Below are 57,671 nucleotides of genomic sequence, written 5' to 3' on the forward strand. Positions count from 1 at the left end.
TAGTTTCATTCTGATGCGGAAAATCAGAAGCATACCGCGCACATCAATCCGCAATCTCTGCAAACCTCTCCCAATTTGCCAATACATACGCCACAGCCGCCGCCATATCGTCGTCCGCGATTTCGTAATATTCGCCGTCCAATTCCTCAAAATCCGGAAACTTAGCACGAATCACATCCAAAGATGCCCCACCATCCGCCATTTCCTCGATTTTTGCGCCGTCCCGCTCGTATAAAGCCTTCGCCTTATCCAAAATCTTAGGCGTCGGTTTAATCCGCCAGCGGCGCAGGCTGTCGGCAACGGGGTTATGGAACACATATTCGCCGTAACCCGCCGCAATCAGTTGCACAAAGCCGCCCTCCTGCACTTGGCTGTCCAAATAGCAGTAAGCCGTCAGCGTGTGCTGTTCGTTGTTCAAACACCGCATTTCCTCATCGCCTGCCGCATCCGTATAATCCAAATACGCCGCGCTCAATGTGTAGAGGAATTCTGCCGCATCTTGAGGGTTCAAATCATCCTGCCGGAAAAGTGTCGTCATGTTAAAGCCCGTCTGAAATAAAATAGATTTAAAGCTGATTTATAAAAACTGCATTATAACCAAAGCATTATCAAACCAAAACCCATTTTCAGACGACCTTTTACGCTGCACAAGAAGGCGATATATCGTACAATAAGGTTGGATTTACCAAGGAAAAATCATGAACGCAAACACCGAAACCGTCATTATCTACCCCAAAGACCTGCCGCTGCACTGCTCCGGTCCCAACCACGAAACTTGGAACGGTCATCCGCGCGTCTTCCTTCCGATTCAGTCCGACAGCGACATCGAATGCCCCTATTGCGGAACGCGTTACCATCTCGAAGGTCACATTCCCCACCACCATTATTGAGACGCTATGAAGAGATACGCCCTCCTGCTGTTGCTCGGACTGTGTACCGCCTGCGGTTCGTATAAAGCCGTCCGCCCCGATGCCCCACGCGCCGTCGTCGCCGAAGCGCAAAACAACGCCATCCGCTACCAAGCCGCCGACGGCAGCCGCATCTCCGCCATCTACGTCAACAGCAACAGCCCGATGACGGTCGAGCTGCATCAGGGGAGCACGGTCGAAAAACTGACGCAAACCCATTCGATGACCAAAACCACGGAATACCGCAACGCAAGCACAAGATGGCAGCTTCAAGACGGCTTCGCCACGCTGACTCGCGGCGGCAAAACCGTCGTATTTACCGAAATTATTGAATAATCCTGCCTGAAATGTTTGTCAAAAGGTCGTCTGAAAAACCTTAAACGGTGGTTTTTCAGACGACCTTTTGACAAGTTCGGTATCGTAAATCCACGTCGGAAGTATCTGTTCAGTTATTCCCGCCTGCGCGGAGACGGTAAACCCGGAGGTTCGGGCTTGCGGTAATCTTTAAGCACCTCTAAAAAACCGAAGGCTGGATTCCCGCCTGCGCAGGAATGACGGCGATTTAGACAGCTTCGATAAATTGTTATCTGCCTTTTAAAAACAGCTACACCTTCAAATCAAAAGTCGTCTGAAAACTGCAATATGCGGTTTTCAGACGACCTTTTGTGTTGCCCTGTTCAAAACAAGGCTGAACCTGATTCGGACAGGGTTTAATGATCGACGGTAATGCCTTTGCTTTCCTGCTGTTTCTGTTCGTCCAGTTTCTTTTGCAGGGTGTCGCACGGGGTGTCGCAGTCGCAGACTTTTTTCATGCCCAGCGAGGAGATGCCGCCGCAACTGCCTTTGATGGTGCGCTTGGAGAAAATATAGCCGACCGCCATGCCGAGGATGACGAGGAGGAAGAGGCCGAAGGTGAGGAGTAGGGTTTTCATGATGGTGTTCCTGTGGGATGGATATGAGTGTGCAGGTATTAATGGAGTAGTTTTTTAAACGCGCCGGACATTTCGGTGCGGTAGCCGTTTTGGTCGCGGATAATCAGGAAAACGGCGAGGTTTTGCTGTTCGGCGAGTTTGAGGGCTTCGGTTTCGCCGAGTACGAAAAGTCCGGTGGACAAACCGTCGGCGGTGGTGGCGTTATCGGCGACGACGCTGATGGAGGCGAGGCGGTGCGACAGCGGGCGGCGGGTTTTGGGGTCGATGATGTGGGACAGCCGCCTGCCTTGCGGGTCAACGTGGAAAATGCGGTAATCGCCGGAGGTGGCGAGGGAGCGGTTGTCGAGGGGGATGACGATTTGGGTGTTGCCGCCTTGGACGATGTTGGGCTGTTCGATGCCGATGCGCCAAGGCTCGCCTTTAGCGTTGCGGCCTTTGCCGTGCAATTCGCCGCCGATTTCAACAAGGTAGTTGTTGATGCCGAGTTTTTCAAGTTCGCCTGCCACTTTGTCCACGCCGAAGCCTTTGGCGATGGAGGAAAGGTCGAGATAGGTTTCGGGCTGGGTTTTGGCGAGCGCGGCTTGTTTGCCGTTTTGCGTCAGGATGATTTTGTCCGTGCCGGTTTGGGCGGCGGCTTTGTCGATTTCGGCTTGGGTAGGTTCGCGGGTGATTTCTTTGTTCGGTCCGAAGCCCCAAAGGTTGACGAGCGGGCCGACGGTTACGTCGAGCGCGCCTTGTGTGAGGCGGTTGAGGCGTAAGGCTTCGGCGGTAACGGCGGCGAAATCGGCGGAAACGGGCATGGGTTTGCGGGTTTCGCGCATTTGGTTGAAGCGGCTGATTTCGGAGTCTTCGCGGTAGGTGGACATTTGGCGGTTGACTTCTTCGAGCGCGCCGTCAATCTGTTTTTTTACGGCTTCGGGCGCGGGCGGGTTGGGGAGGTCGTCTGAAAGGTATTTGACGGTATAGGTCGTACCCATCGTTTCGCCCTGAAGCACGGTTTGTTCGGATGTTTTTTTGCCGCACGCGCCCAAGGGCAGGGTAAGGGCGAGGGCGGCGGCAAGGGCGGGAATGGCGGAGGGCAGGTGCATGATAGGGTGTTCGGGTGTTTTCAGACGACGTATTGTAACGTAAAACGCAAGGGGGCGCGGCTTGCGGGGACAGGGCTTTTCTGCTAACATCCGCGCTGCATTAAGAGTTGGGAATTCCATGCCAACCTGCTTTTCAGACGGAAAGGTAAGGTGGACGGCTGCAAAGCCGATGTGGTCCGAGAGGGCAATTCAAATCCCCCCGCTTGATGCGGGAATTTTTTTTGCCCGTATGTTCTGTACGGGCAGGATTCCGAACCGCTTTATCCAAGTAGGAATATTTATCATTTGGATGGAGCGCAGGTGGAAATTTTGTTATGATTTCCGTTGTGGGATATATGATGAAACAACAGGTCGTCTGAAAGCAGACGGCTTGTTTTTGAAGGAAAATATTGAAATGAGCGAATATCTGTTTACTTCCGAATCGGTTTCCGAAGGCCATCCGGACAAAGTAGCCGACCAAGTGTCCGATGCGATTCTAGATGCGGTTTTGGCGCAAGACCCCAAAGCGCGTGTCGCGGCGGAAACTCTGGTAAACACCGGTTTGTGCGTGTTGGCGGGCGAAATCACCACCACCGCCCATGTGGACTACATCAAAGTCGCACGCGAAACCATCAAACGCATCGGCTACAACTCGTCCGAGCTGGGCTTTGATGCCAACGGCTGCGCAATCGGCGTGTACTACGACCAACAATCCCCCGACATCGCCCAAGGCGTGAACGAAGGCGAAGGCATAGACCTGAACCAAGGCGCGGGCGACCAAGGTCTGATGTTCGGCTACGCCTGTGACGAAACCCCGACTCTGATGCCGTTTGCCATCTATTACAGCCACCGCCTGATGCAGCGTCAAAGCGAATTGCGCAAAGACGGCCGCCTGCCTTGGCTGCGTCCCGACGCAAAAGCGCAACTGACTGTGGTTTACGACAGCGAAACCGGCAAAGTAAAACGCATCGACACCGTCGTCCTGTCCACTCAGCACGACCCTGCCATCAGCCATGAAGAACTGAGCAAAGCCGTGATCGAGCAGATTATCAAGCCCGTTCTGCCGTCTGAAATGCTGACTGCCGAAACCAAATACCTGATCAACCCGACCGGCCGCTTCGTCATCGGCGGCCCGCAAGGCGACTGCGGCTTGACCGGACGCAAAATCATCGTCGATACCTACGGCGGCGCAGCTCCGCACGGCGGCGGCGCATTCTCCGGCAAAGACCCGTCCAAAGTCGACCGTTCCGCCGCTTACGCCTGCCGTTATGTTGCGAAAAACATCGTCGCCGCCGGTTTGGCGACCCAATGTCAGATTCAGGTTTCCTACGCCATCGGCGTTGCCGAACCGACCTCGATTTCCATCGATACTTTCGGCACAGGCAAAATCAGCGAAGACAAACTGATTGCCCTGGTTCGCGAACATTTCGACCTGCGCCCCAAAGGCATCGTCCAAATGCTCGACCTCTTGCGCCCGATTTACAGCAAATCCGCCGCCTATGGCCATTTCGGCCGCGAAGAGCCTGAATTTACTTGGGAGCGCACCGACAAAGCAGCCGCATTGAAAGCAGCCGCAGGCGTATAAAAAAGCATAAAGGTCGTCTGAAAGGGAGTTTCAGACGACTTTCCATCCTTATGGTAACTGCAATTTTTCCCAATCAGCAAGGCAGCATGCGTCGGTATGCTGCCTTTTTCGACCAGAAAGATTACAATTAGCAGGTCGTCTGAAAATCCAAAGAAAGGACACATCATGCTCTTAGGTGTAAACATCGACCACATCGCCACCGTCCGCAACGCCCGCGGTACGACCTATCCCAGCCCTGTGGAAGCAGCATTGGTCGCGGAAACGCACGGTGCGGATTTGATTACCATGCACCTGCGCGAAGACCGCCGCCACATCAAAGATGCGGACGTGTTTGCCGTTAAAAATGCCATCCGAACGCGCCTGAACCTTGAAATGGCGTTGACTGAAGAAATGCTGGAAAACGCGCTTAAAGTCATGCCGCAAGACGTGTGCATCGTGCCTGAAAAACGTCAGGAAATCACGACCGAAGGCGGTTTGGACGTATTGGCGCAACAAGAAAAAATCGCCGAGTTTACCAAAATCCTGACCGACGCAGGCATCCGCGTCTCGCTCTTTATCGATGCCGACAACGAGCAAATCCAAGCCGCCCATGATGTCGGTGCGCCCGTTATCGAGCTGCACACCGGCGCATACGCCGATGCACACAGCCACGCCGAACAAATCAAGCAATTCGAGCGTCTGCAAAACGGCGCGCATTTTGCCAGCGATTTGGGCTTGATCGTCAACGCCGGACACGGCCTGACCATACACAACGTTACCCCCATCGCCCAAATCCTCGCCATCCGCGAGCTGAACATCGGGCATTCGCTGATTGCCCAAGCCCTCTTCCTCGGCCTGCCCGAAGCCGTCCGCCAGATGAAGGAAACCATGTTCAGGGCAAGGCTGCTGCCTTGATAGGCGACACCCACCTTTTCAGACGACCTTCTCTCAAAAAGGAGACCACCGCATGATTTACGGCATAGGCACAGACATCGTTTCCCTCAAACGCATCATCCGCCTGAGCAAAAAGTTCGGACAAGCGTTTGCCGAACGCATCCTTACCCCTGAAGAGCTGCTCGAATTCCCGCAAGCAGGCAAGCCCGTCAACTACCTCGCCAAACGTTTTGCCGCCAAAGAAGCCTTCGCCAAAGCCGTCGGTACGGGCATACGCGGCGCGGTTTCCTTCCGCAACATCGGCATCGGGCATGACGCATTGGGCAAACCCGAATTCTTCTACGCCCCCGCTCTGTCGAAATGGCTGGAAGAACAAGGCATCAGCCACGTCAGCCTCAGCATGAGCGACGAAGAAGACACCGTGTTGGCATTCGTCATTGCCGAAAAATAAGACAATACCCATCGGCAGGTCGGATACTTAAATCCGACCTTTCCGAATTTTCAGACGACCTTTCTCCCTATTCCCATGACCCAAGACACCCGCCCCCTTATCCGCGTCGTTGCCGGCATCCTGCTCAACCAAGACGGCGACTACCTGCTCAGTTCCCGCCCCGAAGGCAAGCCCTATGCCGGATATTGGGAATTTGCCGGCGGCAAAGTCGAAGCGGGCGAAACCGACTTCCAAGCCCTGCAACGCGAGTTTGAAGAAGAACTCGGCATCCGCATCCTCGCCGCTACGCCTTGGCTGACCAAAATCCATTCCTACGAACACGCCCGCGTCTGCCTGAAATTCCTATGGGTAAACCCCGACCAATGGACGGGTGAACCCCAATCCCGCGAAGGACAAGCTTGGTCGTGGCAAAAAGCGGGCGATTTCAACGTTGCCCCCATGTTGCCCGCCAACGGTCCGCTGCTGCGCGCCCTCTCTGTCCCCCGCCAGCTTCAAGGTCGTCTGAAAACCGGTTTGCACGGACAAAACCGCAGCGGCGAATACCGCGTCGCGCCCTACTCCCTAGCCGAACCGCACCACGCCAACATCCTCATCTCAGAAACCGAGCTGCGCAAACTCGGCAAATTGCCTCAAGCCCAAAGCGTTTGGGTATCGATACACACCCGCGAACAATGGCAACGCGTGCAAGATGCCGACGTCGTCGTTTGGCAAGTCAACAACGACGCAAGCGCACGACAAGTGCTTGAAATATTGGAACAAGGCGTATCCCTTCCGCTGGTTGTCGCCGCGCCCGAAACACTGGTTTCAAACTATCGCGACCGCTGGCTCTCAACAGGCGCACACGCCATCCTGACCGACAACGACACCGAGGTCGTCTGAAATGGACAAAAACCGCAAACTCCTCATTGCAGGCGTCCTCCTCATCCTCTTCGCCGCCGCCAAACTCCTGCTGCTGGACTGGTGGCAGAAACAACAGCCCCAAGCCCGCGCCGCCGAGTGCGACCTCACCAAAGGCTGCACCCTACCCGACGGCTCACACGTCCGCTCCACCCGCATCAGCACCCGTTCCGCCTTCGACATCACCGTCGAAAATGCCCCTGCCGAAACACAACAAGTCAGCATCAGCTTCAGTATGAAAGATATGGACATGGGCTTCAACCGCTACATACTCCAACAACAATCCCCGCGCACCTGGCAAGCACGCCAAATCCGCCTGCCCGTCTGCGTCGAAGGCAAACGCGACTACATCGCCGATATCACCATAAGCGGACAGACTTTTCAGACGACCTTTACCGCCCAGTAAGCGTTCTACGCGTATTCTGCAAGAAAACTTTTTGGAGAAAGATTTATAGTGGATTAAATTTAAATCAGGACAAGGCGACGAAGCCGCAGACAGTACAGATAGTACGGCAAGGCGAGGCAACGCCGTACTGGTTTAAAGTTAATCCACTATATTTTCTCTTGCTATCCTTTCCCTTTATTTCACCAAAGGTCGTCTGAAATCCGTTTTCAGACGACCTTTCTCTATGCGCCATCCCTCCATCAAAATATCCGCATCACAACAAGCCCACTCTTCCTAATACACAGGTTTCCCCTACCCTTCCCAAAATCCGCCTGCCATCAAGTTTGGCTAAAACACATCAGCAAATCCCAATCTCTGAAATTATGATTATATGATTAACGTTCTCTTAATAAATGATATTCCTTGCAAATCATTATCAATTAATATTAGAATACGCACTCTCAAATTAACGTAACCCATGAACAACCCGTCTAGAGGAAGAATTATGAAATCCCCCCAATCCCCCGCCTTCCGTTTCAGCATCATGGTGCTGGCGCTGTCTTCAGGCTTTGCCCATGCTGAAAATATCAAACCCGAAGCAACAGCCGAATTGAAAGAAGTCGTCGTTACCGGTACTGCCGTGCCGACCCGCGTTACCCGCAATCAGCTTGACCGCGAAACTTCGACCGATTTGAAACAAGTTATGAAAGACCAAATCGGCATGGATGTCGGCGGCGGCAACGGCGTGGCGCAGTTTTACAGCATTCGCGGCGTCGGCGAAGACAAGATTAATCTGGAAGTGGACGGCACCAGCCAATCCACCAAAATTTTCCACCACCAAAGCCGCTTCCAGCTTGACCCCGCTTTGGTGAAAAGCATCAACGTCGAAAAAGGCACGGGCGCGGCGAGCGCGGGCTTGGGCGCGGTCGGCGGTACCATCCGCGTAACGACGGTTGACGCGAAAGACCTGCTGACCGACGGCAAACCTTTCGGTTTCAAACTCGGCGCGGGCTTGAGCAGCAATAAAGGCTCAACCGGCAACGCGGCGGTTTACGGCTATCAAAACGGCTTCGATGCCCTGTTTGCAGGCAACTTCCTCAACAACCGCGACTACAAAGACGGCAACGGCAATGTCAACCGCGGCAGTCGTCTGAAACAGCACAGCTACCTCGCCAAACTCGGCTACGACTTCAACGACGACCACGGCATCCGCCTGACCTACCGTCAGGAATACCAAAAAGGCAACCGCACCGACAAAGCCGAGTTCCAAAACGTTGACAGCTACGTCGGTGTAGACGGCACTTATCAAAAAGAGCAATCCTACAATCTGGAATACCGCGGCCGCAACGTCGGCTTCCTCGACAAAATCGACGCCAACGTCTTCCAAATCAACACCGACGACACCAAGCCGCCTAAAGGCGCGCCCTCCCCGAAAGCCCAAGCTTCCGGCACGGCGCAAGGCGGCGTTCCCATCGGTCAGCTTGAGTTAAGCAAAATTAAAGCGACCGGCGCCAACCTGAACCTCGCCAGCTCCTTCGGCGACGGGCACATGGTGAAATACGGCGTCAACTACCGCCACGAAACTTCCGAGCCGTCCGACAAAGGCGCATGGCTGAAGATTCTCGGACTGTATGACCGCGACAAAGAGAAAAAGGCTGAATACGGCGTTTACGCGGAAGGCATTTGGAACCTGCACCCCGTTACCCTGACCACCGGCCTGCGTTACGACCATTTCAAATACAACGCCGCCAGTAAACAAAGCGCGTCGCACGGACAGCTCAACCCCAGCATCGGCGCGATTTGGGACATCAACGACAACTTCTCCCTCTTGGCAAACCTCAATCAGGCAAGCCGCGCGCCCCGCCTGAACGAAGCCCTGTTGGCTAACGAACGCGCAGGCGCCGCCGCCGATTTGGACAGCAACCTCAAAGCCGAAACCGCCCGCCGCGCCGAATTGGGCTTCAAATGGCGCAACGACAATTTCAACGTCAGCGGCAGCGTGTTCCACCAACGCATCAAAGACCTCATCGTCTATCGTTGGGCAAAAATCAACAACAATACCGCCTCCATCACCGAACGTGGCAAGATTTACAACGGCGGCACGCTCAAAACCTACGGCTACGAACTTGACGCGTCCTACCGCTGGGGCGGTCTGACCGCGCGCGCCGGTGTGTCCTACGTCAAACCGCGTCTGAACGGCGAAATGTACTACGGCGAAAGCCCGATTCAAGCGGAAGACCACGAAAGCTCGTTCACCTTCTGGAACACCGGCCGCCAATGGCTGACCGGCCTGTCTTATCAGTTTGAAAACCCCAAACTCGAAATCGGCTGGCGCGGCCGCTACGCCCAAAGCGTGAAATACACCGACGTCGCCCGCGGACAAGGCACGATACACGGCAAGAAAGCCGGTTACGGCGTACACGACATTTACGCCAACTGGCAGCCGCTGAAAAAAGACAACCTGAACGTCAACTTCGCTGTCAACAACATCGGCAACAAACAATACCGTTCGCACAGCCAACGCTTCCCCGACGGCAACGGACGCGTGCCCTTCTACGAACGCGGCCGCGAGTTTGCCTTGGGCGTGAATTACCGCTTCTGATAAAAGTGTTGATAAAAGGTCGTCTGAAAACCGAGTTTCAAGGTTTTCAGACGACCTTTTTTAATGTATTAGGTTAAGGGTAGACATTTACCCCCTGCCGCCATTTTCACCCCATTACCCTTCCCTACATGGCACAATCAACCGCTCAACATTCTTAAACAACTTTTTGTCGTAAAAATCAAACACAAACCGCCGCCAAATCACCCTTCTCCCTGCAAAACACAAATAACATTTTGTTTTTGTCATGATTGTATCTATGATATTGGATTTATGCCGTTTGATAAAAACGCACTATTTCAACCAAAAAAAGGGGGACAATATGTCTGCAATCAACACCAAAATCAAAACCATCATCCTCACCGCCATCAGCGCGGCAATCCTTTCAGCCTGCGGCGGTGGCGGTGGCGGCGATACCGCCGCACTTTCCACCGGATCAACCAGCACAGGCGGCAACGGCAGCCCTGCTAAAAACGGCAGTCCAAACAATGCTACCCCCAGCGCAGCCAACAAAAATAATGGCAATACCGTAGCAGCAGCAACCCCTAGTCATAACCGCGCTGACAATCTCGCGGACTTGATTGATGAAGCACCTATTGAAGCAGTAAATGGCACTACACCACTGCACACCAGCTTTATCTCCTCCGCCACTGCACAACAAGGTAATCCAAATGCCCAGTTACGTCTTACCAGAACAGCAGACGGAAAAGAATATACAGGTGATTTCTACCTTACCGACAGCAAAGAAAACAATCAAAACGGTTTAATTAGCTCATTAGACTTCAAAAACAATGACGAAGTAAAATTGGACGGCGTAGTAATTGCCAACAAAAATGCCGCTCAAGTCAATTGGACCACACCATATTCTCTGATTATGAAAGTATTTTCAGGTGGTAATACGAAAAGTGACGGTGGTCCACAAAACGGTAAGATAGATGGTGACAGCAAAAACTTTATTAATGGTCGCGCCTCAATCGACGAGAAGATTACCGAACTGTACACTCAAATTGAAACAGCCAAAGAGACTTTGAAACAAGCTAAGGAGCAAGGCGATGTTGATGCTATCGCAAAAGCTCAGGCAAAGCTTGACGAATTGAACGATTTAGATGGTCGTCTTCGTGATATACGCCCTGTTATAGCTGCCGGAGCCAAAAACTTGGCAGATAAATTGGCATACTTTAGAAAAGGTAACTTGGTTGCTGGAGATGGCAAACATCTCGTTTTTGACAAACGCTTCGACGGTGTGTATATCATCCAATTTACTGATGGCACACAAATCGTCATGCACGACCCTGCCGCGGCAGGCTGGGCTTACCAAACCTTTGCATACTATTTTGATCCAAAAAACGACGTTGCATTCGGCTACCAAAGCCTGGGCGATGAAACCAAGTTCACCGACTTGCCTGAAAAAGGTACGGCAACTTACAACGGCTTGACTACTGCCTATGTTGTGAAAGGTGACCAAGGTCGTCAGCTGACTGCAGACGTTAAAGCTATTGTCGATTTCGGCTTGAAAGGCGTACGCTTTGAGACTTCCAATTCCCAATTCCATTCTCTTGATGACAACGGTCGCCGTGTAACTGTAAAAGGTACTGACTACGACATGAAAGGTACGGCAAAATGGGAAAACGGCAACCTCTTCCTAGGTTCGGTTGAAGCAGCCGCAGCAGGCTTGAAAGGTAATTTGAGCGGTAAATTCTACGGTGCAAAAGCTGCTGAAATCGGCGGTACTTACGGTCTGAAAAACCAAGACGGCAGCGAACACCTGATCGGTGGTTACGGCGCGAAACGTCAATAAACCATCCTTCAATCTGCCGAAAGGTCGTCTGAAAACCGGGAAACAGGTTTTCAGACGACCTTTTCTTTTATCGTCATTTAGAAAGAATTTTCCCGCTTTGTTTTTTATATATAGTGGATTAACTTTAAACCAGTACGGCGTTGCCTCGCCTTGCCGTACTATTTGTACTGTCTGCGGCTTCGTCGCCTTGTCCTGATTTAAAGTTAATCCACTATACAAGCAGGAATGATGGTTGACGACCGAAGCGGTATCGAAGATTCAGTATATTTCCCATACCTTCCGCAATCTCGTACTATTCGAAACATAAAACAGCAAAAGACACCAATAATTAAGCGTCCTTATAATATCAAAGGTCGTCTGAAAACCTGTTTCCCGGTTTTCAGACGACCTTTTTTAAAGCGGATTACTCTTCGCTTTGCGCTTCTTCTTTTTCAACGGCAACTTCAACGGCAACGGATTCGTCGCTCAAAGTGCCTTTGGTGGACGGGGTTTGTCCTGCCATGCGCGGGTCGCATTCTGCTGCCATGCGCAGGGCGCGGCCGAAGGCTTTAAATACGGTTTCGGCTTGGTGGTGGGCGTTGCGGCCGCTGAGGTTGTCAATGTGCAGGGTCATCATGCTGTGGTTGACGACGCCGTGGAAGAATTCTTCAAACAAGTCAACGTCAAAGCGTCCGATGAGGGCGCGGGTGAAGTCGATGTTGTAGACGAGTCCGGGGCGGCCGGAGAGATCGATGACAACGCGGCTCAAGGCTTCATCGAGCGGAACGTAGGCATGGCCGTAGCGGCGGATACCGGCTTTGTTGCCCAAGGCTTGTTTCAGGGCTTGACCGAGTACGATACCGATGTCTTCTACGGTGTGGTGGTCGTCGATGTGCAAATCGCCTTTACAGGTGATGTCAAGGTCGATCATGCCGTGGCGGGCGACTTGGGCAAGCATATGCTCAAGGAAAGGGACGCCGGTGTCGAGGCGGTATTGTCCGGTGCCGTCGAGGTTGAGGCTGAGGGTGATTTGGGTTTCGCTGGTGTTGCGGGTGATGCTGACTGCGCGGCCTTCTGCGGGCATATGGAATGCCGGTGCGGCGGCTGCGGCAGCTTGGGCGGCACGCTCTTGGCGGGCGGCTTCGGCGGCTGCGGCTTTTTCTTTATCTTTGCTGTGGTCGCGGTTTAACCAGCCTTTGCGTTTGTGCATGCCGGCTTCGAGTTTGGCGGCAAGGCTGGGGCGGATGCCGCGTGCTTTTTCGTCTTCTGCCTGCTCTTCAAGGCGGCGTTTCAGTTGGGACAGGGATGCCGCGTTGTCGTAACCGCATTTGCGGGCAAGTTTGGTCAGCGAGCCTGCTTCTTCGACAAGCTGCAGGAAATTGGCAAGGTGGAGTTGAGTGATGGTCATAATTTTACTTTCTGTGGGGTTTTAAAAAATCAGGCATAAAGCTTGCGGATAATATCCAGTACGGCATCGTTTTGCTCGGGACTGCCGATGGTAATGCGGACGCACTGCGCCAAAAGTGGATGCGTGCCGTGGAGTTTCTTAATCAGGATGCGGTTTTCTTTAAGCGTGTTAAACAATGCGTCTGCATCGGGAACGCGCACGGTAATGAAATTCGCTTCGCTGGGGAAGGCTTTCAGACGACCTATGGCGGACAATTCGCAAAAAACGCGTTCGCGCTCGGCTTTTAAAATATCGATGGTCGTCTGAATCGCGTCGTGGTGTTGCAGGGCGAATTTGGCGGTCGCCAAGCTTAATTGGTTCATATTGTAGGGCGGCAGGATTTTCGCCAGCTCGCCCATTACGGCGGGGTTTCCTGCCCCATAGCCGATGCGTAGTCCGGCAAAACCAATTTTGCTGATGGTGCGCATCACAACCAGATTTTCAACGCTGCCCGCCTGCGGCAGAAAACTGTCGCGGCTGAATGCGCCGTATGCTTCATCGACAACAACGATACCCTGCGCCGCGCGGATAATGGCTTCGACTTCTTCGCGGCGGAAACATACGCCTGTCGGATTGTTCGGATAGGCGATGAAAATCAACGCGGGCTGATGTTTTTCAATGGCAGATAAAACGGCGGGCAAATCAAGCGTGAAATCTTCATTGAGCGGCACGCCGACGTAATTCATGCCGTACAGCTCGGCATTGTGCCGATACATCACGAAACTCGGCTCAACCGCCAGCATGGTCGCGCCTGATTGGGCAACGAGCAGGGTCAAGAATTGGATTAACTCATCCGAGCCGTTTCCTAAAGCGATAGAGGCGGCTTCAGGAATGCCGAAGGCTTTTCTTAAAGTTTCCTGCAGCCCGCTGGCGGCGGGGTTGGGATAAAGCTGAATCGGCGCTTGGGCAATCAGCCGCAGCCATTCGTTTGACAGCTCGGGAAAACGGGCAAACGGATGATACGGACTTTCCATTGCATCCAGCTTGATGAAGCCTTCGGGCAAGTCGGCAATTCGGTAGGCGGACATGGCTTTGATGTCGTCGCGGATGAAATTAGCTGTATCTTTCATGATTTTCCTCCAGATTTTACAAAATAACCAACGATTCTTCCGCAATATAACACAGCTTTTTTAAATAATCACCGAAGAAATCAATAAATAATTTACACCACCGATAAAAAGATATATTCCTTATTTATTTTTATTCAAAATCAGCTTAACCATATATTTTTAATATATTTTAATTTTTAATATTATATCCCAAAAAATACCTGACATATATATTTTAAATTAAAAAATATCGTATTTTAGAGAACTATTTAACGTTTTATGCAATATTCAATGCAGCAATCCTTACTCTCTCATTTATTTAGCTTATCTTTTAAAATGGGTAAAGATTCTGTTTATTTATATGAACTCAAGGAATGTCGGCTGATGCAATAAATAACATTTATTCTAGAAGACAATAACTCCAAGACAGTAAGTTTCAAGACATTGATGCACCTGATTTGTTTTTTACCGTAACGATACTTTGTTTTATAATTATGCTTTATGTATTTTTCAGAAGTCTCAACAATATGAATTGGAAAAAAACGGTAGCGGCATGGTATTTGTGCTTAATGCCGTTCTCTGCCTATGCCTTGAATCTCGGCAATATCCCGCCGGACGAAATCTCCGTTTACGTTCAAGAATTGGACAGCGGCAAAGTTATCGAATCACACAGAGCAGATGCCTCGGTCAATCCGGCATCGACGATGAAGCTGGTAACAGCATTTTCCGCCTTTGAAGCTTTGGGTAAGGATTACCGCTGGACAACGGAATTTAAAACCAACGGACATATCGAAGGCGATTCGTTGGAAGGCGATATTTATTGGGTGGGCAGCGGCGATCCCGTGTTCGACCAAGACGGGCTGAAGGATGCCCTGCAACAACTGCAAAACAAAGGCATCAGACATATTAAAGGCAGCCTGGTACTCGACCGCCATCTTTGGGGTACCGTCGGCAACCCGCCAGATTTCGAATCCGACGCAGGTTCACCGTTTATGACCGCTCCCGACCCGAATATGCTGGCTTACAAGGTTGTCTGGCTCAGGCCTGAGTCAGATGGCTCAGGCGGCATTACCGTCGAGACCTCGCCTCCCCTACCCGATATTCCTATTGAAAACAAAACCGTACTGTCAAACTCCGGGAAATGCGGTGCATTGCAAAATCATATGCGTGCCAGCTATTCCGGTGGAAAGCTACATATCGGCGGTAAGGTTCCGGAGAGTTGTTTAGGCGGGGAAATGCATATCAACATGCTCTCCTCCATAGAATTTGCACACAAAAGCTTTGTTAATCAATGGCGCGCACTCGGCGGTACGATTTCAGACGACCTCAAAACCGCTCCTGCACCGAGTAACGCAAAAATCTTGGCAGTTTCACGCTCCAAACCGTTGTCAGACATACTGACCGACATGAACAAACATTCCAACAACCTGATTGCACGGTCCGTATTCTTAAAACTTGGCGGCAACGGCGACAGCGAAACCGCACGCAGAAAAGCAGCGGAAGCGGTTTCCCTGGAATTGGCAACTGCAGGGATTGATACGGAAAACCTGGTTTTGGAAAACGGTTCGGGCTTATCGAGAAGCGAGCGCGTTACCGCGCACATGATGGGACAAATGCTGGAAAAAGCTTATTTCAGCCCGTTTAAACAGGAATTTATCGACACGCTGCCAATTGCCGGACAGGACGGGACATTGAAAAAACGCCTGAAGCAACCCGGCAGCCGACTGCGTCTGAAAACCGGCACGCTCAAAAACGTGCGGGCGCTGGCAGGCTACTGGCTTGGCGACAAGCCGATGATTGTCGTCGTAATCATCAACAGCCCCAAAGCCTCTGCCTACCTTCACGATTTGGATGCGCTGGTTTCCCAAATAGTCTTACCCGGAGGAAACGACTGGATAGACGCAAAACTAACCTGCAAAGAGCGGATGGCAGTTTAAATCCGGCCAGAAATAGTCCGACCTTGATTGTGCGTCATTAAAAAGGTCGTCTGAAAACTTTCAGACGACCTTTTATATTTTCAACACCTGCAAATCAACCATCTATCACTCAACAAACCTGTATCCGCGCTCATCAACCTCCAATATAGAAGCATAGTCGCTACGCCAATCTCCCAGCACAATACGCGTATATGCGTTCTCTTCGTGGATATGTTCGCGGTGCGTATGTCCGTGAATCAGCAATCTGACGCCGTAATTATGGACGATATCAGAGGTGAACTTGGGATTGACATCCATAATTTCAGCAGCTTTATATTGCTTGTCGTGCTTACTGGTATGGCGGATTTTTCGCGCAATGTTCAGACGCAGCTTGAGCGGCAACATGAGGAACAACCGTTGCAACCATTTTTGATGAACTGTTTTCCTGAATTTCTGATAACGCACATCATCGGTACACAAAGTATCGCCGTGGCAAATCAAAGTCGGCGTACCGTATAAATCGACGACTGAATATTCCGGCAGCAGTACCATGCCCGCTTGCCTTGCGAACTTCTCACCTATCAGAAAATCACGGTTTCCGTGAACAAAAAAACATTCCACTCCACCCTCTGCAACATTACGGACGGCACGGGAAACGGTATCCGTCAATTCGGAATGTTCGTCGTCCCCTATCCAAAAATCAAATAGGTCGCCCAAAATATAAACCGCCCTCGCAGACGGTGCTTTTTCGCGCATGAAACGCAAAAACAGCTCGGTCAACTCAGGACGGGTTTCACTCAGGTGTAAATCGGCAATAAAATAAGTCGGCATAACGGCTGCAATATATGAAATCTCAGGCCATTATAGGTTTTCAGACGACCTTTGTATATTTAAAGGTCGGCGGATTCGCATTTGAAGTGCAACTTTCCCTAACAGAAAAAGGCCAGTATGCGGTAGCATACGGCCTTTCCTGCAAGAAAGATTGCCATGAGCTACACACAACTGACCCAAGACGAACGATACCATATCCAATACCTGTCCCGCCACTGCACCGTCACAGAAATCGCCAAACAGCTTAACCGCCACAAAAGCACCATCAGCCGCGAAATCAGACGGCACCGCACCCAAGGGCAGCAATACAGTGCCGAAAAAGCACAGAAGCAGAGCCGGACTATCAAACAGCGTAAGCGAAAGCCCTATAAGCTTGATTCGCAGCTGATTCAACACATCGACACCCTTATCCGCCGCAAACTCAGTCCCGAACAAGTATGCGCCTACCTGCGCAAACATCACGGGATAACACTCCACCACAGCACCATTTACCGCTACCTCCGCCAAGACAAAAGCAACGGCGGCACCTTGTGGCAACACCTCAGAATATGCAGCAAACCCTACCGCAAACGCTACGGCAGCACATGGACCAGAGGCAAAGTGCCCAACCGCGTCGGCATAGAAAACCGACCCGCTATCGTCGACCAGAAAACCCGCATCGGCGATTGGGAAGCCGACACCATCATCGGCAAAGGACAGAAAAGCGCATTACTGACCTTGGTCGAACGCGTTACCCGCTACACCATCGTCTGCAAATTGGATAGCCTCAAAGCCGAAGACACTGCTCTGGCAGCCGTTAGGGCATTAAAGGCACATAAAGCCAGAGTGCACACCATCACCATGGACAACGGCAAAGAGTTCTACCAACACACCAAAATAGCCAAAGCATTGAAAGCGGAGACTTATTTTTGCCGCCCCTACCATTCTTGGGAAAAAGGGCTGAATGAGAACACCAACGGACTCATCCGACAATATTTCCCCAAGCAAACCGATTTCCGAAACATCAGCGATCGGGAGATACGCAGGGTTCAAGATGAGTTGAACCACCGGCCAAGAAAAACACTTGGCTACGAAACGCCAAGTGTTTTATTCTTGAATCTGTTCAAACCACTGATACACTAGTGTTGCACTTGAAATCCGAATCCAAGGTCGTCTGAAAACATTTCAGATCAGATCAATGAAGGTGATTTTTCCCGCCCCGAGAAATAATTTTCTGATACGTCTCCTGATTGTGGACATCACTGATAGGAACAACATAAAAAAACTCATTACTGCGGACAAATCGGCTGATCAGATCCGCACGGATAGAAGTAAGATCGTGATACAGCAGGCTCAAACCCTTGCGTAATACATATTTCCAATCCATGTAGTTACGCGCATTCGGGCGAATATCGTTCATCGCATCCAATGCCAATAATTTACGGTTTTGCGTTTTTTTATCAACGGGATGAGAGTAAATCGAATGGAAATACAACATATCGCTACTTCCTTCTTCGCTGAAAAACGGCGGCAGGCTCAGCGTCGCATCGACATTACCCAAAGGATAGTCATCAGTCAGATAGTGAACCGCATATAAAAACAGCGAACCCTTGGTGTAATTCAGCTTTTTTAATGCTTCAACAGCAGCAATAGTAGTACATTGATGATCGGTATGAACATCAATATTCGGCGAAGGCGTAACAACAACATCCGGACGGAATGACTCGATGACGTAAGCCATATTGTCCACCAAATCATGCCAATTCGAACCACCATGCAAACCCTCTGATATGGCAGATTTATTGGCTCGCCGGAAAATACCCACATCTGCCGTCTCCAACTTGGCAGAAGGAATTTCACGCTCGGGGTGGCGATATAAAGTTTTCAGCGTTGTATCAAAAAAACCGAGCTGCAAAATGTTTTCAGACGATACCCCTGCCAAAAGCGGAACGGTCAGACTGTTCCAGACCCGCATCCGCCCCTTTTCCAAATATTGCTCCTTAGTTTCCGTAGGGCAGCGTTTGCTGAAAAGGTTTTCATAATGGAAACGCCCCGCTTCGCTTGCCGTTACCGTTACCACCATCGCATTTGCAGCATATTTTTCATACAGGCCGTAAGCTGCCAACTCCGCATCGTCAGCGTGCGGCGCAAGCACTAAAATTTTTTTATCATCTAGAGACATACGCGGATAAACAGTCAGTCTGACTTCCTGATTTTTCAACGATACCCTTCTGCCCCGTAAAAAAATTTCCCGACTTTCAGCATCGAACATATCGCTGAAGTTCAAATATCTCACCCCCCTACCGCCGAATTCGATGTAATGCTTCCAAATACCTTTGCGGGTTTCAATCTTAATATAGGGCAACAACCATTTGCCCAACAAAGAAGTTTCAACACTGACCGCAGCCAAGACCGTATCATTAATATCCACTTCTTGAGGTAGTTTTATAACTCCACCCTCCAATCGCGCTACAAAATGCCGGGGCAAACAGTCATAGCGATAATCCTGCGTAACGTTATAGGCAAAGCGTTTAATATGCATCCTCATGATAATCATCAAGAAGCACATTATCCCAAGAACCAACACCGCAAGTATTGTAAATAACAACATTATTCACCTCTAAAATTATTTTTCATAATATTACATTCCAACTTCATCCCTTTGGATTTATTACTTAACAGTTCATAATAAACAAATAACATATAAACTCAAAAACAAACGCGACATAGCGAAATTTTCTTATATTTTACGAAGTTATACAAGCATTAAAAATAAAAATGACAAAAGGATTAATAAACCTGGCATTGAATTTGTTAAAAAATATTAACCTAAATAAATATTACATGATATAAAACGTCTTATTTATATAAGCCCCTCCTGCAAATAGCGCATAATCATAAGAATAATAACAATCCTAGGTTCAATATCAGATAACCTTTTTTGCCACGATACCCTTCCCCTTCTTACAAAAATCAGGAACGGCTTTAAAACACATAAAAATCAGATAAATAAAACTCCCTAAAGCATGAACCACACAACAAATCCGAATTAAAAAGCTCTTTCCTGCAATACCTTGCTACCAACAATGAAAAAGGTCGTCTGAAACCCGTGTAATAGGTTTCAGACGACCTTTTGACTGTCAGGTTTTGTCCACCTGCTTTTAAAAATTACGCTTCTTTATTTTCAGTAGCTTTTTGGCGCAGGCGCAAGCTCAATTCGCGCAGCTGTTTGTCATCCACTGCATTCGGCGCGTTGGTCAGCAGACATTGGGCACGTTGGGTTTTCGGGAAGGCAATCACGTCGCGGATGGATTCGGCACCAGTCATCAGTGTCACCAAACGGTCGAGGCCGAATGCCAAGCCGCCGTGCGGAGGCGCGCCGAATTTCAGGTTGTCCAAGAGGAAGCCGAATTTTTCTTGTTGCTCTTCAGAGCTGATTTTCAGTGCGGCGAACACTTTTTCCTGTACGTCGGCACGGTGGATACGGATAGAACCGCCGCCGATTTCCCAGCCGTTCAACACCATATCGTAGGCGCGTGCCAAGCAGTTTTCAGGATCGGATGCCATCAGGTCTTCATGACCGGGCTTGGGCGAGGTGAACGGATGGTGCATGGCTGCCCAGCGGTCGCCGTCTTCGTCGTATTCGAACATCGGAAAATCGACAACCCACAAAGGTTTCCATTCGTCCACGAAGTAGCCGTTTTCCGCGCCATGTTCCAAACCGACTTTGATACGCAGCGCGCCGATGGCTTCGTTCACAACTTTGGCTTTGTCTGCGCCGAAGAAGATGATGTCGCCGTTTTGTGCGCCAGTACGCTCGATGATTTCTTTCAGGGCATTTTCGGACAGGAATTTTACGATTGGAGATTGCAGACCGCTGTCTTCACCGTTGGAAAGGTTGCTGACATCGTTCACTTTGATGTACGCCAAACCTTTCGCGCCGTAGATGCCGACAAATTTGGTGTATTCGTCGATTTCTTTGCGGCTGAATTTTGCACCGTTCGGTACGCGCAGGGCAACCACGCGGCCGCCTTTCATGTCGGCTGCGCCGCGGAAGACTTTGAATTCTTCCGTTTTCATCAGGTCGGTCAGCTCGGTGAATTTCAGGTTGATGCGCATATCGGGTTTGTCGGAGCCGTAGTAGAACATGGCTTCGGAGTAAGGCATACGCGGGAAATCGCCCAAGTCCACGCCCAGCGCGTCTTGGAAGACTTGTTTTGCCATGCCTTCGGTGATGTCCATGATTTCATCCTCGTTCAAGAACGAGGTTTCCAAGTCGATTTGGGTGAATTCGGGCTGGCGGTCGGCGCGCAAGTCTTCGTCACGGAAGCACTTGGTGATTTGGTAGTAACGGTCGAAACCCGCCACCATTAACAGTTGTTTAAACAATTGAGGTGATTGCGGCAGCGCGAAAAACTCGCCCGGATGAACGCGGCTCGGCACGAGGTAGTCGCGCGCGCCTTCAGGCGTGGAACGGGTCAGCATCGGGGTTTCGATGTCGATGAAGCCTTGCGCGTCCAGATAACGGCGAACGCCCATAGCGACTTGATAACGCAGGCGCAGGTTGCGCTGCATCACCGGACGGCGCAGGTCGATAACGCGGTTGGTCAGGCGCACGTTTTCGCTGATGTTTTCGTCATCGATTTGGAACGGCGGCGTAGCGGCGGCGTTCAATACTTCGATTTCTTTGGCAAGGATTTCGATTTTGCCGGAAATCATTTTGTCGTTGGTCGTGCCTTCGGGACGGTTGCGCACACGGCCGGTAATGCTCAAAACGTATTCGTTGCGGGCGGAATCGGCAGTGGCAAACGCTTCGGGTGTGTCGGGATCAATCACGACTTGGACGATGCCTTCGCGGTCGCGCAGGTCGATAAAAATCACACCGCCGTGGTCGCGTCGGCGGTGTACCCAGCCTTTGACGGTTACGGTTTGGTCTAAGTATTGCTCGCTGATCAGGCCGCAATAGTTGGTACGCATAAAATCACCTTTTTATATTGTTCAATTTGAAAAGAAGGAAAAGGTCGTCTGAAAAAAGACACCTTAATTGTTTTGTTCTGTATCGTCGTTTTCAGACGACCTGTGTTCTGCCAAAACCTTGACCCGAACTTCATCCGGCATCACCATACCCAGCGAAATCACATATTTCAATGCTTCGTCCACGCTCATATCGAGTTCGCGCACGTCGCTTTTTTTCACCATGATGTAATAGCCGCCGGTCGGGTTGGGCGTGGTCGGCACATAGACGGAAAGATAGTCGTCATCGTGCGGCAGGCTGCCTTTGAGTTTGTCGGGAATATGCCCTGAAACAAAGGCAATCGTCCAAATATTGGGCTGCGGGAACGGAACCAGCACGGGCGTTCTGAACGAGCGGCTGCTGTCGGAAAGCAGAGACTCGGATACTTTTTTGACGCTGGAATAGATGGACTTGACGACGGGAATCCGTCCCAGCAGGCTGTCCCATGCAGCGAGGATTTGGCGTCCTAAAACGTTGGCGGCGAACACGCCGGTCAGAAACAAGACGACAATGGCAGCAATAATGCCCAAGCCGGGAATGTTGAATCCCCAGAAATATTGAGGCTGCCATTGCTCGGGCAGCAGACTGATCAGCCGGTCGGCGGCAGATATGATATAGCTGACCGCCCAAATGGTTACGGCTATCGGCAGCCACACCAGCATGCCTGTAATCAGATATTTTTTTAATGCCTTGGCAACTTTTCCGCCTTCGGCCGTTTGTTCTGTCATCTTCTGTGTTATTCCGACAAATATCGCCCAAACGTTGCATTATACGCGTTTGGGCGATAGGAAACGAGTGTTTTTAATATGGGAAGGGTGTTTGTTTTGCTTTCAGACGACCTATGTGCAACATGGTATAAAAGGTCGGCTGAAAACAAGATTCGGCATTAAATTCCGTCCCAGTCGTTGAACATCAGACCGATGCCGATGCCGTTTTGTTTGTGGTTGTAATCAATCAGGCTTTCGCCGTAGCCGTGAAAGCCGCGCACGACGCCTTTGAGTTTGCCTTTAATCGGGAAAGTATAGGCGGCTTCAACCGCGCCGTGTCCGGTTTTCGGATTGTAGCGCAGCAGGGACGAAATATTTTGTTTGTCGTTCAGACGGTATTGCAGCCTCAAATCGCCATGACCCATGTAGTCGGTAATATCGGGATTGTCGTTGTTTTCACCGGTCTGATCGAATGCTCGCATCCACACGCGCGGGATAACTGTCAGCTTGCCCCATTCCATTCCTGCCAGCGCGTAAACTCGGTTCCATGAGCGGGATTCGGGGCGGCTTTGTCCATTGGATTGGTGGACGAAGCCTACGCCGACCATACGCAGTTTGCCGCCGAACGGTAAATCAGCCTTCACGGGCTGTGTCAGGAAAATTTCGGGTTCGTAATCGGTATTGCGGAACGGCGCGGATTTTCTGCCTTGGTTGTAAATCTGCCAATCGGATTTTTGGGTGTAGCCGAACCACAAGTCTGCGCGGGTTTTAAACAAATCTTCGGCAATTTTGCTTTTGAACGAAACTTGCAGTTTGGTTTCTATGTGTTTCTGTTCGCTGAATTTTTCCTGATTGGTCGTGCCGCGCGAAGGGGAGTGGGGATACAGGTTGGGCGAGCTGTTGTACCATGCGGGCATCAGGTACATGGGATTGTGCTCGCGTACGCTCAATAAGCCGCGCGAGTCGTTTTTGTCCAAATCGTACATCAGACTCAGTGGCGTGTAGGCATCGGCTGTGGTGCGGAGATTGTCTTCCGAAAGGGTGGATTGTTCTTTATTTTCGTCAAACACAATCGTTGCCGTTTTTTTCTCGCGGCTGGTGCTGATGGTTTTGGGCAAATCGACCGGTGCTTTGGCGGTTTCTTCGCGAATGACGGGCAGCGGAGCTTGCGGCGGCAGTTGAGCCGAGTAAATGCTGTCGTAACACGCCAAACGGGTGGCATTGTCTTGAATGGAGGTGCATTGCAAAGCCGTGTCGGCATAGGCGACAGGGGCGGTGGCTCCGCCGACAAGGATAAGCATCAAGGCGCGCCGGCATTTGGAGAATGACGGTTTTTCGTTTTTCGGAGTATTGCTTTGCGCCGAATTGTGTTTCAACATCTTGTCCATCATTTCATTCATAGGATTGCCGATTGGATGTTTTCAGACGACCTTTTGCCTGAAAATCCGGATTAATCGTTTGAAAAACAGATTAAACCGCATTTTACCGCCTTGCGCAGGTGTTACAGCAGGTCGTCTGAAAAGTTTACATCAACTTGCACCACATAAGGCAATGCCCCTGAAAGGTTAAGACCTCAGGGGCATCGTTATCTGCTTGCCCGTCCCGACGTGATGAAACACCAAGACGATAGGCGAAAAAGATTAAGCCAATGCTTTTACTTTGGCAGACAGACGGCTCTTATGGCGGGCTGCTTTGTTTTTGTGGAATACGCCTTTGTCAGCGATACGGTCGATGACTTTAACGGACTCTTGGTAAACTGCTTGAGCAGCAGCTTTGTCGCCGGCTTCAACTGCTTTCAACACTTTTTTCACTGCGGTACGGAATGCAGTACGCAGGCTGGCGTTGTGGGCGCGTTGTTTAACCGATTGGCGGGCACGTTTGCGGGCTTGTGCGCTGTTTGCCATATTGAATATCTCCTGAAAAATAAATTCTGTAAACGCGCAATTTTAAAGACAGATTTCTCTATATGCAAGTATTTTCTCTGTTTGCGCGCGCAAATCGCCCGTATTTTGCCCAAAAACGACATCTTGCGCAACGCAGTTTTCCCGAGTCTAAGAAATCGTGCCTTATTTCAATAAAAATCAGTCAGATATTGCTTTGAGTTCTCACCTACTTCCATTACAATAGCCCCGCTTTGTGCCGGGGTAATGATGGGGTGCAGAGTGTTCATTTTCTGTTAACAATCTTTCATCAGGAATCTGCCCGTATGAAAAAATCCGTATTAGCCGTATTGGCGGCATTATCGCTGGCCGCTTGCGGCGGTGGTGAGAAAAAAACCGAGCAACCTCAAGCAGGCAGCGCGCCTGCTGCCAATGCCGAAGCAGCCGCCACCGATACCTTGAACATCTACAACTGGTCGAACTACGTTGACGAGAGTACCGTTGAAGACTTCAAAAAAGCCAATAATCTGAAGCTGACCTACGACCTTTACGAAAACAACGAAACCCTCGAAGCCAAAATGCTGACCGGCAAATCCGGCTATGATTTGGTCGTTCCCGGTATCGCCTTCCTGCCCCGCCAAATCGAAGCGGGTGCTTATCAGAAAGTCAATAAAGACCTGATTCCCAATTACAAAAACATCGACCCCGAATTGTTGAAAATGCTGGAAACTGCCGATCCGGGCAACCAGTATGCTGTTCCTTATTTCTCAGGCGTCAACACTTTGGCGATTACGGCGAAGGGTAAAGAGCTTTTAGGCGGCAAGCTGCCTGAAAACGGTTGGGATTTGCTGTTCAAGCCCGAATACACCAATAAGCTGAAATCATGCGGCATCGCCTTGTGGGATACACCGAGCGAAATGTTCCCTATTTTGTTGAACTATTTGGGTAAAGACCCCAAGGGTGCAAATCCTGATGATTTGAAAGCAGCGGCGGAAGTGCTGAAAACCATCCGTCCCGATGTAAAACGTTTCAGTCCGTCTATTATTGACGAGTTGGCGCGCGGCGACATCTGTCTTGCTGCAGGTAACGGCGGCGACTTGAACTTGGCGAAAGCCCGTTCCGAAGAAGTGAAAAACAATGTCGGTATTGAAGTCTTGACGCCGAAAGGCATGGGCTTCTGGATTGAGTCTTGGCTGATTCCTGCTGATGCGAAAAACATCGCCAATGCCCACAAATACATCAACTACACGCTTGATCCTGAAGTGGCTGCGAAAAACGGCATTGCCGTCACCTTCGCGCCTGCAAGCAAACCGGCGCGCGAGAAAATGCCTGCCGAGTTGGTGAACACACGTTCTATTTTCCCGAACGAGCAAGACATGAAAGACGGTTTCGTGATGCCTCAAATGAGCGCAGATGCGAAAAAACTGTCTGTCAACTTGTGGCAAAAAATCAAAGTCGGCTCCAATTAATCCGGAATATTGAAAAACGCCGTCTGAAATTCTTCAGACGGCGTTTCTAATTTTACCGAAATATCCGTGCCGTTCACCTATTGCCTTGATGCACGGTTACGGTTGCTTAGGTTAAAACTTCATCTCCAAAGTCAGGGTGTAATTTCGTCCCGGTGCGGCGTAGCGGTTATACCTGCCGACATTATTGTGCCTATTGACCGCTCCTTCGGCAGTCTGCCTTACAGACTCCCAAGTGGTATACCGGTAGTTGAAGAGGTTATACACGCCTGCGCGCAGGGTCAGGTGTTTCTTGATATTGTAATATCCGGAAACATCCGTAACATGCCAAGGCCGCGTCCGCCGTGATGCTGCTTTTTTAGCATTGGCATTACCGTTCAACAGCGCCTGGCTACCTAGCAGTTCGTCAACAGATTTTGCCTTGGAATAAGTAAACATCGTATTGATGCCCCATATTCCGTCAGGATGGTCGTAACCCAAACCCAATACATATCGTGAAGGTTGGACGGCATCAAAGAGATATGAAGTTACAAACGTCCTGTCGGCGCGTATATCGGCATCTTTGACCTTGATACGGTTATAGGCAAGCGTGGAATACAACCCGTCCGGCAACCCGCCCCATACACCGTGCCAATCGATTTTACCCAAAATATTGATACCGGCTATCCGTGCATTTTGAGCATTTCGGTATCCGGGGTCGCCAGAAGCCGAAGTTTGCCCGTTTTGAGTTCGGGTTTCATAACCGAATGCAATCAGGTCGCGATAAGCATTGTTGAAATAGCTGGCTTCCAAATTGCCGAAGTCCCCTTTAAATACAATACCTGTCTCTCTATTAAAGGATTTTTCCGGTTTCAGATCCAACGTTTTCAAAGACTCCCCGGCTCTCCAGCCGTACATTTCGGCAAACGACGGTAGACGGAAGCCCGTAGAAGCGCGATAAGTCAAATCCATCCAGGTGAAAGGCTTGAGGACTACGCCTGCGTTCCAAGAAAGGTTGCGGTGAGTGCCGGTAGAGACACTCTTATCTTCCGAATGCGTACTGCGGTAATCGTAACGTATACCTGCTCCGACATCCGCCCACCTGCCCAAACGAACATTGTCTTGAACGGCTGCATAATAACCGTTGCCGCCGATATTCCTCGGTGTGCAGTCTGTATAGGTGTTATTGCCGAAACGGCATATCGGCGATGTATTGACCGTGGTCTTGCCGATAGACACCCAATACGGTTTGCCTTGGCTTCCGTTGGGTGACTGCGCCCCTTCCGGGATTTTCGATCCATATGCTTGAACTGCGTTTTGAAGATAATAATCGCTGTGGGACAATTGCGACTTAAAGCGGTCGTACCCTAGATTGATACTCAGATTGTGACGGATTTTGGCCGTATCAAATGCCTTTTTAAATACTGCTTGGAACAGGTTTCGGTTTTCTTCATAAATCATCCGGTCGGATTTATAGAAGGAATACGGTTTATTGCCGTCGGGACGGCAATTTTTATCCGAACCGTCGTGAGAGCAATGCGTCTGCTGCAAACGGTTGTCCAAATCTATACCTTGCCGGTCATAAGAAAGTCGGGCGTAATCGGCCCAGGTATCCTTGTCAGCATTATGGTAAACATATTCGACCCCGTACCGGTTTTTAGTATGGCGTTCATCATAAAACACGCCGGTACCGTAACCGATACCCTGCAATGTACCGCCCTCTCCCTGAACAAACAGCCTTTCGGCCTTATTATTGCCCGAATATTTGCCAAAGCCGCTCGGCGTACCGTTTCTCCGGACACTTTCATTCAGATCGGCCTCGGTAAAATAGGCAGGAACAGTCATATCCCGTGTATCAAAGGTCTGCTGCGTACGTTCAAGAACGGCTCCGACATAATGGCGGTTGTCCAAATGCCAACCCGGTCGGAACAGCCATGATTGGCTGCCATACTCAAGCGGGTCCGCAAGGAAGCGGCTGGGGCCGGTATAATCCTGCGTGCTGACGGTTTTGCGCTCATCTTTGGCCAAAGCATCTTTTTTCGCATTGTCTTTACAGGCCGCATATCCATTGGAACATTCCTCTTCGACAATGAAATTTGCGTACGGATGGGTATCCTCGACCGGCATCAGCCGGTTGAAACTTTGCACACCTTTACCAGCATCTTTATGCGCGTGGGTTTCCTTCCCCCGCCGTTTAGTATAAATAAGGAGGGCTTCCGCGCCGCCGCTGCGTCCTGCAAGCGCAAGGGACTGTGTCAGGGCATGGTCTTTTCCAGAATAGGCAGTTTTACTCTGAATGCCCCACTGTTTTCCCTCTCCGATAATGTCGGCTGCGGTTTTGGTTTGAAATGCGACCGAACCTGCCAATGCGCCGTTTCCGTATTCTGATGAATTCGAACCCTTGCTGATTTCAACGGCCTTAACGTTTTCATACTCAATTTCATTGATTGCGCCGCTGCTGCCCGCCGTCCTCGTCCCACCCAATGCCGCCTGCGCGGTGTAGGACTGTATTTGCGAAACGCCGTCTACCGTTAAGGAAACGCGGTTTTTATCCATGCCGCGTATTGAATAGCCGGAACTTGCGCCCCGACCCTGTTCGACCACGGCAATACCCGGATCGTAACGGGTCAGGTCTCGGATATTCAAAACCTGTTCTTTACTTAGCGTCTCGGAAGATTTGACCAGCTTGCCCAGCCCGGTTACTTCGTTATCACGGCGGGTTTTCTGTTTTTTCGCATTGACCTGCACGGTATCGAGCTGCTTTTCCCACACTTGTCCGGACGGTAAAACATCCGCATAAGCAGGCAGCGCAGTCATCAGCGACAGGCATAAAATATTTAATCGGAACAAATGTTGCTGTTTCATATCATTTCTCTACTTACTGCCTTCAGACGGCATTTAAAGCCGATATGCCGTCTGAAGAACTTTCCTCTGTCAACCGGCAGCCCAGTTTACCGGACAAGCTGTTGGCGTTTCGTACCGAATACCACTGCCGCCTTGCCGCTTTCTCCCTCCAATGTATTTCCGGAGAACGATCCGCCCATCTCAATGGCGTTTTTGCCGTAGAAGCCGCCGGACACATCTGCACGGATATTCGTTCGTTTCGGATCGATGGTATTTTTCGGATCTAATGCAAAGCCGTTTTCACCGGTTTTCGCCACACCTGAAAAACCGTTGCCCTGAATCGTGGCAGTGATGGTGAATACGGGGGCAATGCGGTCTTTCGCCGTCAGCATACCGTTGAGGGTTTTCTCGGCAAAATTAACTTTAAACTCCGCCCGGTTACCGCCTTCCTTATTGGAAGGTTCGGCACTCCAGCTCGTACCATTAACAATAGTACCCGACCATGTACCGCGATATACCGCCTCTCCCGCCGTTACAGGCATATCGGAAACCGGCGTACGGCTGCCCTGCAGGAACATATCGTGCGAACCGCGGTGTTCCAACACCCCGAAATGCAGGTAATCCAAATTGGAGCAGCATACCGACACCTTCACACCGTCTTTCTCAAATATATGCTGGAATGCCGTCTGAGTGCCTTCGGACGGCACAAGCGCAAGCTCTACGCCGTCAATCAGCAGTTTGGCCACGTTGCCGAAGCTGTCTATCTGTTTTTTCACAAAATCCGCACCGATGCGGTAAGCGTCCATAAAGGTTTCAGCCAATGGTTTTTCTGCACCGTCTTTCTGTTTCGCGCTGAATACGGCAAGCACTTTCTTATCGTTTGCCAAAAACTTGCCGCCCAACTCATCGCCCTGAGGCCCGTAGAAACCACCTTCCAGACTATCAGAATCAGAAACGAAGGGATGACCGTTCCCAGTATCTTTATCTGCAGCCAACGCCTTACCTTTGAAACGGTTACCGTGCAGGTTAGCCTGAATGTCGTAACGTTTAATTTGTTTGGTTTTATTTTCGGTTTCGTTATGGGTAATCCGGTTATTGCGGTAGAGCACGCCGGTCATGGTCTTGGCGGCGAAGTCCACCTCAAACTCGCTGGTCAGCCCAAAATCGGTCTGACCTTCCGGTGCCTCGCTTTTATTGCGCAACACATCCGCTTCCTCGGCAGACAAAGCCCCGTACCTATCGCCCGCTTGCGAATTACCCAACTGGGAAAACTTCTGTTTTTCCTTGGCATCGGTTACATAATCCCAAGTGCCTTTGTAAATCGACTTGCCCATCGGCAGAGCTTGGGAAGGATTGCTGCCTTTGTAGAAAAGGTAGCCGTCCGCGCCGGAAAGGGCGATATTGTTTTTGAAATCGATTTTATTGACACCGTTGCGGTAGATATAGCCCGAGCGGACATATTGGAAATCCGTGTATCCTTCCACACGGCTTTTGCCGTCGCCCGTTGTGATGGATTCGTTCAGCGTACCCTTATCCATCGCAAAAATCTCATTCTTTTGGGGAAACTCACCCGGCTCACCCTCACCTAATTTCTCCCAATCCGCTTCTGATAATGCCTTATGATCTTCTTTATTTTTCGGGTGCCAGTTCCGACGCGGTATTTTGGCTGCAAAACCGTAAACCGGACGGTCGTTTTCCGCCGCCTGCGCTTCATCGGGGTTTGCCGGTTTTTCAGTCTGTTCGTCTTGGTATTTCGGTGCTTCGGACTGCGGGTTGTGCTGTTTCGTTTCCACGCTGTCCAAATCGAAACTGCCGCCGCCCGCGCAGGCAGAAAGCAGCAGCACAGGCAGGATACCGGCTGCTTGGGCAATAAGTGAATTTTTCATATCAACTTTTTTAAAAATGATAATAGTTTATATTTTATTAACTTAAAATGTAATTTGCAAACATTTTCTGACATACCTTCACAAAACACCCGCACATCCTTACTCCGGATATGCGGGTGTTTGAGCAAACCTTGCCTAAACCAAAGACACCATTTCAATCTGCTCCATCGTCCTACCCAGAAAACGTTCGCCTATCGTTCTGAATTTCAAAGGAATATCGCTGACATAAAAACGATAGTCGGGATTATTGTTGTCAGTATTGAGTAATCCCTCCTGCGCAAGGATGCGTGCTGTTTCTTCAGCCGTCGTAATTGCAGAATCAACCAACGCGACATTACCCGCCTCCCTACCGATTAAGGGCTTGAGCAAGGGAAAGTGCGTGCAGCCTAACACCAGCGTATCGATGCCGTCTGCAAGCAATGGTTTGAGGTATTCGCATACGGTCAGGCGGGTAACTTCATGTTCCAACCAACCTTCCTCATCGGTACGGGTATGTTGTTTGTAACCGAGTTTGTAGAGGCCGTTTTTCTTTGTCCAACGGGCATCTTTGTCTTTGCTCGGTGTGGTTTGGCCGCTGACTTGTCCTTCTTCATCGACTTCTATGGCCTGACGCTGTTTGCTGCCGGCAGTCTGAATAATGGTGGCGTCAATGACGGCGGCGGATGCTTTCTCTATTTTTAGGCCTTTTTCGGTCAGTTGGCAGTTAATCAGTTCCAGCAATTCGGACAGGGTGTCGTCTTGCGCCAGCCAGTTGCGGTAGCGGCATAAGGTGCTGTAATCGGGGATGCTCAGTTCGTCAAAACGACAAAACAGGTTGAAATCGATGCGGGTGATGAGGCTGTGTTCGAGTTCGGGATCGGAGAGGCTGTGCCATTGTCCGAGCAGGACGGCTTTGAACATGGACAACAGGGGATAGGCGGGACGGCCGCGGTGGTCTCTAAGGTAACGGGTTCTTTGACGATTCAGGTATTGCTCGATCAGTTGCCAATCAATCACCTGATCCAACTTCAATAGTGGGAAGCGGTCGATGTGTTTGGCAATCATGGCTTGTGCGGTTTGCCGGAAGAAGGTGCTCATGGGAAATCCCCTAAATATCTTGGTGGGAATTTAGGGGATTTTGGGGAATTTTGCAAAGGTCTCAGCACAACTCTTCGATAAGCTCTGCCTGTGTTTTTTCGTGATCGGGTTTGTCGGCGATGAAGGGGTTTTTGCGGTGTTCGGTCATGGTTTTGGATTGTGGATGTTCGAGTGCGCCGATACCGCCTTCCTGATAGGCGCGTATCCATCGCCGCAAGTGGGTTCGGGAGATGCCGTAGTGGTCTGCAGTACGCTGTTGACTGCGTATGTGCAGGTAGTGGAGTACGGCTTGGTATTTGAAGTGTAATGTATATTTGCTCATAAAAAAACTGCACCTTGGTGGTTGGAGGGTATGTCTCCAACTTTTGGGGTGCAGTTCAGTTTTCAGACGACCTTTTCTTATGAATCAAACTGAGAAAGCACCTTTCAATCCTACATTCAAAATGTCAACAATTTTATGGACAAAGATACAAAAACCAAGAAACCCAAATCATATTTATCCTATAAAAATCAAAAAACAATCTTCACAATATTCAAACAACGTTAAAAGATGAAAGATTTTGTCTTGATTGAACAGGCGGTTTGCGTTATCGTTTGCATTCTTTCATTCATAAACTCTGTGTTTCATCCCAATTGATTGGACAGTCTGACTGTCGCCGTGTTTCTTCAATGCGCGTACCCTAAACCGCTGCTTGGAGGGCTTGCATTACAGGTGCTGTGGCGAGGCGGGTTGCCCCTATTGGTTTGAAGCCGTATAAAAGAGGTCATTATGCAATTATCAGGTGCACAAATCATAGTGCAAAGTCTCAAAGCCGAAGGTGTAGAGTATGTTTTCGGCTATCCGGGCGGCGCAGTCATCGAAATCTACGACGCTATTTTCCAACTCAATAAATTCAAGCATATCCTGGCACGCCACGAGCAGGCGGCGGTACACGCGGCAGATGCGTATTCGCGCGTCAGCGGCAAAGTCGGCGTTGCGCTGGTTACTTCCGGACCGGGCGTGACCAATGCGTTGACCGGCATTGCCACCGCATACAGCGACTCTATTCCGATGGTGGTCATCAGCGGACAGGTCGGTAATTCGCTCATCGGTACGGATGCGTTTCAAGAGGTGGATACGGTCGGCATTACCCGTCCGTGCGTCAAACACAACTTCTTGGTAACCAATGTCAACGAACTTGCCGAGACCATCAAGAAAGCATTCCAAATCGCCGCCAGTGGCCGACCCGGCCCGGTCGTGGTCGATGTTCCTAAAGATGTAACGCAGGCGATGGCGAAATTCAGCTATCCGCAGGAAGACATCTTTATCCGCTCTTACCAACCTGTCGTACAAGGCCATATCGGGCAGATTAAAAAAGCCGTCCAAATGTTGGCTTCCGCCAAACGTCCGGTCGTTTATTTCGGCGGCGGCGTGGTATTGGGCAATGCTTCGGAAGAGCTGACGAAGTTTGTCCGCATGACGGGCGCACCGTGTACCGGCACACTGATGGGTCTGGGCGCATATCCTTCAAGCGACCGACAATTCTTGGGTATGCTGGGTATGCACGGCACTTACGAAGCCAACCTCGCTATGCAAAACGCAGATGTCGTGTTGGCTGTGGGCGCGCGTTTTGACGACCGTGTCGTATCCGTTCCGTCCAAATTCTTTGAAAAAGCCAAAAAAGTCATTCATATTGATGTTGACCCGTCCAGCATCGCCAAACGCGTCAAAGTCGATATTCCGATTGTCGGCGATGTGAAAAACGTGTTGACCGAAATGATCGGCTTGTGGGGCAAGCAAGATACGACTCCCGCGTCCGATTCTTTAGACAAATGGTGGAAAAGCATCGAAGAATGGCGTTCGCGAGACTGTCTGTGGTTTGACAACGACAGCGAAATCATCAAACCGCAATACGTCGTGCAAAAACTTGCCGAAATCACCAACAACTCCGCCATCATCACTTCGGACGTAGGGCAACACCAAATGTTCGCGGCGCAATATTATCCGTTCGAACGCCCGCGCCAATGGCTTAACTCCGGCGGCTTGGGTACGATGGGTGTAGGTTTGCCGTATGCGATGGGCGCGAAACTTGCCGCCCCCGATCAAGACGTGTTCTGCATTACCGGCGAAGGTTCGATTCAGATGAACATCCAAGAATTGTCTACCTGCTTCCAATACCGCATTCCGGTAAACGTCGTTACCCTAAACAACGGCTACCTCGGCATGGTTCGCCAATGGCAGGAGCTGTATTACGGCAACCGCGAATCGGAAACCTATTTCGATTCCCTGCCCGATTTCGTCAAACTGGCGGAAGCATACGGCCACATCGGCATCCGCGTGGACAAAAAATCCGATGTTGAAGGCGCGCTTTTGGAAGCGGTCAAACAAAAAGACCGTTTGGTATTTATGGACTTCTTGACCGACAAAAAACAAAACGTGCTGCCCATGGTCGGCAACGGCAAAGGTTTGGACGAAATGGTCCTGCCGCCGCATATGCGCGAAAACCCGAAAGCGTAAGGAGAACGACAATGCGACATATCTTATCTGTTCTGATGGAAAACGAATCAGGCGCGATGAGCCGCGTGGTCGGTCTTTTCTCCGCTCGCGACTACAACATCGACTCCTTGGCAGTAGCCCCGACTGAAGACAAAACCCTTTCGCGCATGACCATCGTTACCCATGGCGACGAGCAAGTCATCGAACAAATCACCAAGCAACTCAATAAATTAATTGAGGTGATTAAAGTGGTCGATTTGAACGAAAGCCGTTTTGTCGAACGCGAATTGATGCTGGTAAAAGTCCGCGCCGTCGGCAAAGACCGCGACGAATTTTTACGTCTGACCGAAATATACCGTGGCAGCATCATCGACGTAACCGACCGCAGCTACACCATTGAAATCACAGGCTCTACCGACAAACTCGACTCCTTCCTCGAAACTGTCGGACGCGCCCAGATTTTGGAAACCGTACGCACAGGCGCAGCCGGTATCGGTCGCGGCGAGCGTATTTTGAAAATTTAAAACCGTCAGTTTTCAGACGACCCGATAGGTCGTCTGAAAACAAAAACGGCAGGAGAGATTGATGCCAAACATTAAAATCGTCGCACTGGTTACCGTTAAACCCGAATACACGGAAACGCTGAAACCCTTGTTCCAAAGCCTGGTCAAAGCCAGCCGCGCAGAAGAAGGCAACATCAGCTACGATTTACATCAAGAAATCGGCAAACCCAACCGTTTCGTCTTTGTCGAAAATTGGAAATCTCAAGCAGCCATCGACGCGCACAACGCAAGCGAACATTTCCAAGGTTTCGTTAAAGCCATCGACGGCAAAACCGACGCACTCGAAATCGTTTTGATGGAAGAACTCTCCGTTTAACCCTTTACCCTCAATCCAACTGTCCGGCATCCTCAACACAAGGCCGGAACCCATTTTATCCAAAGGAAATCAAATGCAAGTTTATTACGATAAAGACGCCGACCTGTCCCTGATCAAAGGTAAAACCGTCGCCATCATCGGCTACGGCTCACAAGGCCACGCCCACGCGGCAAACCTGAAAGATTCAGGCGTAAACGTAGTAGTCGGACTGCGCCAAGGCGGTTCTTGGAAAAAAGCCGAAGCGGCCGGTTTTGAAGTATTGTCCGTGGCCGATGCCACCAAAAAAGCAGACGTAGTGATGATTCTGCTGCCCGATGAAAACCAACCCGTCGTGTACAAAAACGAAGTCGAGCCTAACCTGAAACAAGGTGCGGCACTGGCGTTCGCACACGGCTTCAACGTCCACTACAACCAAATCGTACCGCGCGACGACTTGGACGTGATTATGGTCGCCCCTAAAGGTCCTGGCCACACTGTACGCAGCGAATTCCTGAAAGGCGGCGGCGTCCCTTCACTGATCGCCGTTTACCAAGATAAAAGCGGCAAAGCCCGCGACATCGCCCTGTCTTACGCAGCAGCCAACGGCGGCACCAAAGGCGGCGTTATTGAAACTAACTTCCGCGAAGAAACCGAAACCGACCTCTTCGGCGAACAAGCCGTATTGTGCGGCGGCGCAGTCGAGCTGGTGAAATGCGGCTTTGAAACCTTGGTTGAAGCCGGCTACGCACCTGAAATGGCTTACTTCGAATGCCTGCACGAGCTGAAATTGATCGTGGACTTGATGTACGAAGGCGGCATTGCCAACATGAACTATTCCATTTCCAACAACGCGGAATACGGCGAATACGTTACCGGCCCTGAAGTCATCACGTCTGCTACCAAAGAAGCGATGAAAAAAGCCCTGTACCGTATTCAAAGCGGCGAATACGCCAAAATGTTCATTCAAGAAGGCGCAACCAACTACGCCAGCATGACCGCACGCCGTCGTCTGAATGCCGACCACCAAATCGAAAAAGTCGGCGCACAACTGCGCTCCATGATGCCTTGGATTGCCAAAAACAAACTGGTCGACTTGGATAAAAACTAATTCGATTCAGCTAACAAAAAACCTGCCCGATAATTCGGGCAGGTTTTTTGTTATACACAGCGTAAAAAGGTCGTCTGAAAACCCAAATGTATTTCAGACGACCTTTTTATACCTAAGCTCTAAAAACTGCTTACTTCACAATCTCAACCGGACCATGATCGTCGCAGTGGTCGCCGTGTTGATGGTGCAGGCGGCCGTTGACGATATAGTCGGTGTGATCGCCGTGCGGTACGGCTTCATGGCCGCAGCCTTCGCCGTGAACGTGACCTTGGCAGGTGTCGACGGGATGGCAGCCGTCGGGATTGGTTTCATTGACGCTTAAGCTGTGTTCGTCGTAATGACCATTGTGTTCGTGGTGCAGATGACCGTCGTGCAGATAGTCGGTATGGTCGTCATGTTTGATGGCGGTATGGCCGCAACCGGCACCGTGGGTATGATCGTGATGATCGTGGATTTTGCAAGTCATTTTGATTCCTCTTTATCGGCAGTTGAATTCAAACCCTTTAGGTTACGTCCCTATAATATCCTTTTTTGGCATTTCAGTAAACAATTTCTTCTTTATTAACATAGTGTTACGGTATATCATTATAGCTTTTAAAGGTCGTCTGAACGTACGATTTCGAAGATATGTCTGTTGCAACTGTTTCAGACGACCCAACCATTCGTTATCATTTATAATGTCATTTCCTAGACGGCTTGGCAGCTTATGCCGATGGTTTGCGGGTCGTCTGAAAACAATATCAAGATAAATATAGGATTTTTCACTATGTGGGACACAGTACGGCAATGGCTGCATACTCTGCCGGTACGCGAGGAAGTGGTGGAATCGGTGCTGATGGTCATGGCACTGCTGGTTTTGCGGGGCGTTTTGCTGAAACTGTATCTGCGCCGCCACCCGCATTACAGCATTGAGGAAAAACGCCGCTCCTTGGTACTCGGCCGCAATCTGACGCTGATTTTGACGATTTTCGGGCTGGCGGTAATTTGGGCGACACAAATCCAGACGCTGGCGCTGTCGATGTTTGCCGTAGCGGCGGCGATTGTGGTGGCGACGAAGGAACTGATTATGTGTTTGTCGGGCAGCATCTTGCGCTCGGTAACGAAACAATATTCGGTCGGCGACTATATTGAAGTGAACGGCCTGCGCGGGCGTGTGGTCGATATTAATCTTTTGAACACGTTGATGATGCAGATCGGCCCGAACCCGCTGGTCGGTCAGCTTTCGGGCAAGACTCTGTCGTTTCCCAACAGCCTGCTTTTGAACCACTCCGTCCGCCGCGACAATATCTTGGGCGATTATGTGATTCATACGGTGGAAATTCCCGTGCCGATTCATTTGGATTCGGATGTGATTGTAGGTCGTCTGAAAGCCGTATTGGAGCCTTTGTGCCAACCTTATGTACCTGCCATCCAGCGGCATTTGGAAAACGTGCAGGCGGAGAAGCTGTTCATTACCCCTGCCGCCCAGCCGCGCGTAACCCGCGTGCCGCATGACGACAAGGTGTACCTTATCATCGTGCGCTATGCCTCGCCCGTGGCGAAGCGTTTAGAAATCCAGCAGGCGGTCATGGACGAATTTTTGCGCGTACAATACCGCCTGCTAAACCCTCAAGCTTAACCCCATAATCTATTAATAATCAGGAAAAAACTATGTTGCCCGAATTCGCCCTTACGCAAATGTACCCCGTCATCATGACCCCCAGCCACGACGGGAAATATTTCCACAATTACGTCCTTTCGCTGCTCAACATCGTCAACACCAGCGCGCAAAACGGCTGGCCGCTGCAAGTAATGATGCAGCGCGGCGAGAGCCTGATTACCCGCGCGCGCAATAATTGCGTGGCGACCTTCTTGGAAAACCAAGAATGGACGCACCTCTTCTGGATAGACTCTGACATCGGTTTTTCCGCCGAAGCGTTCTACCGCCTGCTTTTGGCGGATAAAGACGTCGTTGCCGGCATTTATCCGCTGAAACGGGAAAACTGGCCTGACGAAGGCGTTCCCGCCGGCACGACCCAAGCGGATTTCGAGCGGATGTACACCGCCTACACCGTCAACACAGGCGATAAAAACGAAAACGGCGAAATCGTCCTGCGCGTCGATGAAGAAGGCTTTATGAAAGTCGATGACGCGCCGACCGGATTCATGGTCATCAAACGCAGCGTGTTCGAAAAAATGATGGCCGCCTACCCCGAGCTGAACTACATCTCCGACAGCGACTACAAACGCGAAGACAAAGGGCTGCACTACCGCTTCTTCGACTGCATGGTCGATCCCGAAAGCAAACGCTACCTTTCCGAAGACTACACGTTCTGCCGCCTGTGGCAGCAAATCGGCGGCGAAGTTTATGTCGACGTCCAATCCAACCTGACCCACCAAGGCGCGAAAATCTACCGCGGCGCGTTTGCCGACTCACTGCAAACCAATATCGCACAAGCCGTGTTCGCCCCCGCCGGCACACCGATGAGCCTCGACCTCGCCGCCCCGCTCGCATCCAACCCGCGCGGCGCAGAATAGCGTAAAAACAGGGAAAGACGCTTTAAGCCTGACGCGATGGCACTATATCTCCCCTATTGTTTGCCCCGTCGTTTTCAGACGACCCCGAATCCAAACAGGTCGTCTGAAAACACAATCGGTTCGCCCGAACGGCAAACCTAAAACCCTAGACACACATTATCCCCATTTTCCCATTGACTCAGGCGGCAGCCATTTTTCAGACGACCTCCGTCCGACCCCGCCACCCACACAAAGGAATCCCATCTATGACCGACAACGTACTGCTCCATTTGGGCGAAGAACCCCGTTTCGACGCCATCCAAACCGCCGACATCAAACCTGCCCTGCAAACCGCCATCGCCGAAGCGCGCGCGCAGATTGCCGAAGTCAAAGCCCAAACGCACACCGACTGGGCGAACACCGTCGAACGTCTGACCGGCATCACCGAGCGCGTCGGCAGGATTTGGGGCGTCGTGTCCCATCTCAACTCCGTCGTCGATACGCCCGAACTGCGCGCCGTCTATAACGAACTGATGCCCGAAATCACCATCTTCTTCACCGAAATCGGACAAGACATCGAGCTGTACAACCGCTTCAAAACCATCAAAAACTCCCCCGAGTTCGACACCCTGTCCCCCGCACAAAAAACCAAGCTCAACCACGACCTGCGCGATTTCGTCCTCAGTGGCGCAGAATTGCCGCCCGAACAGCAGGCAGAACTGGCGCAACTGCAAACCGAAGGCGCGCAACTCTCCGCCAAATTCTCGCAAAACGTCTTAGACGCGACCGACGCCTTCGCCCTCTACTTCGACGACGCCGCACCGCTTGCCGGCATCCCCGAAGACTCGCTCGCCATGTTTGCCGCCGCTGCGCAAAGCGAAGGCAAAACAGGCTACAAAATCGGTTTGCAGATTCCGCACTACCTCGCCGTCATCCAATACGCCGACAACCGCGAACTGCGCGAACAAATCTACCGCGCCTACGTTACCCGCGCCAGCGAACTTTCAGACGACGGCAAATTCGACAACACCGCCAACATCGACCGCACGCTCGAAAACGCCCTGCAAACCGCCAAACTGCTCGGCTTCAAAAACTACGCCGAACTATCGCTGGCAACCAAAATGGCGGACACCCCCGAACAAGTCCTCACCTTCCTGCACGACCTCGCCCGCCGCGCCAAACCCTACGCCGAAAAAGACCTCGCCGAAGTCAAAGCCTTCGCCCGCGAACGCCTGAACCTCGCCGACCCGCAGCCGTGGGACTTGAGCTACGCCAGCGAAAAACTGCGCGAAGCCAAATACGCATTCAGCGAAACCGAAGTCAAAAAATACTTCCCCGTCAGCAAAGTTCTGGCCGGTCTGTTCGCCCAAATCAAAAAACTCTACGGCATCGGATTCACCGAAAAAACCGTTCCCGTCTGGCACAAAGACGTGCGCTACTTCGAGCTGGAGCAAAACGGCAAAACCATAGGCGGCGTCTATATGGACCTCTACGCCCGCGAAGGCAAACGCGGCGGCGCGTGGATGAACGACTACAAAGGCCGCCGCCGCTTCGCCGACGGCACGCTGCAACTGCCCACCGCCTACCTCGTCTGCAACTTCACCCCGCCCGTCGGCGGCAAAGAAGCCCGCTTAAGCCATGACGAAATCCTCACCCTCTTCCACGAAACCGGCCACGGCCTGCACCACCTGCTCACCCAAGTCGACGAACTGGGCGTATCCGGCATCAACGGCGTCGAGTGGGACGCAGTCGAGCTGCCCAGCCAGTTTATGGAAAACTTCGTCTGGGAATACGACGTCTTGGCACAAATGTCCGCCCACGAAGAAACCGGCGAGCCCCTGCCGAAAGAACTCTTCGACAAAATGCTCGCCGCCAAAAACTTCCAACGCGGCATGTTCCTCGTCCGCCAAATGGAATTCGCCCTCTTTGACATGACCATTTACAGCGAAGACAACGAAGGCCGTCTGAAAAACTGGCAACAGGTTTTAGACAGCGTGCGCAAAGAAGTCGCCGTCATCCAACCGCCCGAATACAACCGCTTCGCCAACAGCTTCGGCCACATCTTCGCCGGCGGCTACTCCGCAGGCTATTACAGCTACGCATGGGCGGAAGTCCTCAGCGCCGACGCCTACGCCGCCTTTGAAGAAAGCGACGACGTTGCCGCCACAGGCAAACGCTTCTGGCAGGAAATCCTCGCCGTCGGCGGCTCCCGCAGCGCGGCAGAATCCTTCAAGGCCTTCCGCGGACGCGAACCGAGCATAGACGCACTGCTGCGCCACAGCGGCTTCGACAACGCGGCTTGATAGTAAGGTTGATATTAAAAATATAGCGGATTCGATATAGAAATACCTGAACCGTCATTCCCGCGCAGGCGGGGATCCGGATCGTAAAGTTAAAGAAACCGTTTTATCCAATAAGTTCCTGTGCGGGCAGGTCTGGATTCCCGCCTGCGCGGGAATGACGGCGAAGATGTTTTTTATAGTGGATTAACTTTAAATCAGGACAAGGCGACGAAGCCGCAGACAGTACAGATAGTACGGCAAGGCGAGGCAACGCCGTACTGGTTTAAAGTTAATCCACTATATTTGAAATTTACTATAAAAGGTCGTCTGAAAAGTTTTCAGACGACCTTTATCGAAATCAATAAATACTGATAGGGAGATGTCAGAAATGACAACATACGCAGCACCTGAATTTCATAAAGAGGCTTTTAATTGCCCGCATTGCGGGGCATATGCGTATATGCAATGGATTGGTATATATCAAGATCGCAGATACGATCTAACAGCGATTCCATATAAGTGTGCACTTTGCCCACATTGTAAACAAATCAGTCTTTGGAAATCTTTTGAAGACTCTTTCTTGGGTGAAATGCTCTACCCTGATTTCGGATCTACCCCACTTCCTGCCGAAGATATGCCCGAAGATGTCAAAAAAGATTACGAGGAAGCTGCCCGAATTTTCATCAAATCCCCTCGAGGGGCAGCAGCATTACTGCGTTTAGGCTTGCAAAAATTATGTATTCATTTGGGAGAAGAAGGAAAAAACATCAATACCGACATCAGGTCGCTGGTTGAAAAAGGCGTATTCTCAGGACAGGTTGTCAAAGTTGCCGATACTTTGCGTATTACCGGAAATAATGCCGTACATCCCGGTCAAATTTCAGATGAAGATTTTGATAGGGCTGCCGGGAAAATGTTCGACCTAATCAATTTCATTGTGAAGAAAGCGATTACCGAACCGAAAGAACTGGACGAGCTCTACCAACTAATGCCCGAAAAAGCAAGAAACGCCGCAGAAGAGAAAGATAAAAGAAACTTGCAAAATCAGGAACAAAATCCTTCCGCCCCACCTACTCAAAAGTAACGGCAGGTAGTTTGAGACCTTTGCAAAATTCCCCAAAATCCCCTAAATTCCCACCAAGACATTTAGGGGATTTCTCATGAGCACCTTCTTCCGGCAAACCGCACAAGCCATGATTGCCAAACACATCGACCGCTTCCCACTATTGAAGTTGGATCAAGTGATTGATTGGCAGCCGGTCGAACAGTACCTGAATCGTCAAAGAACCCGTTACCTCCGAGACCACCGCGGCCGTCCCGCCTATTCCCTGTTGTCCATGTTCAAAGCCGTCCTGCTCGGACAATGGCACAGCCTCTCCGATCCCGAACTCGAACACAGCCTCATCATCCGCATCGATTTCAACCTGTTTTGCCGCTTTGACGAACTGAGCATCCCCGATTACAGCACCTTATGCCGCTACCGCAACTGGCTGGCGCAAGACGACACCCTGTCCGAATTGCTGGAACTGATTAACTGCCAACTGACCGAAAAAAACCTAAAAGTAGAGAAAGCATCCGCCGCCGTCATTGACGCCACCATTATTCAAACTGCCGGCAGCAAACAGCGTCAGGCTATAGAAGTCGATGAAGAAGGACAAGTCAGCGGCCAAACCACACCGAGTAAGGACAAAGATGCCCGTTGGACAAAGAAAAACGGCCTCTACAGACTCGGTTACAAACAACATACCCGTACCGATGAGGAAGGCTATATCGAGAAACTGCACATCACCCCCGCCAATACCCATGAGTGTAACCACCTGTTGCCTTTGCTGGAAGGAATAGCCAAAGACACAACCGTCTATGCCGACAAAGGCTACGACAGTGCGGAAAACCGGCAACATCTGAAAGACCATCGGTTGCTGGACGGCATTATGCGCAAAGCCCACCGCAACCGTCCGCTGACGGAAGTGCAAACCAAACGTAACCGATATTTGTCGAAGACCCGTTATGTGGTCGAACAAAGCTTCGGTACGCTGCACCGTAAATTCCGCTACGCCCGGGCAGCCTATTTTGGGCTGATTAAAGTGAGTGCGCAAAGCCATCTGAAGGCGATGTGTTTGAACCTGTTGAAAGCGGCTAACAGGCTAAGTGTGCCTGTTGCCGCCTAAAAGGCGGCCCGGATGCCTGATTATCAGGTATCCGGGGAGGATTAAGGGGGTATTTGGGTAAAATCAGGAGCAATTAGTGGCAGAAACAGCCGAAAACCTGTGTTTGGGTTTCGGCTGTCGGGGAAAGGGCTTTTTTGCAAAGGTCTCAGTTTTTTCATTTCAATTTTCAAAAATATTAGAGGTCGTCTGAAAGTTTCAGACGACCTTTTTTATGAGGATTCCAAACGTATTAAACTGTCTGAGTCGAGAATCAGACTTACACAGATCGGATGGCAAGGTTAATGTAAAAATAGAGCAGGCGGGAATCAAAGTAGCTTTAAAGAAACCGTTTTACCCGATAAGTTTCTATGCAGACAAGTCTGGATTCCCGCCTGCGCGGGAATGACGGTATATTTTTTGAATTAATATATAGTGGATTAAATTTAAATCAGGACAAGGCGACGAAGCCGCAGACAGTACAGATAGTACGGCAAGGCGAGGTAACGCCGTACTGGTTTAAAGTTAATCCACTATAAAAGGTCGTCTGAAAACCGATTGTCAGGCTTTCAGACGACCTTTGCCTTCTTTTTACGCCTTATTTTTTAAACATATTTTTAATAATGCCCATCACGCTGCGGGAAATGGCGTTGGTCACTTGGCGGTTGATTTGGCTGCCGATGGCGTCGGCGACATTGTAGCCCAAGCCCTGTCCTGACTTTTTACGTCCGCCGCTCAAGCCGCCGAGCAGTCCGCCGAGTATGCCGGGATCGGCATTGGCAGCTTCTTTTTCAGCGGCTTTCTGCGCTTTTTCCTGCTCTTTTGCCGCCGCTGCCGCCTCTTTCTCCGCCGCAGCCTGACTGTCGGCTTCGGCTAAGGCTTCAAAGGCGGAATAGTTGTCCACCATGTCTTTATAGGTCGGATACAAATCATCGTTTTGGAACAAGCGGTTGCGCTCTTCTGCGGCAAGCGGGGTCAAGGACGATTGCGGCGGCAGGACAAGCGCGCGTTCTACCGGCTCGGGCATACCTTTTTCGTCAAGGAAGGAAACGAGTGCTTCGCCGACGCCCAGTTCGGCAATCGCTTCGGCAACTTTTATATTCGGATTGCTGCGGAACGTTTCGGCAGCGGCCTTAACCGCTTTTTGGTCGCGCGGCGTGAAGGCGCGCAGGGCGTGTTGCACGCGGTTACCGAGCTGTCCGAGGATGGTGTCGGGTAAATCGAGCGGGTTTTGGGTCACGAAATACACGCCCACGCCTTTGGAACGGATCAGGCGCACGACTTGTTCGACCTGCTCCACCAGCGCATTGGCGGCGTTGTCGAACATCAAATGCGCTTCGTCGAAGAACATCACGAATTTCGGTTTGTCCAAATCGCCGACTTCGGGCAGGGTTTCAAACAACTCCGCCAACATCCACAGCAAAAACGCGCTGTACATGCGCGGCGAACGCATCAGTTTTTCCGAATTGAGGATATTGATGACGCCTTTGCCGTTGTCGGTCTGCATCCAATCTTGCAGGTTGAGCGACGGCTCGCCGAAGAATTTTTCCGCACCTTCGTTCTCCAGCGTCAAAAGCTGCCGCTGAATCGCGCCGATACTGGCGGCGGAGACATTGCCGTATTGCGTACGGTATTCCGAAGCGTGGTCGGAAACGTGTTTCAGCATACTGCGCAAGTCTTTCAAATCCAGAATGTGCCAGCCTTTGTCGTCGGCGACTTTGAACACAAGGTTCAACAAGCCTTCCTGCGTATCGTTCAAATTCATCAAACGCGCCAGCAGCAGCGGGCCCATTTCCGAAACGGTTACGCGTACCGGAATGCCGGTTTCGCCGTAAACATCCCAAAAGCGCACGGGGAAACTTTGCAGCCATTGCTCGCCCAAGCCAAACTCGGCAATGCGTTCGCCCACCTTGCCGCTGGCGGCACCCGCTTGCGCGATGCCCGACAAATCGCCTTTGACGTCAACCAAAAATACGGGAACGCCCTCGCTGCTGAAGGCTTCCGCCATACGGCGCAGGGTCACGGTTTTGCCCGTACCGGTCGCACCGGCGATCAAGCCGTGGCGGTTCGCCATTTTGCCTTGGATTTCAAGTGTCTTATCGCCCGCGCGCGCGATGGGGAATGTCGTCATGAAGGTTTCCTTTGATTGGATGGTTTGAAAAATAAGGCTATTTTCTTATGTTTCCACACACAGGGCAACAGATAGGCAGAAGGTCGTCTGAAAAGTTTTCAGACGACCTTTTACTATAAATAATTCAAACAAAAAGCGCGAACCTTTCGATTCGTGCTTTTTCAGACGACCTCAATTATTTCTTGTCGTCTTTTACTTCTTCAAAGTCGGCATCTACCACGTCATCGTCTTTCTTGGCGGAAGACGGTTCGGCTTGTGCGCTTTCGCCTGCTTGGGCTTCAGCTTGTGCTTGCGCGTAAACCATTTCACCCAGTTTTTGGCTGGCTGCGCCCAGTGCTTCGGCTTTGGCATCGATGGCGGCTTTGTCGTCGCCTTTCACGGCTTCTTCGGCTTCTTTCAGCGCGGCTTCGATTTTTTCTTTCTCAGCTGCGTCGAGTTTGTCGCCGTAGTCCGCCAAAGATTTTTTCACGGAGTGAATCAGGGCCTCGGCTTGGTTGCGGGAAGCGACCAATTCAGTCAGTTTTTTATCTTCCTCGGCATTGGCTTCGGCATCTTTCACCATGCGTTCGATTTCTTCTTCGCTCAAGCCTGAAGAACCTTGGATGGTGATGTTGGCTGCTTTGCCTGTGCCTTTGTCTTTGGCGGAAACGTGCAGGATGCCGTTGGCGTCAATGTCGAAGGTTACTTCGATTTGCGGCATGCCGCGCGGTGCGGGCGCGATGTCGGTCAAATTGAACTGCCCCAAAGATTTGTTGGCGGAAGCGCGTTCGCGCTCACCTTGCAGTACATGGATGGTTACTGCGCTTTGGTTGTCTTCGGCGGTAGAGAACACTTGCGACGCTTTGGTCGGGATAGTTGTGTTCTTCTGAATCAGCTTGGTCATCACGCCGCCCATGGTTTCGATACCCAAAGACAGAGGGGTTACGTCCAGCAGCAATACGTCGCTGCGGCCGCCGCTTAACACTTCGCCTTGAATCGCTGCGCCTACGGCAACGGCCTCGTCAGGGTTCACGTCTTTGCGCGGTTCTTTGCCGAAGAAGTCTCTAACGGCTTCTTGTACTTTCGGCATACGGGACTGACCGCCGACCAAAATTACGTCGTCAATGTCGCTGGTGCTCAAGCCGGCATCTTTCAATGCAATTTTGCAAGGTTCGATAGAGCGGGCAATCAAGTCTTCAACCAGGCTTTCGAATTTGGCGCGGGTAATTTTCATTGCCAAGTGTTTCGGGCCGGTTGCGTCCATGGTGATGTACGGCAGGTTGATTTCGGTTTGCTGGCCGCTGGACAATTCGATTTTGGCTTTTTCGGCAGCTTCTTTCAGGCGTTGCAATGCCATCACGTCTTGTTTCAAATCAATGCCTTGTTCTTTTTTGAACTCGGCGATGATGTAGTCGATAAGGCGTTGGTCGAAGTCTTCGCCGCCCAAGAAGGTGTCGCCGTTGGTTGCCAATACTTCGAATTGCTTGTCGCCGTCGAGGTTGGCGATTTCGATGATGGAAATATCGAAGGTACCGCCGCCCAAGTCATATACGGCTACTTTGCGGTCTTTGTTGTCGCCTTTGTCCATACCGAATGCCAAAGCGGCTGCAGTCGGTTCGTTGATAATGCGTTTTACGTCCAAACCGGCGATGCGGCCTGCGTCTTTGGTGGCTTGACGTTGGCTGTCGTTGAAGTAGGCCGGAACGGTAATCACGGCTTCGGTTACTTTTTCGCCCAAGTAAGATTCGGCGGCTTCTTTCATTTTACGCAGGACTTCTGCGGAAACTTGCGGCGGGGACAGCTCTTTGCCTTGCGCTTTCACCCATGCGTCGCCGTTGTTGGCTTTGATGATTTCGAAAGGCATGGATTCGATGTCGCGTTGGACTTCTTTGTCTTCAAATTTATGACCGATCAAACGTTTTACAGCGTAGATGGTGTTTTTAGCGTTGGTTACGGCTTGGCGTTTGGCGGGTGCGCCGACGAGGACTTCGCCGCCGTCCAGATAAGCGATGACAGACGGCGTAGTGCGTGCGCCTTCTGCGTTTTCAATAACTTTGGTTTGACCGTTTTCAGAGATGGATACACAAGAGTTGGTTGTACCTAAGTCGATACCGATTACTTTTGCCATATTGATGTTGCTCCTAAAAAGATTTTTCTAAGTTAATAATCGTGTGGAACATTTTGTTCCGTTGACCTGTAAATAGGGTTGCCCGATATTTTTTCAAGGGCTTTGTTGAAATTTTTTAAATATAAAACTCAACGGATTAAACCATTTATCCACAGGTAGGTATTTTGTTTTTCAGACGACCTTATCTTTGTTTTCCGATTGGGCATCATCGGAATGATTTTCCAAAAGCGGGATTGAAGGCTGAGGAACTGGGAAGGGTCGTCTGAAAATTTTATGCTTGATAAACTTTATCAAGCGGTGCCTTCAGGATTCTTGTTTCGCCACGACTACCATCGCGGGACGCAATACGCGGTCGGACAGGGTGTAGCCTTTTTTCATGACGCTGACGATGGTGTTCGGCTCTTGCTCGCTGACGACCGTCTGCATCGCCTGATGCTGGTGCGGGTCGAGTTTGTCGCCGGGCTGCGGGTTGATTTCCTTGATGTGCGTGGCGTCAAACGCTTTTTGCAATTCGTTCAGCGTCATCTGCACACCCATTTTCAGCGCGTCGAAATTGCCGCTTTGGTCGAGCAGTGCCATTTCGAGATAGTCTTTGACCGGCAGCATTTCGGCGGCGAATTTTTGTCCGGCAAACTTATGCGTATCGGCAATTTCCTGCTGATGGCGGCGGCGCAGGTTTTGCTCGTTCGCCAGACCGCGCAGCTCGCTGTCTTTCAGCTGTCCTTCCAACTCGGCGATACGCGCCTGCAATTCTTCGTAAGTCGGCGGTTCGGCAGCTTCGGGTTGTTCGGTATTGGGGGTTTGGGCAGCTTCTGCGTTTGCCGCCTCTTCGGTTTCGTGTTGATATTGTTCGTGATGTTCGCTCATTTCGTGCATCCTTTGGAATGGTTTGAATCGAATGCTACTTTATATAAGGTCGTCTGAAAAAACTTCAAGCACACGGAAACCATCATAAGCATATTCCTCAATGCGCTATCGCAAATCGTTGATAAAAGGTAAGATACGCCGATACCATCCTGTTTTCAGACGACCTCCGATATGAAAAAAGACCACCTGAACACAACCGATTTCAATCTCTGGCACACCATCCGCGAAGAAACCGCAGCCGCAGCCGCAGCCGAACCGATGTTGGCGAGCTTTTTGCACCAAACCGTGTTGCGCCACGATTCGCTCGATTCCGTCCTCGCCTACCACCTCTCCAGCAAACTTGGCAGCCCGATTATGGACGTGCGCGCCTTGTTTGAAATTTACCAGCAGGCATTGGGCAGCGACGCGCGCATCGGCAACTGCGTCGAGGCAGACTTGAAAGCCATTTACGAACGCGACCCCGCGTGCGACGAATATTCGCTGCCGCTTTTGTATTTCAAAGGTTTTCACGCCATTCAGGCGCACCGCATCAACCACTGGCTCTATCAAAACGGCCGCAAAACGCTGGCGTATTTCCTGCAAAACCGTATGTCGGAAGTGTTCGGCGTCGATATTCATCCCGCCGCCCGTTTCGGTCACGGTCTGATGCTCGACCACGCCACTGGTTTTGTAGCGGGCGAGACCGCCGTGTTGGGCAACAATATTTCCATCCTTCACGGCGTAACGCTTGGCGGCTCGGGCAAGGAATGCGGAGACCGCCACCCAAAAATCGGCGACGGCGTGATGATCGGCGCGAATGCTTCGATATTGGGCAACATCCGCATCGGCGACAACTCAAAAATCGGCGCGGGCAGCGTGGTCGTTGCAGACGTACCGTCTTCGATTACCGTCGTCGGCGTACCTGCCAAACCGGTGGGACGTTCGGTCAAAACCCCGGCGGCGGATATGGACCAAAGCTTACAGGGCGTGGCAATGGATTTTGTGATTTGAATTGAATTGCCCGATTAAGACCGCAGATACGAAAAGGTCGTCTGAAAACCTGATGGATAAGGTTTTCAGACGACTTTTTTCTATACGGACGACACGCTTATTTTGCTTATTTTTTTGATACGACACCCGCTATTAACCGCCATTCCTCATAGGATTGAATCTAATTTTGAATTGAAGATTTCCGATGAATTCCCGCCTGAGCGGGAATGATGCACCAATAAATATGTTGTCTCTAAAAATCAGCTTGGCAGCCAGAGTCGGTATTGGATGCATAGTGGATTAAATTTAAATCAGGACAAGGCGACGAAGCCGCAGACAGTACAGATAGTACGGCAAGGCGAGGCAACGCCGTACTGGTTTAAAGTTAATCCACTATATAAGTCAGCGTTATTGCCCCGATACTGCATTCCGTTCGTTGCTGCGCAGGCGTTCCAAATGGTTTTTGACTTCCTGTACTTTTGCTTCGGTAAACAGGTTGGCGATATTTTTCCAAATGCTGTGATAACCGTAGGGACCGTGCTGCATTTCGGCTTTTGCCTCTTCAATCTGCCAGCCTTGGTAAAGGATGCGGTACATTCCGGCAATCAGCCCCGTCCTGTCGGCACCGTGGTAGCAATGGATGAGGACTGCGCCGTTTTGTTGCTGCTTTTCAATCAGGTACAGGATTTCGGCGATGTCTTTAGGTTTGACATTCCACGACAACAGTGGGCGGTTGATGATGTTGATGCCGTATTGCTTGAGATAGTCGTCGTCATTGCGGTCGAAAAAGCGCAGATTGACGACGCTTTTGATACCCTGCTGCGAAATAGTTTCGCCGTCCTCGGGAACAGGCTGTTCGCTGCGGTAGAGTTTGTCATCGATACGGTAAAGGTTGGCATCTTGCTTGACAGATACTGCCCAAAGTCGGGTATTCATGGTTCGTGTTTCTTGAGTGGACGAGGCTTGGCAGGCGGCAAGCAGGAAGGCTGAGAAGATAATCGGTATGGTTCGTTTCATCATAGGGATAGATTAAAAAGGTAAAAAGGTTGTCTGAAAAGGAATCTGTTTTCAGACGACGTGTTTGATGTTTAAGAAAACCGCGCTTTTATTCCCATACGTTCGCCCGCTCGACTTCTTTCCATGCTTCGAGAATCAGGCTGCCGTCGTTGTCTTTCAACAGCGTCGCGTCGGAAAGCATACGCCGCCAGGTGCGGGCGTTTTTCAGGCCGTGCATCAGCCCGAGGCTGTGGCGGACGATGTGGCGCAAGATTGTGTCGCGTCCGGCTTGGATTTGGGCTTGACTGTATGTGTAGAGGCGCTGCACCAAATCGGCGTATTCAATCGGGCTGCGGGTATCGCCGTAAAACAGCCTGTCCCATTCGTGCATGACCATCGGGTTGTGATACGCCTCGCGTCCGACCATTACGCCGTCAACGTGTTGCAGGTGTCCGGCGATTGCTTCGTTGGTGGTGATGCCGCCGTTGATGATGATTTCCAGATCGGGAAACTCTTTTTTCAAGCGGTAAACGTAATCGTATTTCAACGGCGGAACGTCGCGGTTTTCTTTGGGTGAAAGGCCGTCCAGCCATGCGTTGCGGGCGTGGACGATGAAGGTTTTGCAAGCGGTTTTGTCGCGCAGCGTGCCGACGAAATCGGCGACGGTTTGGTATTCGGTCTGCCTGTCGACGCCGATGCGGTGTTTGACGGTAACGGGGATGCCGACCGCGTCCTGCATGGCGTTGAGGCAGTCGGCAACCAGCATGACTTCGTTCATCAGACACGCGCCGAACGAGCCTTTCTGTACGCGCGGGCTGGGGCAGCCGCAGTTGAGGTTGACCTCGTTGTAGCCGTATTCTTCTGCGGCTTTGGCCGCTTTCGCCAAATCGGACGGGTCGCTGCCGCCCAGTTGCAGGGCGACGGGCTGCTCGCCTTCGTTGAACATCAAAAAGCGGTCTTTGTCGCCATAAACGATGGCACCGGAATTGACCATTTCGCTGTAAAGCCATGTGTTGCGGGTAATCTGGCGGGCGAGGTAGCGGTAGTGGCGGTCCGTCCAGTCGAGCATGGGGGCAACGGAAAGGCGGCGGGGCGGGAGGTTGGTTTGAGACATTATGTAGTGTGTAAACAGTGTTTCAGACGACCTTTGTTCTTGAAGGTCGTCTGACAAGGAAACGGATTAAACGGATGGCGGGACGGCGGAAAACCGATGCGTCAGATTGGCTTTATAGCAAAGCTTAAGGTTGCTTTTGCTTTTCTACGACGATTTTTTCAAATGTGCGGATTAAGCTTGAGGCGATAACCTCCTCGCTAAACTCCGCCAAACAATCTTGACGCAGTTTTTCATGATCGAAGCGTTCGCGATTTTCATACATTTCAATCAATGCATCGGTAAGTGCGGGGATATTTTCGGTCGGCACCAAAATACCGTTCTCGGGCGTAACGATGGATTGCGGACCGCCGCACATGGTGGCGATGACGGGCAAGCCCTGAGACAACGCTTCAATAAACACGACCCCGAAGGTTTCCGTGCGGCTGGCAAGGACGAAAGCGTCGCTTTGGCGCATCAAATCCAATACTTCGTCCGTGGTTAGCGCGCCGAGGAAGCTGACGGCATGCGTAATGCCCAACTCTTGTGCCAAACGTCGCAAATTGGCGGCTTCCACGCCGTCCCCGCCGATTTTCAATTTGAGGAAAGGATATTTTTCCAATGCCTTCGCAAAGGCCGGCAGCAGGAGGTCATGCCCTTTCAGATGGCGCAGATGCGAAACGGTACAGAAGGTGTAGTCTTGGTTTCCTTTATCGGGAAACGTGAAATCCCTTGCGAAATTGTCGCCCAGTACGTTGGGCAGGTATTCCCATTCCAAACCGTATTTTTCCTTCAGCAGACGGCTGAAGTCGCGGCTGACGGCAAAACGCGCGGCACTATGTTCGGCAGCGAGGCGCATGATCGGCCATTGGTGAGGCCGTATGAGGTTGCGGGTAATGGTGCTGCTGTGTTCGGTAATGACGTAGGGAATACCGTAAGTCTTATAGATTTCGTAGGCAAGGATACCCGCGTAGTTCATGGAATGTGCATGAACAATATCGGGGCGGCCGTTTTCACGCACATATCGCGCAAATGCCTTCATACCCGCGCGCACCCAGCGGATGCGGTCCAAATCGACGACAGGGAAACGGGGGAAAAAATACATACTGTCGTAAGCGTAGGTATTCAATCCGCCCTGATTGTGTTTCCGAATGCCGTACGGACCGGTAAAAATGGATTTGGTATGGACGCGCAGATAGCGGAACATCGGCGCAATCACCCCGACTTTCAAACCTTTTCGCTGCAAGGCTTGTGCTTGAAGACGGAAAAAGATTCCGTCCACATCGGTTTCAGTTTTGGGATACCAAGAAGGAATAACGGCAACGTGCATGAAAAAACTTTCGTAATAATCAATCTGAGGTCGTCTGAAAAAACATTCGCCGTTTTCAGACGACCTTTTTAATAACCGGGTAAAACCTACTCCCCCGCCACGGTCATGCTCTCAATCAGCACCGAACCGATTTTGTTGGAAGAGCGGCGCAGCGCGTCGTTGGCAGTGCCGACGATTCCGAGGTACATATCCTGCAAGCGGCCGGCGATGGTGATTTCTTGGACGGGGTGGCTGATGATGCCGTTTTCCACCCAAAAACCTGCCGCGCCACGCGAGTAGTCGCCCGTGATGGTGTTCACGCCCTGCCCCATCAGTTCGGTAACCAACAATCCCGTGCCCATTTCTTTCAGCAAGTCGGACTGCGTTTCGTGCGTATGGTTCAAATAAAGGTTGTGCGCGCCGCCAGCGTTGCCCGTGGTCTGCATACCGAGCTTTCTCGCGCTGTAACTGCTGAGGAAATAGCCTTCGACAATGCCGTCGCGGATGACGAAACGCGGCTGTGTGGCGACGCCTTCGGAGTCGAAATAGGTGCTGCCGAAGGCGCGGGGGATGTGCGGCTCTTCGCGCAGGCTGAGGAAATCGGGCAGGACTTTTCTGCCTATGCTGTCAATCAGGAAGCTGCTTTGGCGGTAGAGCGCGCCGCCGCTGAGTGCGCCGACGAGGTGTCCGATAAGGCCGCCTGCGACGGTGGTATCAAAGAGGACGGGATAGCTGCCTGTCGGGATGCTGCGGCTGTTCAGACGACGTAAGGTACGCTCGGCAGCGGTTTTACCGATTTGCTCGGGACTGTCCATGTCTTGATGGCGGCAGGCTGCGTCGTACCAGTAGTCTCGCTGCATGCCGTTTTCGTCGGCGGCGACGATGCTGCACGAAATGCTGTGGCGCGTGCCTTGTTGGTGGGAGGTGAAGCCGTGGGTGTTGCCGTAAACGTATTGGTAATGTCCGGTCTGAACGCCTGCGCCTTCGGAATTTTCGATGCGCTCATCCGCGCTCAGGGCGGCTTGTTCGCATTGTTTTGCCAACTCGATGGCGGCTTCCGTGCTTAAATCCCATTCGTGGTAACGGTCGAGGTCGCCGACGTGTTGCGCCATAAGCGAAGCATCTGCCAGACCTGCGCAATCGTCTTCGGCGGTATAGCGGGCGATGTCGATGGCGGCTTTGACGGTGTCTTGCAGGGCTTTTTCGGAGAAGTCGGCGGTGCTGGCACGACCTTTGCGTTTGCCGACGTACACGGTAATATCCAGCGATTTGTCTTGCTGGAACTCGATTTGTTCGATTTCGCCCAGCCGTACGCTGACGCTTTGTCCGATGGATTCGCTAAAGTCGGCTTCGGCAGCAGCCGCGCCCATGTTTTTTGCCAAATCCAAGGCGTGCCCGCATAAGCCGGTCAGCTCGGAGGCGGTGTGGTTGAACAGCATAAAAGGTTTCCTGACAGAGGTTTGCGGCATTTTAACCGTTTTCAGACGACCTCGGCAAAAATACCGCCGCCGGAAACAAAAGGTCGTCTGAAAACGCCGTTTCGACAGGGCATTGACGTGGAACCTGCCCGAACGTGCTAAAATACCCGAAACAAAATTAAAGGTTTATCAAAATGTTTGAAAACGAAGACGAATGGGTCAGCAAAACCCAAATGAAAAAGCAAATGAACGATTTGCAGGCTTTGGGCATGGAGTTGACCAAACTCTCGACCGATACGCTGAAAAAAATCGGCTTGGACGAAGACTTGTACGAAGCCGTCGTTACCTACAAAAAAATCACGTCCAACGGCGCGCTCAAACGCCAAAGCCAATTCATCGGCAGGCTCATGCGAGACACCGACCCCGCGCCCATCGAAGCCTTCCTCGCCAAACTGCGCGGCGAAAATACCGCCCACAACGCCTTCTTACAACGCGTCGAACAAGCCCGCACGCGCCTCTTGGCGGACGACAACGCAATCACCCAATTCATGGCGGACTTCCCCCATGCCGACGCAGGCAAATTGCGCACCTTAATCCGCAACACGAAAAAAGAGCAGGAACAAAACAAACCGCCGAAAAACTTCCGCGCCCTCTTCCAAGAAATCAAATCCGTCATGGAAGGCGGTCAGAGCGATTCGGAAGAAACGCAGGATTGGGCAGAATAAATATCGGGGTCGTCTGAAAACGGGGTTGGGGGTTCAGACGACCTGTTTTCATACTTCCGGATAAACTTTATCATCAGCCCATAAAAGTCGTCTGAAACCGCCGTTGCCGTCATTCCCGCGCAGGCGGGAATCCGGGTCTCTGCATTGCGGAAATATCTCAAAGCTGCTGCAACTTCAAATTTCCGAATTCCCAGCCGTACGGAAATAACGACGGTAGGTTAACCATCAATACCTGACGGAAAAACAATATCTGCCCTGCTTATTTTAATTTACAGAAAAAGGTCGTCTGAAAACGGACTTAGCGGGTTTTGCTAACGTTTTCAGACGACCTTTGTTCAAACGCTCTGGCGTTTATTCAGTCCTTTTAGTCAGAAACGGCCATCAGGCTGGCGTTGCCGCCGGCGGCTGTGGTATTGACGCTGCAAGAAATTTCTTCAAACACTTGCAGGATGTCTAAGCCTTGTTCGGACGGGAGGATGCGGATGAGTGCGCCGTCGCGTTTTGCCAGCTCTTGCTTGCGGCTGCTGTCCAGCGGGCTTAGGGCGGCGACGTGGTGCACACCCGTGCTTTCAGGTTTGCTGTTGACTTGCAACAGGCCTTCGAGGTCGGCGGTGTAGGAGGCAAGCGGGCTGTCGGGTTCGACGACGGTTACGATGCCTGCGGCGGCAAGTTCGGTCAGGGCGCAGAAGGCTTGCAGGAGGCTGCCGCCGTGTACCCAGACGCGTTTGGGCGCGCGCCAGCTCATGGCGTTGCGTTCGCCGGTCGGTCCGACCAAGACGGATTCTGCTTGGCGCAGGGTGCGGATGCGGGCGTGTCCCAATGCTGATGCCGCTGCTTTTTTCTCTTCCGCATTAAACGGCAGCTTGTGAATCAGGGCTTCAAGGCGTTTGAGCGCGACTTCGTCCGCTTGTCCGATACGGCTCAGCGGCGGGGCAACCCATTCGGGGATGCGGGTCAGTTTTTGCAGATAGAACGAACCGCCTGCTTTCGGACCTGTACCTGACATACCGTGTCCGCCGAACGGTTGTACGCCGACGACGGCGCCGACGATGTTGCGGTTGACGTAAACGTTACCCGCTTCGATGCGTTCGCGGATGCGTTTGACCGTACCTTCGATACGGCTGTGTACGCCGCTGGTGAGCGCGTAGCCTTTGCTGTTGATTTGGTCGATGATTTGGTCAAGTTCGTCGGCACGGTAGCGGACAACGTGCAGGACGGGACCGAAGACTTCGCGGGTGAGTTCGTTCAAATTGTTGAGTTCGAACAAAATCGGCAGCACGAAAGTGGATTTCGCAGGATCAACGTCGGAGGCGGCTTTGACTTCGTGGTAAGACTTGGCAACGCCTTTCATTTTGTTGATGTGCGATTGCAGGTTTTGCTGCGCTTCGGCATCGATGACGGGGCCTACGTCGGTGGTGAGCTGAACGGGTTTGCCGACGACCAATTCGTCCATCGCGCCTTTGATGATGGCGAGCATCTTGTCAGCAACGTCCTCTTGGACGCAAAGGATACGCAAGGCGGAGCAGCGTTGTCCCGCGCTGTCAAAGGCGGAGTTGAGCACGTCCAAACAAACCTGCTCGGGCAGCGCGGTGGAATCGACAATCATGGCATTCTGACCGCCGGTTTCGGCAATCAATACGGGGCTGTCGTCGCGTTTGGCAAGGGCTTTGTTAATCAGTTGCGCCACTTCGGTCGAGCCGGTGAAAATCACGCCGCCGATGCGCGGGTCGCCTGTCAGCGCTGCGCCGACATCGCCTGCGCCGAGGACAAGCTGCAAGGCGGAAGTCGGGATGCCTGCTTCGTGCATCAGGGAAACGGCGTAGCTGGCAATCAGACTGGTTTGTTCGGCAGGTTTGGCGATAACGGTGTTGCCGGCTGCCAATGCGGAAACGACTTCGCCGGTAAAGATGGCGAGCGGGAAGTTCCACGGGCTGATGGCGACGATGGCACCGACGGCTTTGGCATCTTTGGGCAGGGTGTTTTCAGCTTCGTTTGCGTAGTAGCGGCAGAAATCGACGGCTTCGCGCACTTCGGCGACGGCGTTGTTCAGCGTTTTACCTGCTTCGCGCACGGCAAGCATCATCAGCGCGGGGGTGTGCTGCTCCAGCAAATCGGCGAAACGGCGCAAGCAATTAGCGCGCTCGGCGGCAGGCGTTGCGCTCCATTCGGGGAACGCGGCAACGGCTGCGCCAATCGCTTCTTGGGCAAGCGCAGCATCGGCAAAGCTGACTGTGCCGACTATGTCGTCGTGGTCGGCGGGGTTTTTAATCGGTTGCGCTTCGCCGACATCGCGGGCTTTGCCGTTGATAATGGATGCGGCATGGAAGTCTTGCGCGGCGGCGCGGTTGAGTTTTTCTTGAAGCTGTTGCAACACGGTTTCGTTGCTGAAATCGACGCCTTGGGAATTCAGACGACCCCTGCCGTACAAATCGCGCGGTAGCGGCAAGGCGTTGTGCAGGTGGATGCCTTGTTCGGCGATGGTGTCGAACGGGCTGCGGATCAGCGTGTCGATGCTGATGTTTTCATCGACGATTTGGTTGACAAACGACGAGTTCGCGCCGTTTTCCAACAGGCGGCGCACCAAGTAGGCAAGCAGGGTTTCGTGTGTACCGACCGGGGCGTACACGCGCACGCGGCGGCCTAAGTTTTGCGGGCCGACCACTTGGTCGTACAAGGTTTCGCCCATGCCGTGCAGGCATTGGTGTTCAAAGTCTTTGCCTTTGCCCATTTGGTAAATCGCGCCCAAGGTGTAGGCGTTGTGGGTGGCGAATTGCGGGAACACGGCGTCTTGCGCGTCCAGCAGTTTGCGCGCGCAGGCGAGGTAGGAGATGTCGGTATGGACTTTGCGGGTGTAGGTCGGATAGCCGTCCAGGCCGTCCACTTGCGCCCATTTGATTTCGCTGTCCCAGTACGCGCCTTTAACGAGGCGGATCATCAGTTTTTGGTTGTTGCGGCGGGCAAGGTCAATCAGATAGTCGATGACGAAGGGGCAGCGTTTTTGGTATGCCTGAACGACAAAGCCGATGCCTTTGTAACCTGCCAAATCGGGGTCGGAAACGAGTGCTTCCATCAAATCCAAAGACAGCTCCAAACGGTTGGCTTCTTCAGCATCGATATTGATACCGATATCGTATTTTTTACCCAAA

47 protein-coding genes, 3 pseudogenes and 1 riboswitch (1 of these 51 cut by a window edge) are annotated in these 57,671 nt (G+C 51.5%); of the genes and pseudogenes, 25 read left to right on the forward strand and 25 right to left on the reverse strand.

Annotated elements, in window-relative coordinates; all coding sequences use genetic code 11:
• Positions 1-43 precede the first annotated feature (43 nt).
• Entirely contained in the window at positions 44-538 is a 495-nt protein-coding gene (locus J7445_RS08110; protein ID WP_209282952.1) for a DMP19 family protein, read from the reverse strand.
• Between the two features lie 160 nt (positions 539-698).
• Between J7445_RS08110 and J7445_RS08115 the strand changes: the two genes are divergently transcribed.
• Both J7445_RS08115 and J7445_RS08120 read left to right on the forward strand, forming a co-directional pair.
• The gene (locus J7445_RS08115; protein WP_003763364.1) at positions 699-890 is read left to right on the forward strand and encodes a zinc-finger domain-containing protein; all 192 of its coding nucleotides are present in this window, start codon (positions 699-701) and stop codon (positions 888-890) included.
• Between the two features lie 6 nt (positions 891-896).
• Positions 897-1,244, forward strand: coding sequence for a hypothetical protein (locus J7445_RS08120; RefSeq protein ID WP_070613272.1), 348 nt, complete (start codon positions 897-899; stop codon positions 1,242-1,244).
• 374 nt (positions 1,245-1,618) lie between these two features.
• On the opposite strand, the gene nqrM is transcribed toward J7445_RS08120, so the two are convergent.
• Both nqrM and J7445_RS08130 read right to left on the reverse strand, forming a co-directional pair.
• Positions 1,619-1,840: a (Na+)-NQR maturation NqrM gene (gene nqrM / locus J7445_RS08125; protein ID WP_003757168.1), complete on the reverse strand. Its 222-nt coding sequence runs from the start codon at positions 1,838-1,840 to the stop codon at positions 1,619-1,621.
• A 38-nt stretch (positions 1,841-1,878) separates the two neighbouring features.
• Entirely contained in the window at positions 1,879-2,928 is a 1,050-nt protein-coding gene (locus J7445_RS08130; protein WP_209283369.1) for an FAD:protein FMN transferase, read from the reverse strand.
• A 92-nt stretch (positions 2,929-3,020) separates the two neighbouring features.
• Positions 3,021-3,130: riboswitch (SAM-I-IV-variant riboswitch) on the forward strand.
• 192 nt (positions 3,131-3,322) lie between these two features.
• On the opposite strand from J7445_RS08130, the gene metK reads away from it, so the two are divergent.
• The 8 genes and pseudogenes from metK to J7445_RS08170 all read left to right on the forward strand — a co-directional run bounded on the left by metK (position 3,323) and on the right by J7445_RS08170 (position 11,495).
• Positions 3,323-4,492 carry a methionine adenosyltransferase gene (gene metK / locus J7445_RS08135; protein ID WP_209282953.1) on the forward strand — a complete coding sequence of 390 codons (1,170 nt, stop codon included), beginning with the start codon at positions 3,323-3,325 and terminating at the stop codon, positions 4,490-4,492.
• 165 nt (positions 4,493-4,657) lie between these two features.
• Positions 4,658-5,386, forward strand: a complete 729-nt coding sequence (gene pdxJ, locus J7445_RS08140) for a pyridoxine 5'-phosphate synthase (protein WP_209282954.1) — start codon at positions 4,658-4,660, stop codon at positions 5,384-5,386.
• A gap of 52 nt (positions 5,387-5,438) precedes the next feature.
• The gene (acpS, locus tag J7445_RS08145) at positions 5,439-5,816 is read left to right on the forward strand and encodes a holo-ACP synthase (RefSeq protein WP_003744561.1); all 378 of its coding nucleotides are present in this window, start codon (positions 5,439-5,441) and stop codon (positions 5,814-5,816) included.
• A gap of 75 nt (positions 5,817-5,891) precedes the next feature.
• Entirely contained in the window at positions 5,892-6,695 is an 804-nt protein-coding gene (locus J7445_RS08150) for an NUDIX domain-containing protein (protein ID WP_209282955.1), read from the forward strand.
• A 1-nt stretch (position 6,696) separates the two neighbouring features.
• Positions 6,697-7,119 carry a hypothetical protein gene (locus tag J7445_RS08155; RefSeq protein WP_209282956.1) on the forward strand — a complete coding sequence of 141 codons (423 nt, stop codon included), beginning with the start codon at positions 6,697-6,699 and terminating at the stop codon, positions 7,117-7,119.
• A gap of 41 nt (positions 7,120-7,160) precedes the next feature.
• Positions 7,161-7,289: pseudogene (locus J7445_RS08160) on the forward strand (IS5/IS1182 family transposase); the annotation flags it as partial.
• Positions 7,290-7,603: 314 nt separating this feature from the next.
• Positions 7,604-9,700 (forward strand): TonB-dependent receptor plug domain-containing protein, encoded by a 2,097-nt coding sequence (locus J7445_RS08165; protein ID WP_209282957.1) that lies wholly within the window; start codon positions 7,604-7,606, stop codon positions 9,698-9,700.
• A gap of 319 nt (positions 9,701-10,019) precedes the next feature.
• Complete coding sequence (locus tag J7445_RS08170) at positions 10,020-11,495, forward strand: transferrin-binding protein-like solute binding protein (RefSeq protein WP_049228310.1); 1,476 nt, start codon at positions 10,020-10,022, stop codon at positions 11,493-11,495.
• Positions 11,496-11,600: 105 nt separating this feature from the next.
• On the opposite strand, the pseudogene J7445_RS12570 reads toward J7445_RS08170, so the two are convergent.
• The 3 genes and pseudogenes from J7445_RS12570 to hisC form a co-directional block, all read right to left on the reverse strand.
• A pseudogene (locus tag J7445_RS12570) lies at positions 11,601-11,711 on the reverse strand (IS5/IS1182 family transposase); the annotation flags it as partial.
• Between the two features lie 187 nt (positions 11,712-11,898).
• On the reverse strand, positions 11,899-12,882 hold the full coding sequence (hisB, locus tag J7445_RS08175; protein WP_209282958.1) for an imidazoleglycerol-phosphate dehydratase HisB: 984 nt from the start codon (positions 12,880-12,882) through the stop codon (positions 11,899-11,901).
• A 29-nt stretch (positions 12,883-12,911) separates the two neighbouring features.
• Positions 12,912-13,991: a histidinol-phosphate transaminase gene (hisC, locus tag J7445_RS08180; RefSeq protein WP_209282959.1), complete on the reverse strand. Its 1,080-nt coding sequence runs from the start codon at positions 13,989-13,991 to the stop codon at positions 12,912-12,914.
• A gap of 473 nt (positions 13,992-14,464) precedes the next feature.
• On the opposite strand from hisC, the gene dacB reads away from it, so the two are divergent.
• Positions 14,465-15,907 carry a D-alanyl-D-alanine carboxypeptidase/D-alanyl-D-alanine endopeptidase gene (gene dacB / locus J7445_RS08185; RefSeq protein ID WP_209282960.1) on the forward strand — a complete coding sequence of 481 codons (1,443 nt, stop codon included), beginning with the start codon at positions 14,465-14,467 and terminating at the stop codon, positions 15,905-15,907.
• A gap of 105 nt (positions 15,908-16,012) precedes the next feature.
• Here the strand turns inward: dacB and lpxH are convergent, their stop codons facing one another.
• Positions 16,013-16,717, reverse strand: a complete 705-nt coding sequence (gene lpxH / locus J7445_RS08190; protein WP_209282961.1) for a UDP-2,3-diacylglucosamine diphosphatase — start codon at positions 16,715-16,717, stop codon at positions 16,013-16,015.
• A 156-nt stretch (positions 16,718-16,873) separates the two neighbouring features.
• On the opposite strand from lpxH, the gene J7445_RS08195 reads away from it, so the two are divergent.
• The gene (locus J7445_RS08195; RefSeq protein ID WP_209282962.1) at positions 16,874-17,839 is read left to right on the forward strand and encodes an IS30 family transposase; all 966 of its coding nucleotides are present in this window, start codon (positions 16,874-16,876) and stop codon (positions 17,837-17,839) included.
• A 52-nt stretch (positions 17,840-17,891) separates the two neighbouring features.
• Here the strand turns inward: J7445_RS08195 and J7445_RS08200 are convergent, their stop codons facing one another.
• From J7445_RS08200 to rpsT, 5 genes are all read right to left on the reverse strand, one after another.
• On the reverse strand, positions 17,892-19,307 hold the full coding sequence (locus J7445_RS08200) for a PIG-L deacetylase family protein (RefSeq protein ID WP_209282963.1): 1,416 nt from the start codon (positions 19,305-19,307) through the stop codon (positions 17,892-17,894).
• A 557-nt stretch (positions 19,308-19,864) separates the two neighbouring features.
• On the reverse strand, positions 19,865-21,673 hold the full coding sequence (gene aspS, locus J7445_RS08205; protein WP_209282964.1) for an aspartate--tRNA ligase: 1,809 nt from the start codon (positions 21,671-21,673) through the stop codon (positions 19,865-19,867).
• Between the two features lie 63 nt (positions 21,674-21,736).
• Positions 21,737-22,438, reverse strand: coding sequence for a DUF502 domain-containing protein (locus J7445_RS08210; protein WP_209282965.1), 702 nt, complete (start codon positions 22,436-22,438; stop codon positions 21,737-21,739).
• A 158-nt stretch (positions 22,439-22,596) separates the two neighbouring features.
• Complete coding sequence (locus J7445_RS08215) at positions 22,597-23,817, reverse strand: phospholipase A (RefSeq protein WP_070859355.1); 1,221 nt, start codon at positions 23,815-23,817, stop codon at positions 22,597-22,599.
• 240 nt (positions 23,818-24,057) lie between these two features.
• A complete protein-coding gene (gene rpsT, locus J7445_RS08220; RefSeq protein ID WP_002212556.1) occupies positions 24,058-24,321 on the reverse strand; it encodes a 30S ribosomal protein S20 in 264 nt (87 codons plus the stop codon).
• Positions 24,322-24,623: 302 nt separating this feature from the next.
• On the opposite strand from rpsT, the gene J7445_RS08225 reads away from it, so the two are divergent.
• The gene (locus J7445_RS08225) at positions 24,624-25,766 is read left to right on the forward strand and encodes an extracellular solute-binding protein (RefSeq protein WP_070859356.1); all 1,143 of its coding nucleotides are present in this window, start codon (positions 24,624-24,626) and stop codon (positions 25,764-25,766) included.
• Positions 25,767-25,877: 111 nt separating this feature from the next.
• Here J7445_RS08225 and J7445_RS08230 read toward each other — a convergent pair whose 3' ends face one another.
• From J7445_RS08230 to J7445_RS08250, 4 genes are all read right to left on the reverse strand, one after another.
• Positions 25,878-28,607, reverse strand: coding sequence for a lactoferrin/transferrin family TonB-dependent receptor (locus J7445_RS08230; RefSeq protein WP_070859357.1), 2,730 nt, complete (start codon positions 28,605-28,607; stop codon positions 25,878-25,880).
• Positions 28,608-28,693: 86 nt separating this feature from the next.
• Complete coding sequence (locus J7445_RS08235; protein WP_070859358.1) at positions 28,694-30,472, reverse strand: transferrin-binding protein-like solute binding protein; 1,779 nt, start codon at positions 30,470-30,472, stop codon at positions 28,694-28,696.
• A 135-nt stretch (positions 30,473-30,607) separates the two neighbouring features.
• Positions 30,608-31,549, reverse strand: a complete 942-nt coding sequence (locus tag J7445_RS08245) for a transposase (RefSeq protein ID WP_244969470.1) — start codon at positions 31,547-31,549, stop codon at positions 30,608-30,610.
• A gap of 61 nt (positions 31,550-31,610) precedes the next feature.
• A complete protein-coding gene (locus J7445_RS08250; RefSeq protein ID WP_107986463.1) occupies positions 31,611-31,871 on the reverse strand; it encodes a helix-turn-helix domain-containing protein in 261 nt (86 codons plus the stop codon).
• A gap of 447 nt (positions 31,872-32,318) precedes the next feature.
• Here J7445_RS08250 and ilvB point away from each other — a divergent pair, with 447 nt between their 5' ends.
• The 4 genes from ilvB (at position 32,319) to ilvC (ending at position 35,991) form a co-directional block, all read left to right on the forward strand.
• Positions 32,319-34,046, forward strand: coding sequence for a biosynthetic-type acetolactate synthase large subunit (gene ilvB / locus J7445_RS08255; RefSeq protein ID WP_019271109.1), 1,728 nt, complete (start codon positions 32,319-32,321; stop codon positions 34,044-34,046).
• An 11-nt stretch (positions 34,047-34,057) separates the two neighbouring features.
• Complete coding sequence (gene ilvN / locus J7445_RS08260) at positions 34,058-34,549, forward strand: acetolactate synthase small subunit (protein WP_029609678.1); 492 nt, start codon at positions 34,058-34,060, stop codon at positions 34,547-34,549.
• Between the two features lie 61 nt (positions 34,550-34,610).
• On the forward strand, positions 34,611-34,904 hold the full coding sequence (locus J7445_RS08265; protein WP_070654369.1) for a putative quinol monooxygenase: 294 nt from the start codon (positions 34,611-34,613) through the stop codon (positions 34,902-34,904).
• Between the two features lie 73 nt (positions 34,905-34,977).
• Entirely contained in the window at positions 34,978-35,991 is a 1,014-nt protein-coding gene (gene ilvC / locus J7445_RS08270; RefSeq protein WP_019271110.1) for a ketol-acid reductoisomerase, read from the forward strand.
• A 130-nt stretch (positions 35,992-36,121) separates the two neighbouring features.
• Here ilvC and J7445_RS08275 read toward each other — a convergent pair whose 3' ends face one another.
• A complete protein-coding gene (locus tag J7445_RS08275) occupies positions 36,122-36,457 on the reverse strand; it encodes a hypothetical protein (RefSeq protein WP_003744687.1) in 336 nt (111 codons plus the stop codon).
• Between the two features lie 300 nt (positions 36,458-36,757).
• On the opposite strand from J7445_RS08275, the gene J7445_RS08280 reads away from it, so the two are divergent.
• The 6 genes and pseudogenes from J7445_RS08280 to J7445_RS08300 all read left to right on the forward strand — a co-directional run bounded on the left by J7445_RS08280 (position 36,758) and on the right by J7445_RS08300 (position 42,937).
• A complete protein-coding gene (locus J7445_RS08280) occupies positions 36,758-37,609 on the forward strand; it encodes a mechanosensitive ion channel family protein (protein WP_209282966.1) in 852 nt (283 codons plus the stop codon).
• A 32-nt stretch (positions 37,610-37,641) separates the two neighbouring features.
• Positions 37,642-38,508: a hypothetical protein gene (locus J7445_RS08285; protein WP_209282967.1), complete on the forward strand. Its 867-nt coding sequence runs from the start codon at positions 37,642-37,644 to the stop codon at positions 38,506-38,508.
• A gap of 245 nt (positions 38,509-38,753) precedes the next feature.
• On the forward strand, positions 38,754-40,790 hold the full coding sequence (locus J7445_RS08290) for a M3 family metallopeptidase (RefSeq protein ID WP_209282968.1): 2,037 nt from the start codon (positions 38,754-38,756) through the stop codon (positions 40,788-40,790).
• 174 nt (positions 40,791-40,964) lie between these two features.
• Positions 40,965-41,075 (forward strand): annotated as a pseudogene (locus J7445_RS12575) (IS5/IS1182 family transposase); the annotation flags it as partial.
• A gap of 82 nt (positions 41,076-41,157) precedes the next feature.
• Positions 41,158-41,853: a DUF4145 domain-containing protein gene (locus J7445_RS08295; RefSeq protein WP_244969471.1), complete on the forward strand. Its 696-nt coding sequence runs from the start codon at positions 41,158-41,160 to the stop codon at positions 41,851-41,853.
• Positions 41,854-41,929: 76 nt separating this feature from the next.
• A complete protein-coding gene (locus tag J7445_RS08300; RefSeq protein WP_209282970.1) occupies positions 41,930-42,937 on the forward strand; it encodes an IS5 family transposase in 1,008 nt (335 codons plus the stop codon).
• Positions 42,938-43,511: 574 nt separating this feature from the next.
• On the opposite strand, the gene J7445_RS08305 is transcribed toward J7445_RS08300, so the two are convergent.
• The 3 genes from J7445_RS08305 to grpE form a co-directional block, all read right to left on the reverse strand.
• Positions 43,512-45,044: a helicase HerA-like domain-containing protein gene (locus J7445_RS08305; RefSeq protein WP_003765126.1), complete on the reverse strand. Its 1,533-nt coding sequence runs from the start codon at positions 45,042-45,044 to the stop codon at positions 43,512-43,514.
• Positions 45,045-45,219: 175 nt separating this feature from the next.
• Positions 45,220-47,151, reverse strand: coding sequence for a molecular chaperone DnaK (dnaK, locus tag J7445_RS08310; protein ID WP_209282971.1), 1,932 nt, complete (start codon positions 47,149-47,151; stop codon positions 45,220-45,222).
• Positions 47,152-47,454: 303 nt separating this feature from the next.
• Positions 47,455-48,018, reverse strand: a complete 564-nt coding sequence (gene grpE / locus J7445_RS08315) for a nucleotide exchange factor GrpE (protein ID WP_425326066.1) — start codon at positions 48,016-48,018, stop codon at positions 47,455-47,457.
• Between the two features lie 171 nt (positions 48,019-48,189).
• Here grpE and cysE point away from each other — a divergent pair, with 171 nt between their 5' ends.
• Positions 48,190-49,008 carry a serine O-acetyltransferase gene (gene cysE / locus J7445_RS08320; RefSeq protein ID WP_003744668.1) on the forward strand — a complete coding sequence of 273 codons (819 nt, stop codon included), beginning with the start codon at positions 48,190-48,192 and terminating at the stop codon, positions 49,006-49,008.
• Positions 49,009-49,395: 387 nt separating this feature from the next.
• Here cysE and J7445_RS08330 read toward each other — a convergent pair whose 3' ends face one another.
• From J7445_RS08330 to pmbA, 4 genes are all read right to left on the reverse strand, one after another.
• Positions 49,396-50,007: a phosphatase domain-containing putative toxin gene (locus J7445_RS08330; RefSeq protein WP_197067789.1), complete on the reverse strand. Its 612-nt coding sequence runs from the start codon at positions 50,005-50,007 to the stop codon at positions 49,396-49,398.
• Between the two features lie 85 nt (positions 50,008-50,092).
• Entirely contained in the window at positions 50,093-51,097 is a 1,005-nt protein-coding gene (gene dusA / locus J7445_RS08335; RefSeq protein WP_209282973.1) for a tRNA dihydrouridine(20/20a) synthase DusA, read from the reverse strand.
• Positions 51,098-51,221: 124 nt separating this feature from the next.
• Positions 51,222-52,403 (reverse strand): glycosyltransferase, encoded by a 1,182-nt coding sequence (locus J7445_RS08340; RefSeq protein WP_070654893.1) that lies wholly within the window; start codon positions 52,401-52,403, stop codon positions 51,222-51,224.
• A gap of 86 nt (positions 52,404-52,489) precedes the next feature.
• Positions 52,490-53,821, reverse strand: a complete 1,332-nt coding sequence (pmbA, locus tag J7445_RS08345; protein WP_209282974.1) for a metalloprotease PmbA — start codon at positions 53,819-53,821, stop codon at positions 52,490-52,492.
• A 173-nt stretch (positions 53,822-53,994) separates the two neighbouring features.
• Here pmbA and yjgA point away from each other — a divergent pair, with 173 nt between their 5' ends.
• Positions 53,995-54,525: a ribosome biogenesis factor YjgA gene (yjgA, locus tag J7445_RS08350; protein WP_003765742.1), complete on the forward strand. Its 531-nt coding sequence runs from the start codon at positions 53,995-53,997 to the stop codon at positions 54,523-54,525.
• A 364-nt stretch (positions 54,526-54,889) separates the two neighbouring features.
• Here the strand turns inward: yjgA and putA are convergent, their stop codons facing one another.
• Positions 54,890-57,671, reverse strand: partial view of a bifunctional proline dehydrogenase/L-glutamate gamma-semialdehyde dehydrogenase PutA gene (putA, locus tag J7445_RS08355; protein ID WP_209282975.1) — the 3' portion only. The gene runs 824 nt beyond the window's last position; only the last 2,782 of its 3,606 coding nucleotides appear in the window; its start codon lies beyond the right edge, outside the window — the gene reads right to left on this strand; the stop codon is at positions 54,890-54,892.

This window comes from Neisseria sicca (assembly GCF_017753665.1).
GTDB lineage: Bacteria > Pseudomonadota > Gammaproteobacteria > Burkholderiales > Neisseriaceae > Neisseria > Neisseria flava.

Coding starts and splice junctions, on each gene's coding strand:
- J7445_RS08110 (WP_209282952.1), bottom strand. CDS start 538: ATGACGACACTTTTCCGGCAGGATGATTTGAACCCTCAAGATGCGGCA.
- J7445_RS08115 (WP_003763364.1), top strand. CDS start 699: ATGAACGCAAACACCGAAACCGTCATTATCTACCCCAAAGACCTGCCG.
- J7445_RS08120 (WP_070613272.1), top strand. CDS start 897: ATGAAGAGATACGCCCTCCTGCTGTTGCTCGGACTGTGTACCGCCTGC.
- nqrM (WP_003757168.1), bottom strand. CDS start 1,840: ATGAAAACCCTACTCCTCACCTTCGGCCTCTTCCTCCTCGTCATCCTC.
- J7445_RS08130 (WP_209283369.1), bottom strand. CDS start 2,928: ATGCACCTGCCCTCCGCCATTCCCGCCCTTGCCGCCGCCCTCGCCCTT.
- metK (WP_209282953.1), top strand. CDS start 3,323: ATGAGCGAATATCTGTTTACTTCCGAATCGGTTTCCGAAGGCCATCCG.
- pdxJ (WP_209282954.1), top strand. CDS start 4,658: ATGCTCTTAGGTGTAAACATCGACCACATCGCCACCGTCCGCAACGCC.
- acpS (WP_003744561.1), top strand. CDS start 5,439: ATGATTTACGGCATAGGCACAGACATCGTTTCCCTCAAACGCATCATC.
- J7445_RS08150 (WP_209282955.1), top strand. CDS start 5,892: ATGACCCAAGACACCCGCCCCCTTATCCGCGTCGTTGCCGGCATCCTG.
- J7445_RS08155 (WP_209282956.1), top strand. CDS start 6,697: ATGGACAAAAACCGCAAACTCCTCATTGCAGGCGTCCTCCTCATCCTC.
- J7445_RS08165 (WP_209282957.1), top strand. CDS start 7,604: ATGAAATCCCCCCAATCCCCCGCCTTCCGTTTCAGCATCATGGTGCTG.
- J7445_RS08170 (WP_049228310.1), top strand. CDS start 10,020: ATGTCTGCAATCAACACCAAAATCAAAACCATCATCCTCACCGCCATC.
- hisB (WP_209282958.1), bottom strand. CDS start 12,882: ATGACCATCACTCAACTCCACCTTGCCAATTTCCTGCAGCTTGTCGAA.
- hisC (WP_209282959.1), bottom strand. CDS start 13,991: ATGAAAGATACAGCTAATTTCATCCGCGACGACATCAAAGCCATGTCC.
- dacB (WP_209282960.1), top strand. CDS start 14,465: ATGCTTTATGTATTTTTCAGAAGTCTCAACAATATGAATTGGAAAAAA.
- lpxH (WP_209282961.1), bottom strand. CDS start 16,717: ATGCCGACTTATTTTATTGCCGATTTACACCTGAGTGAAACCCGTCCT.
- J7445_RS08195 (WP_209282962.1), top strand. CDS start 16,874: ATGAGCTACACACAACTGACCCAAGACGAACGATACCATATCCAATAC.
- J7445_RS08200 (WP_209282963.1), bottom strand. CDS start 19,307: ATGTTGTTATTTACAATACTTGCGGTGTTGGTTCTTGGGATAATGTGC.
- aspS (WP_209282964.1), bottom strand. CDS start 21,673: ATGCGTACCAACTATTGCGGCCTGATCAGCGAGCAATACTTAGACCAA.
- J7445_RS08210 (WP_209282965.1), bottom strand. CDS start 22,438: ATGACAGAACAAACGGCCGAAGGCGGAAAAGTTGCCAAGGCATTAAAA.
- J7445_RS08215 (WP_070859355.1), bottom strand. CDS start 23,817: ATGAATGAAATGATGGACAAGATGTTGAAACACAATTCGGCGCAAAGC.
- rpsT (WP_002212556.1), bottom strand. CDS start 24,321: ATGGCAAACAGCGCACAAGCCCGCAAACGTGCCCGCCAATCGGTTAAA.
- J7445_RS08225 (WP_070859356.1), top strand. CDS start 24,624: ATGAAAAAATCCGTATTAGCCGTATTGGCGGCATTATCGCTGGCCGCT.
- J7445_RS08230 (WP_070859357.1), bottom strand. CDS start 28,607: ATGAAACAGCAACATTTGTTCCGATTAAATATTTTATGCCTGTCGCTG.
- J7445_RS08235 (WP_070859358.1), bottom strand. CDS start 30,472: ATGAAAAATTCACTTATTGCCCAAGCAGCCGGTATCCTGCCTGTGCTG.
- J7445_RS08245 (WP_244969470.1), bottom strand. CDS start 31,549: ATGAGCACCTTCTTCCGGCAAACCGCACAAGCCATGATTGCCAAACAC.
- J7445_RS08250 (WP_107986463.1), bottom strand. CDS start 31,871: ATGAGCAAATATACATTACACTTCAAATACCAAGCCGTACTCCACTAC.
- ilvB (WP_019271109.1), top strand. CDS start 32,319: ATGCAATTATCAGGTGCACAAATCATAGTGCAAAGTCTCAAAGCCGAA.
- ilvN (WP_029609678.1), top strand. CDS start 34,058: ATGCGACATATCTTATCTGTTCTGATGGAAAACGAATCAGGCGCGATG.
- J7445_RS08265 (WP_070654369.1), top strand. CDS start 34,611: ATGCCAAACATTAAAATCGTCGCACTGGTTACCGTTAAACCCGAATAC.
- ilvC (WP_019271110.1), top strand. CDS start 34,978: ATGCAAGTTTATTACGATAAAGACGCCGACCTGTCCCTGATCAAAGGT.
- J7445_RS08275 (WP_003744687.1), bottom strand. CDS start 36,457: ATGACTTGCAAAATCCACGATCATCACGATCATACCCACGGTGCCGGT.
- J7445_RS08280 (WP_209282966.1), top strand. CDS start 36,758: ATGTGGGACACAGTACGGCAATGGCTGCATACTCTGCCGGTACGCGAG.
- J7445_RS08285 (WP_209282967.1), top strand. CDS start 37,642: ATGTTGCCCGAATTCGCCCTTACGCAAATGTACCCCGTCATCATGACC.
- J7445_RS08290 (WP_209282968.1), top strand. CDS start 38,754: ATGACCGACAACGTACTGCTCCATTTGGGCGAAGAACCCCGTTTCGAC.
- J7445_RS08295 (WP_244969471.1), top strand. CDS start 41,158: ATGACAACATACGCAGCACCTGAATTTCATAAAGAGGCTTTTAATTGC.
- J7445_RS08300 (WP_209282970.1), top strand. CDS start 41,930: ATGAGCACCTTCTTCCGGCAAACCGCACAAGCCATGATTGCCAAACAC.
- J7445_RS08305 (WP_003765126.1), bottom strand. CDS start 45,044: ATGACGACATTCCCCATCGCGCGCGCGGGCGATAAGACACTTGAAATC.
- dnaK (WP_209282971.1), bottom strand. CDS start 47,151: ATGGCAAAAGTAATCGGTATCGACTTAGGTACAACCAACTCTTGTGTA.
- grpE (WP_425326066.1), bottom strand. CDS start 48,018: ATGAGCGAACATCACGAACAATATCAACACGAAACCGAAGAGGCGGCA.
- cysE (WP_003744668.1), top strand. CDS start 48,190: ATGAAAAAAGACCACCTGAACACAACCGATTTCAATCTCTGGCACACC.
- J7445_RS08330 (WP_197067789.1), bottom strand. CDS start 50,007: ATGATGAAACGAACCATACCGATTATCTTCTCAGCCTTCCTGCTTGCC.
- dusA (WP_209282973.1), bottom strand. CDS start 51,097: ATGTCTCAAACCAACCTCCCGCCCCGCCGCCTTTCCGTTGCCCCCATG.
- J7445_RS08340 (WP_070654893.1), bottom strand. CDS start 52,403: ATGCACGTTGCCGTTATTCCTTCTTGGTATCCCAAAACTGAAACCGAT.
- pmbA (WP_209282974.1), bottom strand. CDS start 53,821: ATGCTGTTCAACCACACCGCCTCCGAGCTGACCGGCTTATGCGGGCAC.
- yjgA (WP_003765742.1), top strand. CDS start 53,995: ATGTTTGAAAACGAAGACGAATGGGTCAGCAAAACCCAAATGAAAAAG.